At 46.7% G+C, this 57671-nt stretch carries 50 protein-coding genes and 2 tRNA genes (2 of these 52 cut by a window edge); 22 read left to right on the top strand and 30 right to left on the bottom strand.

From position 1 onward, the window contains the following. The 6 genes from parC to prfC all read right to left on the bottom strand — a co-directional run. Positions 1-1507 carry the 5' portion of a DNA topoisomerase IV subunit A gene (gene parC, locus P7M01_RS07610; RefSeq protein ID WP_317480336.1) on the bottom strand. It extends 749 nt beyond the left edge of the window, so 1507 of the gene's 2256 nt are visible here — the first part of the coding sequence; its start codon is at positions 1505-1507; its stop codon lies off the left edge, out of view. A gap of 253 nt (positions 1508-1760) precedes the next feature. After that, positions 1761-2873: a copper-containing nitrite reductase gene (nirK, locus tag P7M01_RS07605; RefSeq protein WP_317477289.1), complete on the bottom strand. Its 1113-nt coding sequence runs from the start codon at positions 2871-2873 to the stop codon at positions 1761-1763. Between the two features lie 38 nt (positions 2874-2911). Then, positions 2912-4843 carry a DNA topoisomerase IV subunit B gene (parE, locus tag P7M01_RS07600; protein ID WP_317476117.1) on the bottom strand — a complete coding sequence of 644 codons (1932 nt, stop codon included), beginning with the start codon at positions 4841-4843 and terminating at the stop codon, positions 2912-2914. A 185-nt stretch (positions 4844-5028) separates the two neighbouring features. Next, on the bottom strand, positions 5029-6699 hold the full coding sequence (gene ettA / locus P7M01_RS07595) for an energy-dependent translational throttle protein EttA (RefSeq protein WP_317483457.1): 1671 nt from the start codon (positions 6697-6699) through the stop codon (positions 5029-5031). A 450-nt stretch (positions 6700-7149) separates the two neighbouring features. Next, positions 7150-8520 (bottom strand): prephenate-dependent tRNA uridine(34) hydroxylase TrhP, encoded by a 1371-nt coding sequence (gene trhP / locus P7M01_RS07590; protein ID WP_202935848.1) that lies wholly within the window; start codon positions 8518-8520, stop codon positions 7150-7152. A gap of 200 nt (positions 8521-8720) precedes the next feature. Further along, positions 8721-10301 (bottom strand): peptide chain release factor 3, encoded by a 1581-nt coding sequence (gene prfC / locus P7M01_RS07585; RefSeq protein ID WP_317481544.1) that lies wholly within the window; start codon positions 10299-10301, stop codon positions 8721-8723. Positions 10302-10460: 159 nt separating this feature from the next. Here prfC and P7M01_RS07580 point away from each other — a divergent pair, with 159 nt between their 5' ends. From P7M01_RS07580 to P7M01_RS07565, 4 genes are all read left to right on the top strand, one after another. Further along, the gene (locus tag P7M01_RS07580; RefSeq protein ID WP_317483456.1) at positions 10461-11399 is read left to right on the top strand and encodes a LacI family DNA-binding transcriptional regulator; all 939 of its coding nucleotides are present in this window, start codon (positions 10461-10463) and stop codon (positions 11397-11399) included. Between the two features lie 109 nt (positions 11400-11508). Continuing rightward, positions 11509-12936 (top strand): PTS trehalose transporter subunit IIBC, encoded by a 1428-nt coding sequence (gene treB, locus P7M01_RS07575; protein WP_394853436.1) that lies wholly within the window; start codon positions 11509-11511, stop codon positions 12934-12936. A 93-nt stretch (positions 12937-13029) separates the two neighbouring features. Beyond that, positions 13030-14652, top strand: a complete 1623-nt coding sequence (treC, locus tag P7M01_RS07570) for an alpha,alpha-phosphotrehalase (RefSeq protein ID WP_317483455.1) — start codon at positions 13030-13032, stop codon at positions 14650-14652. A 123-nt stretch (positions 14653-14775) separates the two neighbouring features. Beyond that, positions 14776-15636: a phosphoribosylaminoimidazolesuccinocarboxamide synthase gene (locus tag P7M01_RS07565; RefSeq protein WP_317477283.1), complete on the top strand. Its 861-nt coding sequence runs from the start codon at positions 14776-14778 to the stop codon at positions 15634-15636. Between the two features lie 255 nt (positions 15637-15891). Here the strand turns inward: P7M01_RS07565 and bioD are convergent, their stop codons facing one another. Genes bioD through bioA form a run of 5 tightly spaced genes read right to left on the bottom strand, consistent with a single transcriptional unit; the run spans position 15892 to position 20389 of the window. Continuing rightward, complete coding sequence (gene bioD / locus P7M01_RS07560) at positions 15892-16536, bottom strand: dethiobiotin synthase (RefSeq protein WP_317483454.1); 645 nt, start codon at positions 16534-16536, stop codon at positions 15892-15894. Further along, positions 16526-17299: a malonyl-ACP O-methyltransferase BioC gene (gene bioC, locus P7M01_RS07555; protein WP_317483453.1), complete on the bottom strand. Its 774-nt coding sequence runs from the start codon at positions 17297-17299 to the stop codon at positions 16526-16528. The genes bioD and bioC overlap by 11 nt, the downstream gene beginning before the upstream one ends. Then, positions 17290-17955 (bottom strand): DUF452 family protein, encoded by a 666-nt coding sequence (locus P7M01_RS07550; protein ID WP_317483452.1) that lies wholly within the window; start codon positions 17953-17955, stop codon positions 17290-17292. The genes bioC and P7M01_RS07550 overlap by 10 nt, the downstream gene beginning before the upstream one ends. Positions 17956-17967: 12 nt before the next feature. Further along, positions 17968-19110, bottom strand: coding sequence for an 8-amino-7-oxononanoate synthase (bioF, locus tag P7M01_RS07545; protein WP_317483497.1), 1143 nt, complete (start codon positions 19108-19110; stop codon positions 17968-17970). Next, the gene (bioA, locus tag P7M01_RS07540; protein ID WP_317483451.1) at positions 19103-20389 is read right to left on the bottom strand and encodes an adenosylmethionine--8-amino-7-oxononanoate transaminase; all 1287 of its coding nucleotides are present in this window, start codon (positions 20387-20389) and stop codon (positions 19103-19105) included. Before bioA ends, bioF begins: the two co-directional genes overlap by 8 nt. A 570-nt stretch (positions 20390-20959) precedes the next feature. On the opposite strand from bioA, the gene P7M01_RS07535 reads away from it, so the two are divergent. From P7M01_RS07535 to P7M01_RS07525, 3 genes are all read left to right on the top strand, one after another. After that, the gene (locus P7M01_RS07535) at positions 20960-21763 is read left to right on the top strand and encodes an NAD-dependent epimerase/dehydratase family protein (protein ID WP_317477532.1); all 804 of its coding nucleotides are present in this window, start codon (positions 20960-20962) and stop codon (positions 21761-21763) included. Positions 21764-21845: 82 nt separating this feature from the next. Further along, a complete protein-coding gene (gene argG / locus P7M01_RS07530) occupies positions 21846-23180 on the top strand; it encodes an argininosuccinate synthase (protein WP_317476106.1) in 1335 nt (444 codons plus the stop codon). A gap of 74 nt (positions 23181-23254) precedes the next feature. Next, positions 23255-23833 carry a GrpB family protein gene (locus P7M01_RS07525; protein ID WP_317483450.1) on the top strand — a complete coding sequence of 193 codons (579 nt, stop codon included), beginning with the start codon at positions 23255-23257 and terminating at the stop codon, positions 23831-23833. 77 nt (positions 23834-23910) lie between these two features. Here the strand turns inward: P7M01_RS07525 and hflX are convergent, their stop codons facing one another. From hflX to orn, 8 genes are all read right to left on the bottom strand, one after another. Then, positions 23911-25266: a ribosome rescue GTPase HflX gene (gene hflX, locus P7M01_RS07520; RefSeq protein ID WP_394853437.1), complete on the bottom strand. Its 1356-nt coding sequence runs from the start codon at positions 25264-25266 to the stop codon at positions 23911-23913. Next, the gene (gene hfq, locus P7M01_RS07515) at positions 25266-25565 is read right to left on the bottom strand and encodes an RNA chaperone Hfq (protein WP_202935830.1); all 300 of its coding nucleotides are present in this window, start codon (positions 25563-25565) and stop codon (positions 25266-25268) included. Before hfq ends, hflX begins: the two co-directional genes overlap by 1 nt. Positions 25566-25645: 80 nt before the next feature. Beyond that, positions 25646-26602, bottom strand: a complete 957-nt coding sequence (gene miaA, locus P7M01_RS07510) for a tRNA (adenosine(37)-N6)-dimethylallyltransferase MiaA (protein WP_202935829.1) — start codon at positions 26600-26602, stop codon at positions 25646-25648. 2 nt (positions 26603-26604) lie between these two features. Next, the gene (mutL, locus tag P7M01_RS07505) at positions 26605-28503 is read right to left on the bottom strand and encodes a DNA mismatch repair endonuclease MutL (RefSeq protein WP_317483448.1); all 1899 of its coding nucleotides are present in this window, start codon (positions 28501-28503) and stop codon (positions 26605-26607) included. Between the two features lie 2 nt (positions 28504-28505). Beyond that, entirely contained in the window at positions 28506-30416 is a 1911-nt protein-coding gene (locus P7M01_RS07495; RefSeq protein ID WP_449536210.1) for a LysM peptidoglycan-binding domain-containing protein, read from the bottom strand. A gap of 60 nt (positions 30417-30476) precedes the next feature. Next, positions 30477-30947, bottom strand: a complete 471-nt coding sequence (gene tsaE, locus P7M01_RS07490) for a tRNA (adenosine(37)-N6)-threonylcarbamoyltransferase complex ATPase subunit type 1 TsaE (protein WP_317483447.1) — start codon at positions 30945-30947, stop codon at positions 30477-30479. Positions 30948-31238: 291 nt separating this feature from the next. Next, positions 31239-31314, bottom strand: a tRNA-Gly gene (locus tag P7M01_RS07485). A 92-nt stretch (positions 31315-31406) separates the two neighbouring features. Further along, on the bottom strand, positions 31407-31955 hold the full coding sequence (orn, locus tag P7M01_RS07480) for an oligoribonuclease (RefSeq protein ID WP_317477539.1): 549 nt from the start codon (positions 31953-31955) through the stop codon (positions 31407-31409). 60 nt (positions 31956-32015) lie between these two features. Here orn and rsgA point away from each other — a divergent pair, with 60 nt between their 5' ends. The 7 genes from rsgA (at position 32016) to P7M01_RS07445 (ending at position 37739) form a co-directional block, all read left to right on the top strand. After that, positions 32016-33062, top strand: a complete 1047-nt coding sequence (gene rsgA / locus P7M01_RS07475; RefSeq protein WP_317483446.1) for a small ribosomal subunit biogenesis GTPase RsgA — start codon at positions 32016-32018, stop codon at positions 33060-33062. Between the two features lie 273 nt (positions 33063-33335). Further along, positions 33336-33593, top strand: a complete 258-nt coding sequence (gene ptsH / locus P7M01_RS07470; protein WP_202935823.1) for a phosphocarrier protein Hpr — start codon at positions 33336-33338, stop codon at positions 33591-33593. 105 nt (positions 33594-33698) lie between these two features. Beyond that, entirely contained in the window at positions 33699-35426 is a 1728-nt protein-coding gene (gene ptsI / locus P7M01_RS07465) for a phosphoenolpyruvate-protein phosphotransferase PtsI (protein ID WP_202935822.1), read from the top strand. A gap of 61 nt (positions 35427-35487) precedes the next feature. Then, positions 35488-35988 (top strand): PTS glucose transporter subunit IIA, encoded by a 501-nt coding sequence (gene crr, locus P7M01_RS07460; RefSeq protein WP_317475920.1) that lies wholly within the window; start codon positions 35488-35490, stop codon positions 35986-35988. Between the two features lie 115 nt (positions 35989-36103). Then, positions 36104-36433, top strand: a complete 330-nt coding sequence (locus tag P7M01_RS07455) for a YbaB/EbfC family nucleoid-associated protein (protein WP_202935820.1) — start codon at positions 36104-36106, stop codon at positions 36431-36433. Between the two features lie 141 nt (positions 36434-36574). Then, entirely contained in the window at positions 36575-37177 is a 603-nt protein-coding gene (recR, locus tag P7M01_RS07450; RefSeq protein ID WP_202935819.1) for a recombination mediator RecR, read from the top strand. Between the two features lie 4 nt (positions 37178-37181). Next, on the top strand, positions 37182-37739 hold the full coding sequence (locus tag P7M01_RS07445; protein ID WP_317483445.1) for a TorD/DmsD family molecular chaperone: 558 nt from the start codon (positions 37182-37184) through the stop codon (positions 37737-37739). A 50-nt stretch (positions 37740-37789) separates the two neighbouring features. Here P7M01_RS07445 and yccS read toward each other — a convergent pair whose 3' ends face one another. The 3 genes from yccS to P7M01_RS07430 form a co-directional block, all read right to left on the bottom strand. Continuing rightward, positions 37790-39916 (bottom strand): YccS family putative transporter, encoded by a 2127-nt coding sequence (yccS, locus tag P7M01_RS07440; RefSeq protein ID WP_317483444.1) that lies wholly within the window; start codon positions 39914-39916, stop codon positions 37790-37792. After that, the gene (locus tag P7M01_RS07435; RefSeq protein ID WP_317477543.1) at positions 39909-40364 is read right to left on the bottom strand and encodes a YccF domain-containing protein; all 456 of its coding nucleotides are present in this window, start codon (positions 40362-40364) and stop codon (positions 39909-39911) included. Before P7M01_RS07435 ends, yccS begins: the two co-directional genes overlap by 8 nt. A gap of 128 nt (positions 40365-40492) precedes the next feature. Continuing rightward, positions 40493-41155 (bottom strand): curli polymerization inhibitor CsgI-related protein, encoded by a 663-nt coding sequence (locus tag P7M01_RS07430; RefSeq protein ID WP_202935815.1) that lies wholly within the window; start codon positions 41153-41155, stop codon positions 40493-40495. Between the two features lie 144 nt (positions 41156-41299). Here P7M01_RS07430 and P7M01_RS07425 point away from each other — a divergent pair, with 144 nt between their 5' ends. Further along, the gene (locus P7M01_RS07425; protein ID WP_202935814.1) at positions 41300-41572 is read left to right on the top strand and encodes an acylphosphatase; all 273 of its coding nucleotides are present in this window, start codon (positions 41300-41302) and stop codon (positions 41570-41572) included. A 93-nt stretch (positions 41573-41665) separates the two neighbouring features. On the opposite strand, the gene P7M01_RS07420 is transcribed toward P7M01_RS07425, so the two are convergent. Further along, positions 41666-41995: a TusE/DsrC/DsvC family sulfur relay protein gene (locus P7M01_RS07420; protein ID WP_317475915.1), complete on the bottom strand. Its 330-nt coding sequence runs from the start codon at positions 41993-41995 to the stop codon at positions 41666-41668. Between the two features lie 60 nt (positions 41996-42055). Then, the gene (locus P7M01_RS07415) at positions 42056-42727 is read right to left on the bottom strand and encodes a Bax inhibitor-1 family protein (protein ID WP_317483443.1); all 672 of its coding nucleotides are present in this window, start codon (positions 42725-42727) and stop codon (positions 42056-42058) included. A 193-nt stretch (positions 42728-42920) separates the two neighbouring features. Between P7M01_RS07415 and P7M01_RS07410 the strand changes: the two genes are divergently transcribed. The 4 genes from P7M01_RS07410 to P7M01_RS07395 all read left to right on the top strand — a co-directional run bounded on the left by P7M01_RS07410 (position 42921) and on the right by P7M01_RS07395 (position 45661). Next, positions 42921-43010: transfer RNA gene (locus P7M01_RS07410), tRNA-Ser, on the top strand. A 329-nt stretch (positions 43011-43339) separates the two neighbouring features. Then, positions 43340-43600 (top strand): FeoA family protein, encoded by a 261-nt coding sequence (locus P7M01_RS07405; protein ID WP_317477544.1) that lies wholly within the window; start codon positions 43340-43342, stop codon positions 43598-43600. 44 nt (positions 43601-43644) lie between these two features. After that, positions 43645-45516, top strand: a complete 1872-nt coding sequence (gene feoB, locus P7M01_RS07400) for a ferrous iron transporter B (RefSeq protein ID WP_317483442.1) — start codon at positions 43645-43647, stop codon at positions 45514-45516. Position 45517: 1 nt separating this feature from the next. After that, positions 45518-45661 carry a FeoB-associated Cys-rich membrane protein gene (locus P7M01_RS07395; protein WP_317475913.1) on the top strand — a complete coding sequence of 48 codons (144 nt, stop codon included), beginning with the start codon at positions 45518-45520 and terminating at the stop codon, positions 45659-45661. A gap of 123 nt (positions 45662-45784) precedes the next feature. On the opposite strand, the gene sfsA is transcribed toward P7M01_RS07395, so the two are convergent. Further along, on the bottom strand, positions 45785-46501 hold the full coding sequence (sfsA, locus tag P7M01_RS07390) for a DNA/RNA nuclease SfsA (protein WP_317483441.1): 717 nt from the start codon (positions 46499-46501) through the stop codon (positions 45785-45787). Positions 46502-46515: 14 nt separating this feature from the next. Beyond that, entirely contained in the window at positions 46516-47526 is a 1011-nt protein-coding gene (gene melR / locus P7M01_RS07385; RefSeq protein ID WP_317483440.1) for a transcriptional regulator MelR, read from the bottom strand. 222 nt (positions 47527-47748) lie between these two features. Between melR and melB the strand changes: the two genes are divergently transcribed. Next, positions 47749-49113, top strand: a complete 1365-nt coding sequence (melB, locus tag P7M01_RS07380; RefSeq protein WP_317483439.1) for a melibiose:sodium transporter MelB — start codon at positions 47749-47751, stop codon at positions 49111-49113. Continuing rightward, entirely contained in the window at positions 49110-51248 is a 2139-nt protein-coding gene (locus P7M01_RS07375) for an alpha-galactosidase (protein WP_317483438.1), read from the top strand. Before melB ends, P7M01_RS07375 begins: the two co-directional genes overlap by 4 nt. A gap of 194 nt (positions 51249-51442) precedes the next feature. Here P7M01_RS07375 and P7M01_RS07370 read toward each other — a convergent pair whose 3' ends face one another. Genes P7M01_RS07370 through P7M01_RS07355 form a run of 4 tightly spaced genes read right to left on the bottom strand, consistent with a single transcriptional unit; the run spans position 51443 to position 57132 of the window. Continuing rightward, positions 51443-53464: a TonB-dependent siderophore receptor gene (locus tag P7M01_RS07370; protein WP_317483437.1), complete on the bottom strand. Its 2022-nt coding sequence runs from the start codon at positions 53462-53464 to the stop codon at positions 51443-51445. Positions 53465-53486: 22 nt separating this feature from the next. Next, on the bottom strand, positions 53487-55457 hold the full coding sequence (gene fhuB, locus P7M01_RS07365; RefSeq protein WP_317483436.1) for a Fe(3+)-hydroxamate ABC transporter permease FhuB: 1971 nt from the start codon (positions 55455-55457) through the stop codon (positions 53487-53489). Continuing rightward, entirely contained in the window at positions 55451-56368 is a 918-nt protein-coding gene (locus P7M01_RS07360; RefSeq protein WP_317483435.1) for an iron-siderophore ABC transporter substrate-binding protein, read from the bottom strand. Before P7M01_RS07360 ends, fhuB begins: the two co-directional genes overlap by 7 nt. Next, a complete protein-coding gene (locus tag P7M01_RS07355) occupies positions 56368-57132 on the bottom strand; it encodes an ABC transporter ATP-binding protein (RefSeq protein ID WP_317480315.1) in 765 nt (254 codons plus the stop codon). Before P7M01_RS07355 ends, P7M01_RS07360 begins: the two co-directional genes overlap by 1 nt. A gap of 340 nt (positions 57133-57472) precedes the next feature. On the opposite strand from P7M01_RS07355, the gene pntA reads away from it, so the two are divergent. Beyond that, positions 57473-57671: the 5' portion of a Re/Si-specific NAD(P)(+) transhydrogenase subunit alpha gene (gene pntA, locus P7M01_RS07350; RefSeq protein ID WP_317483434.1), read on the top strand. 1334 nt of this gene lie beyond the right edge of the window; only the first 199 of its 1533 coding nucleotides appear in the window; it begins with the start codon at positions 57473-57475; its stop codon lies beyond the right edge, outside the window.

The raw sequence follows: 57671 nt of genomic DNA, 5'->3' as shown, positions 1-57671 counted from the left end.
CGGCCGGGATCATTTCCGTTTCGGAAATGGCCTTGGCTTCTTCGCGTTCTACCAGCGGAGAACGGCGAGGGCTGGCATAGGTTTTGGCGTCCTGTTGAATTTCTTTTTTAATCAACGTGTTAAGTCGTCGTTCGGAAGCCAGGATTTGCTCCAAATGCTGACGTTCCTCTTCCAGCTGGCTTTTTTCCGCTTTTAATTCCGTTTCTTCCAATTTTGCCAAATGACGCAAACGCAGATTTAAAATCGCTTCCGCCTGTTCGTCGCTCAGATTGAAGCGCGCCATTAATACCGTTTTCGGTTCATCTTCATGACGAATAATGTCGATGACTTCATCAATATTTAAAAAGGCAATCAACAAACCGTCCAGAATATGCAGGCGGGATAAGACTTTATCCAAACGATGACGCAAGCGACGGGTAACGGTAGCGCGGCGGAATTGCAGCCATTCCGTGAGAATTTGCAGCAGATTTTTTACCGCCGGTTTGTGATCCAATCCGATCATATTCATATTGACGCGGTAACTGCGTTCCAAATCCGTGGTGGCGAACAAATGCGTCATTAAGGTATTGACGTCCACACGGTTCGAACGAGGCACAATCACCAAACGCACCGGATTTTCCTGATCCGCTTCATCGCGCACATCTTCCACCATCGGCAGTTTTTTCGCATTCATTTGATCAGCGATTTGCTGCTGAATTTTGCTTGGCGAAGACTGATGCGGCACAGCGGTAATAACGATTTCGCCGTCTTCTTTTTTCCAAGTGGCGCGCATTTTAATGGAACCGCGACCTTGTTCGTACAGTTTCCGAATATCGGCCTTCGGTGTGATGATTTCCGCTTCGGTAGGGAAATCCGGGCCTTGCACCACGCTAAGTAAATCGTCCAGCGTGGCTCGCGGATTATCCAATAACATCACGGCGGCGTCGGCGATTTCATTGAGGTTATGCGGCGGAATATCCGTCGCCATCCCCACGGCGATTCCGGTGGTGCCGTTTAATAAAATATGCGGCAGGCGAGCGGGCAAATATTGCGGTTCGGCAAGGGTGCCGTCAAAGTTCGGCTGATAATCCACCGTGCCTTGTCCCAGTTCGCCCAGTAAAATTTCTGAAATTTTCGACAAACGGGATTCGGTGTAACGCATGGCGGCGAAGGATTTCGGATCGTCCGGCGCGCCCCAGTTACCTTGTCCGTCCACCAGCGGATAGCGATACGAAAACGGTTGCGCCATTAGCACCATGGCTTCATAACAGGCGGAATCGCCGTGCGGATGGAATTTACCCAACACATCCCCCACGGTACGCGCCGATTTTTTGTATTTCGCCGCGGCGTTTAAGCCCAATTCGGACATGGCGTAAATAATCCGCCGTTGCACGGGTTTCAGTCCGTCGCCGATAAACGGCAGGGCGCGATCCATGATGACGTACATGGAATAATTCAGATAGGCACTTTCTGTAAAAGTGCGTAACGGCATTTGTTCAATGCCTTCGTAGTTGATGTTGTTGCTCATATTTTTATAAGGGGATGCTAACCCACCAATCTATTTATTGTTTAAATCGAATTTCGCCGAAGGCGACGTAGTTTTCTTCGCTTATTAGCAATTTTTCACGTTAAATCCAAAGGCCGGCATCTCGCATGACGCTTCGCTTTGGAACGAACTTAATTAGCGTTTTCCCCGAATAATCCGGGGTTGAGGACGCAATGCCGCTACAAAGTGCGGTCAAAATTTTGTTAGTTTTTTTAGGTTGAGACTTTACTCGGTTTTATTTCATATGAAAATTCACGTCCACGTCGGCCTCGGGATTTCGCTTATCGTAAACTTCGTCTTTAATTTTTCCGCTGAAAATTTCCGGATTTTCCTTGCCTTCCACCATTAACATGCCTTTGGCGCCTTTTTCCGTGCGGTTAATGCTGTGATCGAGGAAGGTGTATTGCCCCGGTACGTTAATTTGGAATTCAAGCATCGTGGCCCCGCCGGCGGGGATTAACGTAGTTTGTACATGATGATTTTTTAAATCTCCGCCTTCTACGTAAACCGTATCGAAGGTTTTACCCATTAAATGGAACGAAGATATTTTATTCGGACCGGCATTACCGACGAAGAAACGGATTTTCTCGCCGGTTTTGGCTTTCAGCGCGTTGGCGCCCGTCAGGGAATTGACATGCCCGTTAAACACGACGTAATCGGGCAGTTCGTAGCCGGCTTTTTCCATACTGACGACTTGCAAGCCTTTTTCACCGAAGACACCGCGGGTATAGAATTCGTTTTGTACGATATAAAATTCTTTATCCGCCGGCGCTAAGCCTTCCTTCGGTTCCACCAACAATAAACCGAACATTCCTTTGCCGATATGGGTTGCTGGGCCGGGGAAGGCGCCGCAATGGTAAAGATATAAGCCCGGATTAAGCGCTTTAAATGCGAAAGTTGTGGTGTGTCCCGGTTGCGTGTTGCTGATGAGCGACGTGCCCTCCGGTGCCGCAGCGGCGTGAAAATCCAGGCTGTGAGCAAGTTTTGAATTCACCGGATTGGAAAGCCGTACTTCCACCGTGTCGCCTTCGCGCACGCGGATGAAAGGTGCGGGCGTTGCGCCGTTAAATGTCCAATATTTGAATTGCACGCCGTCCATAATTTCCATTATTTTTTCCAGCGCTTCCAATTTTACCACGACGCGAGCGGAGGTTTTGCGGGTAATAGGTTTCGGCACATCGGGCGCGAAAGTGAGTTCCGCTTCCTCCATCGGTAAATCGGCCGTGGTTGAATCGACAGAAAGTGCGGTCGATTTTTCAATAGTTTTTTCCGTTTGATTTCCGGCTTGCGCAGAGGCGGAAACCGTGAAAAGGGAAGCGAGTAAAACGGTTAATAAGGTTTTTTTCATGAAAACTCCGTCATAGCGTCGGATGAAACGATGCCGGTTTAAACTTCTAAATCAGCCTGATCGCCTTTGGTTTGCAGCCAATTTTTGCGGTCTTCCGCGCGTTTTTTGTTGAGCAGCATATCCATCAATTCAATGGTGTCATTTTCTTGCGAATTTTCGCCCGCACTTTCCGCATTTTCATCGTAGGCGGCATAGGTCAACTGCACCAAACGACGGGTGCTCGGCTCCATAGTGGTTTCCCGTAGCTGGCTCGGGTTCATTTCTCCCAGACCTTTAAAGCGTTGCACATTCGGTTTGCCTTTTTTGTTGCTCAAACGGTCAAGCACGGCGTCTTTTTCGTTTTCGTCTAACGCGTAATACACTTCTTTGCCTAAATCGATACGATAAAGCGGCGGCATTGCCACATAAACGTGACCGTTTTCTACCAGTTTTGGAAAATGACGCAAAAATAACGCGCATAACAGGGTGGCGATATGCAAGCCGTCGCTGTCGGCATCCGCCAGAATACAGACTTTGCCGTAGCGTAACTGGCTGAGATCGTCGCTGTCGGGGTCGATTCCCAACGCTACCGCGATATTGTGCACTTCTTCGGAACCTAAAACCTGTTCGGACGATACTTCCCAGGTGTTCAGAATTTTGCCGCGCAACGGCAGAATCGCCTGATATTCGCGATCGCGCGCCTGTTTTGCCGAACCGCCGGCGGAATCGCCTTCCACTAAGAACAATTCGGTACGTTCCAAATCCTGCTGTGAACAATCCGCCAGTTTGCCCGGCAACGCCGGACCGGAAGTCAGTTTTTTCCGCACCACTTTTTTGGCCGCGCGTAAACGGCGTTGAGCGGAATTAATCGTCATTTCCGCCAGTAATTTTGCCGGTTCCATATTGTTGTTCAGCCACAAGCTGAAAGCGTCTTTTACCACGCCGCCGACAAATACGGCGCTTTCCCGTGAGGACAGGCGTTCTTTGGTTTGGCCGGCAAACTGGGCGTCGTGCATTTTAAGGGAAAGCACGTAAGCGCAGCGATCCCACAAATCATCGGCGGTTAATTTCACGCCTTTCGGCAGTAAATTGTGGTATTCGCAGAATTCGATCATGGCGTCGATTAAGCCTTTTCGCAAGCCGTTTACATGGGTTCCGCCCTGAATGGTGGGAATCAGGTTTACGTAGCTTTCGGTGACTAGTTCGCCGCCTTCTGGCAGCCAGAATAACGCCCATTCCACCGCTTCGCCGGAGCCTTTGAATTCGCCCACAAACGGCGTTTCCGGCACTGTGACGAATTCGCCTGCGGCTTCCGTTAGATAATCGGCAAGCCCGTCTTGGTAGCACCAGCTTTCTTCCGTGTCGTTGACTTTATCGATAAATTTAATTTCCAATCCCGAACACAACACCGCTTTGGCCCGTAACAAATGGCGCAAGCGGCTGACGGAAAATTTGTCGCTGTCGAAATATTTCGGATTGGGTTTGAAGTGCAAAGACGTTCCCGTGTTACGGCGTCCGCAGGTGCCGATCACTTCGAGTTCCTCCACTTTTTCACCGTTGGCAAACGCGATATGATAAATCTGACCGCCGCGGCGTACGGTAACGTCCACCCGTTCGGACAGAGCATTCACCACGGAAACGCCGACACCGTGCAAACCGCCGGCGAATTCATAATTGGCGTTGGAAAATTTACCGCCCGCGTGCAGTTTGGTCATAATGACTTCCACGCCGGACATTTTTTCCGTCGGGTGCATATCCACCGGCATCCCGCGGCCGTTATCGGTGACTTCCAGAGATTGATCTTTATGCAGAATCACTTCGATTTTCGACGCAAACCCCGCCAAAGCTTCATCCACACTGTTATCGATAACTTCCTGTCCCAAATGGTTCGGACGAGTCGTATCGGTGTACATGCCGGGGCGGATTTGTACGGGCTCCAGGCCTTTCAGTACCGTGATATTAATAGAATCGTATTCGTTTTGCGTCGCCATAATTTTTTGTCGGATATGAAGTAAAATGGAATGAAAAAATTGGAACGGATTTTAACAAAAAGTGCGGCGAAAATCGACCGTGCTTCAAAAGTGCGGTCAAAATTTGCGCTGTTTTTGGCGTGCATATTGTTTTGGATAAAAAGAAAAGGCTGTTTTTCGTGAAAAAAACAGCCCGAATCGTTACATTATTTCGCAATGCGTTTATATTTCATGCGATGCGGTTGAGCCGCCGCGTCGCCTAAGGTTTTCTTTTTCCACTCTTCGTAGTCGGAGAAGTTACCTTCGTAGAAAGTCACTTTGCCTTCGTCGCCGTAGTCCAGAATGTGGGTGGCGATGCGGTCTAAGAACCAGCGGTCGTGGGAAATCACCATGGCGCAGCCCGGAAATTCTAAGATAGCGTTTTCTAAGGCGCGTAAGGTTTCTACGTCTAAATCATTGGTCGGTTCGTCCAATAACAACACGTTACCGCCGCGTTGCAGCAATTTGGCTAAATGTAAACGTCCGCGTTCGCCGCCGGAGAGTTCGCCTACGCGTTTTTGTTGATCCACGCCTTTGAAGTTAAAGCGTCCGACGTATGCGCGGCTTGGGATTTCGAAGTTGCCGACGGTTAAAATATCCTGACCGCCGGAGACTTCTTCCCACACGGTTTTTTTATCGTCCATGGCGTCGCGGAACTGATCCACCGAAGCCAGCACCACGGTTTCGCCTAAGGTGACGGAACCGGAATCCGGTTGTTCTTTGCCGGAAAGCATACGGAAAAGCGTAGATTTACCGGCGCCATTGGCACCGATAATGCCGACGATCGCACCTTTCGGAATGCTGAAGGACAAATCGTCGATTAACGTGCGGTCGCCGTAAGATTTGGTCAAATGTTCCACTTCAATCACTTTGTCGCCTAAACGCGGACCGGGCGGAATGAAGAGTTCGTTGGTTTCATTACGTTTTTGGTATTCGCCGCTGTTGAGTTCTTCAAAACGGGCCATACGCGCTTTGCTCTTCGCCTGACGGCCTTTCGGATTCTGACGCACCCATTCCAATTCTTTTTCGATAGATTTTTGGCGAGCCGATTCCGTCGCCTGTTCCTGGGCTAAACGTTTTTCTTTTTGTTCCAGCCAGGAAGAATAATTGCCTTCCCAAGGAATGCCTTCGCCGCGGTCGAGCTCTAAGATCCAGCCGGCTACGTTGTCTAAGAAATAACGGTCGTGGGTAATGGCCACCACGGTGCCTTCGTAGTCGTGCAAGAATCGTTCTAACCAGGCCACGGATTCCGCATCCAAATGGTTGGTCGGTTCGTCCAGCAACAGCATATCCGGTTTTTCCAGCAACAAACGGCAAAGCGCCACGCGACGGCGTTCACCGCCGGATAAATGTTCGATTTTAGCGTCCCATTCCGGCAGACGAAGCGCATCGGCCGCGCGCTCCAGCTGGTTATCGAGATTGTGACCGTCGTGCGCCTGAATAATGGCTTCTAACTGCGCTTGTTCCGCGGCCAGTTTATCGAAATCGGCGTTTTCATCGGCATAAGCGGCATAGACTTCATCTAACCGAGTCAGCGCGTTTTTCACCTCGGAAACCGCTTCTTCAACGGCTTCACGTACGGTTTGTTGCGGTTCCAACTTCGGTTCCTGCGGCAGATAACCGATTTTAATTCCCGGCTGCGGACGCGCTTCGCCTTCGAATTCTTTGTCCACGCCCGCCATAATGCGTAACAGAGTGGACTTACCTGCGCCGTTTAAACCGAGCACACCTATTTTGGCGCCGGGGAAAAAGCTTAAAGAAATATCTTTAAGAATATGACGCTTCGGTGGAACGACTTTTCCCACGCGATGCATGGTAAAAACAAATTGTGATGACATATTGGATTCCATCTTTGTGATTCAAATTTAGCCGTGCATTCTACTGGAATTCGCCGGAATTTGTAAGTGATTTGTGGTCTTAATCCGTGAAAAGTGCGGTCGAATTTTGATTAGTTTTTTGAGGCTTTAACTAAAAAAGCCACCGCCGCTAAAATAAATCTGAATAAATTGAGAGTGACAATTCATTGAAAAATAAGCAAAAAAAACCGCCAAAACGGCGGTAGGAAAGTAGTTTAGCTATTTATTTATGATTATTTTATTTAGGAACTTTATGAATATCAAGCAATTACTTGACGGAGCGCATGGTAGCGGAAAAGTTTCAGCTTGAAAAGTCTGATTTGGCGTTTATTTGATATATGTCAAAATTTTGTGATAAATAAGTGAAAAAATGTATTTCATTGATAAAACGAGAAAATGAAAAGCCCTTTAACGAGAAAGGGCTTAAACGTGCTATTTTTGATGAGGATTGCGGGTGTCGGCGCCGTTTAAATTACGCATTAATAAGGCGTAATCCAGCTGAATGTCTTCCGGCACGTCTAAATAGACGAAATGTCCGTCGCCTAAGGCGGCGTCCGTCATTTCCCCTTTGCGGTTCAGCATTCGGTTGATTTTGAAGACAATATTGCCTTTCGGCGTCATCATTTCCACTTCATCTCCCAGCAGAAATTTGTTTTTCACCGCCACTTCCGCCATTCCCTGTGCGTTGCGTTTGCCGGTAAATTCGCCGACGAACTGCTGGCGTTCGGAAACGGAATAACCGTAATCATAATTTTGATATTCGTCGTGAGTGTGACGACGCAGGAAACCTTCGGTATAACCGCGGTGAGCCAGGCTTTCCAGCGTGGTTAACAGACTTTCGTCAAAAGGTTTGCCGGCGGCGGCATCATCAATGGCTTTGCGGTAAACCTGCGCGGTGCGGGCGCAATAATAGAAGGATTTTGTGCGTCCTTCGATTTTTAACGAATGCACGCCTAATTTAGTCAGCGTTTCCACATGTTGCACCGCACGCAAGTCTTTTGAGTTCATAAAATAGGTGCCGTGTTCGTCTTCGAATGCCGTCATCGGTTCGTCCGGACGTTTCGGTTCGGTGTAAATGAACACTTTGTCCGTCGGTGTGCCTTCGCCTAAGGTCGGCGCCACGTTTTTCACATCGATTTCCGGTTCGAATTTCGGCACGATATTGCCCACATCGTCCGTTTTTCCTTCCTGCAGTTTGTATTCCCAACGGCAGGCGTTGGTACAGGTGCCTTGGTTCGGATCCCGTTTGTTGATGTAACCGGATAACAGGCAACGTCCGGAATAGGCCATGCATAAAGCGCCGTGCACGAAAATTTCCAGTTCGATATCCGGAACCTGGCGGCGGATTTCGGCGATTTCGTCAATAGAAAGTTCGCGGGAAAGAATCACGCGGGTTAGGCCCATTTGTTTCCAGAATTTCACCGTCGCCCAGTTCACCGCATTCGCTTGTACGGAAAGATGAATCGCCATTTCCGGGAAGTTTTCGCGCACCAGCATAATTAAGCCCGGATCGGACATAATTAAAGCATCCGGTTTCATTTCGACGATTTTTTGTACGTCTTTTACGAAGGTTTTTAATTTTGAATTGTGCGGCGCAATGTTCACTACCACGTAAAATTTCTTGCCCAAACCGTGGGCTTCGTCGATAGCTTGTTTTAGGGTTTCGTGGTTAAATTCGTTGTTGCGCACGCGTAAACTGTAGCGCGGTTGTCCCGCATAAATGGCGTCGGCGCCGTAAGCAAAGGCGTAACGCATATTTTTTAGAGTGCCCGCAGGAGAGAGCAGTTCGGGTTTGAATGTCATAGATTTTCCGTTTGTCTGAGTTCAAGTCAGTAGCCTGCCGGAAGGCAAGCCGTTAAAAGGGCGGTATTCTATCATAAAGCCGGCGTCGCACAAAGTGCGTTAAGGTTTATTGCCGTTTTTGAATCAATCAAAAAAATTAGTGAAAAATCGACCGCACTTTTCATGCTAATCAAAAGTGCGGTCGATTTTGAGCGAGTTTTTTAATGTTCGCGGGTTTTGAAGAAGGTCACGTCGGGATAGCGTTCCTGTGATAGATTCAGGTTTACCATGGTCGGCGCAATGTAAGTGAGGTTGTCGCCGCCGTCGAGCGCCAAATTCTGTTCGTTTTTGCGTTTAAATTCTTCGAATTTTTTCGCGTCGCCGCATTCCACCCAGCGCGCGGTCGCCACGTTGACGTTTTCGTAAACGGCTTCTACGTTATATTCGGTTTTCAGCCGTGAAACCACCACGTCAAACTGCAACACGCCCACCGCGCCGACGATGAGATCGTTGTTCGTCAGCGGGCGGAAAACCTGTACCGCACCTTCTTCGGAAAGCTGTACCAAGCCTTTCAGCAATTGCTTTTGTTTCAACGGATCTTTCAGTCGGATGCGGCGGAACAGTTCCGGCGCAAAGTTCGGGATACCGGTGAATTTCAGTTCTTCGCCTTGGGTGAAGGTGTCGCCGATTTGAATGGTGCCGTGGTTGTGCAAGCCGATAATATCGCCGGCATAGGCTTCTTCCGCGTGAGTACGATCGCCCGCCATGAAGGTGAGCGCGTCGGAAATCACCACGTCTTTGCCGATGCGTACGTGTTTGAGTTTCATGCCTTTTTCGTATTTGCCGGAAACGACGCGCAGGAACGCCACGCGGTCGCGGTGTTTCGGATCCATATTCGCCTGAATTTTGAACACAAAACCGGTGAATTTTTCTTCCGCACTTTCGACGATGCGAGTATCCGCCTGACGCGCTTGCGGTTTTGGCGCCCATTGCGTTAAGCCGTCGAGGAAGTGATCGACGCCGAAATTCCCTAATGCCGTTCCGAAAAATACCGGCGTCAGTTCGCCACGAATAAATAAGGTTTGATCAAACTCGTTGGAGGCGCCTTGGACCAATTCCAGTTCTTCACGCAGTTGTTGCGCCAAATCGTCGCCCACGGCGGCATCCAGCTCCGGATTGTTCAAGCCTTTGATGATGCGCACAGCCTGAATGGTGTGTCCTTGACCGGTTTGATATAAATAGGTTTCGTCCTTGTAAAGATGGTACACGCCTTTAAATAATTTTCCGCAGCCGATAGGCCAGGTGATCGGCGCGCAATGGATTTTCAGCACGCTTTCCACTTCGTCCAATAATTCCATGGGATCGCGAATATCGCGGTCGAGTTTGTTCATGAAGGTTAAAATCGGCGTGTCGCGCAAACGGGTCACTTCCATTAATTTTATGGTGCGATCTTCCACCCCTTTTGCCGCGTCGATCACCATTAAGCAGCTGTCCACGGCGGTTAATGTGCGGTAGGTGTCTTCCGAAAAGTCCTCGTGTCCCGGCGTATCGAGCAGGTTCACCAGGCAATCGTTATAAGGGAATTGCATGACGGACGTGGTAATGGAAATCCCGCGTTGTTTTTCCATTTCCATCCAGTCGGATTTGGCATGGGCCTGTGAGCCTTTGCCTTTCACTGAACCTGCGGTTTGAATGGCGTTTCCGTACAGCAACACTTTTTCCGTGATGGTGGTTTTACCCGCGTCGGGGTGAGAAATAATCGCAAAAGTGCGACGTTTATTGACTTCTTGTGGATATGACATGATGGATTCTTATTTGGTTAAAATTGGGGCGTATTTTCGGTTATTTCGGGATTTTGTGCAAGATGCCAATAAAGGGAGAAGCTTTTATATAGCGGCGGAAACCTATTTTCAGTATAATTTTTTCACAATTTATCACGCCAATATTTAGAATACGTATTTATGAAATACACCATTAATGAAATTGCCAAACTCTGCAATGTGGGGAAATCGACGGTTTCCCGCGTGCTGAATAAGGATCCTAAAGTGCGGTCGGAAACTCGAGAGAAAGTGCAACGGGTCATTGATCGGCTCGGTTTTCAGCCTAATCGTTCCGCACGTGCTATGCGAGCGGGGCGGGAACCGGTGGTCGGCGTGATTGTTTCAAAACTTGATTCGGGCAGCGAATCGCAAACTTTACGCGCAATTTTACAGGCGCTGCAAGTCGAACATATTACGCCGCTGATAGTCGAAAGCCGCTTTCAAGCCGAACAAGTGCGGCATCATTTTCAGCTTTTTCGTAAACGTCAGGTTAATGCCGTTATTCTTTTTGGTTTTTTCCCCTTACCTCCTGAAATCGTGCGGGAGTGGCAAGGCCCTTTGGTTGTGATTGCGCGCACTTATCCGAATATTAATTCTATTTATTATAATGATGAGCAGGCGATTACTTGCCTGATGTCGGAGCTTTACCGACAAGGGCATCGCCGGATCGCTTATTTGGGCATTGAGGACAGTGACGAAACCACGGGTAAGCTTCGCACTCAAAGTTATTTACAATTTTGTCGCTCTCATCATATTCTCCCGAATTTGACATTGGTGGAACTTAGCGCGGAAAGTGCATACCGTCATTGTGCGGAGCTTTTTACCCAACCGGTGGATGCGCTGGTTTGCGCTACCGGTCGGCTTGCTTTAGGCGCGTTTAAATTTTCCCAACAATCCGGAAAGATTTTTCAGATGGCATACGTAGGATATAACGAGCCACTGCAATATATGTTGCCAAACGCTTTATCTTTTGATTTCGGCTATTATCAGGCCGGACTGAAAGCGGTGGAGTTATTAATGCGGCAGTTGCAGGGAGAATCTTTAACGGAACATCATCTGATTTCAGTTGAACAATCTTAAATTTTTGTGATCCTTGTCACATTTCTGAATAAAAGTGGGAACGTTCCCATTTACACGGTATGTTCATGGGTTATAATTGAAACAATTTTAATAGTTGGAGAAATATCCTATGGCGAAAATCAGTAAGGTGGATCCTAAAAATATTGACGAATTAATCGTTTATATCGGCGGTCGGGAAAATATTGTGACGGTAACGCACTGTATCACCCGCTTACGCTTCGTTTTAAACGATGAAAGCAAAGTGAACGCCAAAGCCATCGAAGAATTGCCGATGGTAAAAGCGAATTTTTCAACCGGCGGACAATATCAGGTGGTTATCGGGCAGGAAGTCGGCGATTATTACAAAATCCTGCTGGAAAAAACCGGTTTGGCCAGTGTGGACAAAGAGCAAGTGAAAGCCGCCGCCCGTCAAAATCAAAAATGGTATGAAAACCTGATTTCTCATATGGCGGATATCTTCATCCCGCTGTTACCGGCTTTGATCAGCGGAGGTTTGATTTTAGGTTTTCGTAACGTGATCGGCGATATTAAAATGTTTGACGACGGAACGAAAACCTTGGTCGATATCAGTACGTTCTGGGCGAGTATGCACAGTTTCTTATGGCTTATCGGCGAGGCGATTTTCTTCTTCCTGCCGGTGGGAATCTGTTGGTCCATCGCGCGTAAAATGGGCACTTCTCCGATTCTTGGTATCACCCTTGGTATAACGTTGGTGTCTTCGCAATTAATGAATTCCTATGCCTTGGGTTCACAAATTCCGGAAGTATGGGATTTCGGTCTGTTTTCTATTGAAAAAGTCGGTTATCAGGCGCAGGTTATTCCGGCTATTATGGCGGGCTTAACCCTTTCTTATATCGAACGTTTCTTAAATAAAATCGTGCCGGATTTCTTAAATCTGATCATTGTGCCTGTGACTTCGCTTATTTTAGCCGTATTTTTGGCGCACAGTATCATCGGTCCTATCGGTCGTGAAATCGGTAACGGCGTCGCCTTTGTGGTGAAAGCGGCGATGACCGGCGAATTCGCGCCTATCGGAGCGGCTTTATTCGGTTTTCTGTATGCGCCGCTTGTCGTGACCGGCGTACACCAAACTTCATTGGCCATTGATATGCAAATGATCCAAAGCATCGGCGGCACACCGGTATGGCCGTTAATCGCGTTGTCAAATATCGCGCAGGCTTCCGCCGTCGTTGCAGTGCTGATTATGGCGAAGAAAGCCAGCGTACGCGAAATAGCGGTGCCTGCGGCGCTTTCTGCTTACCTTGGCGTAACCGAACCGGCCATGTACGGCATTAACTTAAAATACCGTTTCCCGATGTTATGCGCTATGACAGGTTCGGCCTGCGCGGCATTGATCTGCGGTTTTGCCGGCGTGCTGGCCGGTAGTATCGGCGTCGGCGGATTACCGGGCATTCTTTCCATTCAACACCAATACTGGGGCTTTTATGCGCTTGCCATGTTAGTTGCCATTGTGGTGCCGCTTGTGTTGACCATGGCGGTTTATAAACGCAAAACGCTGAAAGGCGAAATCGAATAATCTTTCTCTTATTCTCTCAAAGTGCGGTGAAAAAACGTTGCAAAAAACGCCCGCACTTTTACCTTTATTCTTGACTATTTTAAGGAATTCAACATGCAAACCGAGTGGTGGAAAAACGGCGTTATATATCAGATTTATCCGAAAAGTTTTCAGGACAGTACCGGTTCGGGCACGGGCGACATTCAGGGAATTATTCGTCGTTTGGATTATTTGCAGCGCCTTGGTGTTGACGGTATCTGGCTGACGCCGATGTACGTATCGCCGCAAATCGACAACGGTTACGATATCGCCGATTATCGTAATATCGATCCGATTTACGGCACGATGGACGATTTCGAGCAATTAGTCGCCGAAGCGCACAAACGTCATATTCGTATCGTGATGGATATGGTGTTCAACCACAGTTCAACCTTTCACGACTGGTTCAAACAGGGCGAAGATCCGAACAGCGAATATCACGATTATTATATCTGGCGCGAGCAGCCTACCAACTGGCAATCCAAATTCGGCGGCAGTGCGTGGAAATGGTCGGACAAAGCGCAAAAATATTATTTGCATTTATTTGCGCCGGAGCAGGCGGATCTCAACTGGGAAAATCCTAAATTGCGCGCCGAACTGTACGATATTTGCCGTTTTTGGGCGGAAAAAGGGGTGGACGGTTTACGGTTAGACGTCGTGAATTTGATTTCCAAACCGGCGGTGTTCGAAGACGATTTCGAAGGCGACGGCCGTCGTTTTTATACGGACGGGCCGAAAATTCACCAATATTTGCAGGATTTAAATAAAAATGCGCTTAAACCTTTCAATTTAATGAGCGTCGGCGAAATGTCTTCCACCAAGCTGGAACATTGTCAGCAATATGCCAATTTAGCGGGCAACGAGCTATCCATGACCTTTAATTTCCATCATCTGAAAGTGGATTATCCGAACGGCGAAAAATGGACTTATGCTAAACCGGATTACGTCCAGCTGAAATCCATTTTCAACTATTGGCAGCAAGGTATGCATAATCGTGCGTGGAATGCGCTGTTTTGGTGTAATCATGATCAGCCGCGTATCGTATCCCGTTTTGGCGATGAAGGCGAATTTCGCACCGCTTCCGCCAAAATGCTGGCGATGGTGCTGCACGGTATGCAAGGCACGCCTTATATTTATCAGGGCGAAGAAATCGGCATGATTAATCCGAATTTCTCTTCAATTAAACAGTATCGTGACGTGGAAAGTCTGAATGCGTATCAAATTCTGCAGGATCAAGGGAAAAGTGCGGGCGAAATTTTACAAGTTTTAGCCCAGAAATCCCGTGACAATTCCCGCACGCCGATGCAATGGGACGCTTCCCCGAATGCCGGCTTTACCGACGGTACGCCTTGGATTGAGGCGGCGAAAAGTTATGCGGAAATCAACGTTGAACAGGCGCTGGCGGATAAACATTCGGTGTTTTACGTTTATCAGCGTTTAATCCGGCTCCGCAAAGAGCTGCCCGTGTTTACCGACGGCGATTATTGCGATCTGTTGCCGAATCATGAATTCGTGTGGGCTTATAAACGCAAAGCCGACGGACAGACATTAACCGTAGTTGCGAACTTCAGTCGTACGGTTCAAAGGGTTTGTTTGCAGCCGCATGGTGAAGTGCTGATGAATAACTATAACGATGTTGAAAAATCGGATGATTTTTTAATCCTAAAACCTTACCAGGGAATTTATTGGTTGGGTTGAGAATAAAAGCGGCAAAACGGTGCGTTTTTGCTTTAGGGTTTTACTTTTCGCAATCGTTTGCTTACCTTTTTGAAAAAATGCGGTATAATTTTGCCGAATTTTTCCCCATAAAAGGCAACTATCATGGCAGAGTTAAGCTTAAAAAAAATTTATTCCGGTAAAGTGCGTGATCTTTACGAAATCGATGATAAACGCATGTTGATGGTGGCGTCGGATCGGTTGTCCGCCTTCGATGTGATTTTGGATGATCCGATTCCGCGTAAAGGCGAAATTCTGACGCAGATTTCCAATTTCTGGTTCAAAAAACTGGCGCATATTATGCCGAACCATTTCACCGGCGAAACGGTTTACGACGTATTACCGAAAGCGGAAGCGGATTCGGTGAAAGACCGTGCGGTGGTGGTGAAGCGCCTGAAACCGATTAAAATAGAATCCATCGTGCGCGGTTATTTAACCGGTTCGGGCCTAAAAGATTATCGCCAAACCGGCACCATTTGCGGGTTGACATTACCGAAAGGTCTGGTGGAAGCCAGCAAATTGCCGGAGCCGATTTTCACTCCGTCCAGCAAAGAAGAGGTGGGCGATCACGATATTAATATCAGTTATGCGGAATGCGAACGTCAAATCGGCAAAGAATTGGCGGCGCAGGTGCGCGATGCCGCCATTGCCCTTTACAAAGAAGCGGCGGCGTACGCATTAAGCAAAGGCATTATTATTTGCGATACCAAATTTGAATTCGGTTTGGATGAAAACGGCACCTTAACCTTAATGGACGAAGTGCTGACGCCGGATTCCAGCCGTTTTTGGTCGGTGGAGACTTACAAAGAAGGCACTAATCCGCCGTCTTTTGATAAGCAATTTGTACGCGATTGGTTGGAACAAAGCGGCTGGAACAAACAACCGCCTGCGCCGAAAGTGCCGGCGGAAGTGATTGCAAAAACCGTGGCGAAATATCAGGAAGCCTTGGATTTGTTAACGAAATAAGCGTAAAGTGCGGTCAAAATTTTAAACGTTTTTTGTTCCGCCCGCGAAACCTCAACGATACGCATCAGGACTGATTTCGAGAATCTATCGGAATCAGTCTTTTTAATTTCTGTTGAATATGTTGACGGCTATCGTATTCAAGATGCTGTTTGACTGCAACGATGAGCTCTTCAGCCGTTTCAAACTGTCGAGGATAAAAACATTATTTTTCGATGTTCCCCAAAAGAGCTCTGCTGGCATGATGAGTATGTTGCGTTAAATATTGATATTATCTAAACCAATAAATTTCGCTTTCGGGAAATATTGTTGTAAATGGTGTGATAAATATTCTTCCGTATTTCGGCTGATTAGTGAATCTTGATCAAGATAACGGTTATAAACCAATGCTTCCAACGGAATTTGATATTGCCGGCAGGCTATCAAACTGAGTAATGTGTGATTAATACTGCCTAATTTACCCGAACTAACCAAAATTAGCGGATACCGCTGTGTTTTCAAATAATCTAAGGTAGTTCTCGTTTCGGTATAAGGCACAGCCAGTCCGCCGGCCCCTTCTAACAAGACATAATCATATTTTTGTCTTAATTGATGAACCGCGCGGTTAATTTTATTTTCATCAATTTCCGTATGCGCTAAACGCGCCGCTAAATGTGGCGAACAAGGATAAGGAAAAACATAAGGGCAAGTTAAACCTGCTTTATCTTCAGGCAATAAATCAATGCCTTGAATTTTGCGATGCACTAAAATATCGGCCGCAATCCCTTCACAGCCGGTTTGAATCATTTTTTGCGTAATTACTGAAAAGCCTTGTTCCTGCAATATCTTAGCATAAAAACCTGTTGCAATGGTTTTCCCTACATCCGTATCAATACCCGATACAAAAATCACTTTACCAAGCATGTTGTTTCCTTTTTTTACGAACCAGTACATAAAGTGGCGTATAAGTTAATGTCACGCCTAAATCCTGCTGAAATCGCGTACGATAACGCTGTTCAAACTGCATTAGACGATTGTCCGACCATTTAGACGGATTAATAATGCTTACCCCTGTTTTATTCAAATGTGTTAGTACTGATAATGCACAATCAAAATAAAGGGGAATTTCTTCCGTTGTTAAAACAAGAACTTCAAATTCATCGGCTAATAATTTATACCATTCGTCTTCGGTGGGATAAGTTAATCCCGTTTTGAGCAGACACTTAATTTCATAAAGATTTTTAGGCGAAAATGTATTAAACAATAAAATACCGTCATCATTCAGCATGTTGGCCGTCTTTTTCAGGAAGTTCGCTTCATTTTCAAACCATTGAATTGCAGAAGCGGAAATCACCAAATCATAACCTATGCCGAAATTTTCTCGCTCCGCGTCACCGAAGTGATAATGCACCGAAGAATAAGGTAATTTTTTGCGTAAAGCAGGCTCATAATCGCGACAAAGATCGTTTAGTACCAAACGCTCGAAAGAGCATTGCGATACAAGTTGTTCACTTAACATACCTGTGCCGCAACCTATTTCAAGTATTTTGCCAAAAGCTTTGCCTTGGGTTGCGAGTAACGCCATCAGCTTTTGTACAATACATTGTTGAGCAATCGCATTATTATCATATTCCGATTTTGCTTGTGAAAATCGGATGGCAACTTGCTGTTTATCCACTAACTGCACGTCACACCCTCAAGCAGTTTTTGCCAACCGGAAAAGTGATTAAAAAGATAATGCTCCGCATCAATAAGCTGAATTTTGGTTTGCGGTTGATTTTGCCAGTATTCAAGCTGATTTTGTGTTGGAATAATTTTATCTTTGTTGCCAATAATGGCTTTTTGCCACACTAACAACCCCGTTCGATTATCTTGCATAATACAATCATTTAAGTGCACTAACTCTTGTTTTACTTCTATGAAATCTCGCTTTTCAGGTAACAAGCGGTAATTTTCTAGGGCAATTTTACCGCACATTCTGCGTTCAAATTTTACAAGATTTTCTTCGTTTAAAGACGCAAGCGTACCTTCAAAAACTGCCGTTGGAATGCCAAATTGATCGTGTTTAGGTGCCCCCGTTCCATTGATCGCCACAGCGTAAGTCAAAGGAATAGCATGTAAAACACGTTCAGCCACCCAAACACCTAGAGACCAAGCCACCACATAAATTTCTTGATAGCCCGAAAAATCAAATTCAAGATTCAAATCTCGGTAATCGTAACAAATCAGTAAATCGAAATCGTTCGGTAACTCTAAAGATTTCGCAATGCTGATTGGCGTTCCCCAGCCGGAAAAATACACAAGCAATTTACGCTGTTGGCGTGCAATATGTTGATAGCGCACTTAATTCTCCTTTTATAAATATGCGATTAAGCCTTTTATTTCTTGCTCGGTTAAATCTGCGGTTAATGAAAAACGCAAACGTGCCGTGCCTTTGGGTACTGTTGGCGGACGAATAGGCAAGCAATAATATCCTTGTTTTTGCAAATAATCGGCTTTTTCCACCGCTTGCTGATTTTCGCCTAAGATATATGGCACGATGCAAGTTTCGCTTAACAGCGGAAATTCACTTCTTTTCGCCACTTCAGTTCGCAAGATTTGGCTTAATTTCTCAAGATGATGACGCTTTTCAGTAAATTGCGGTAATTGTTCAAATAAAAAGTAAGTCCAAGCAACATTAATCGGTGGAAGTGCGGTAGAAAAAATTAAAGGACGCATCGTATTGATTAAGTATTCTCTTATCTCGCTATCACAAACAAGATAAGCCCCCATAGATGCCAATGCCTTACCAAAAGTCCCGACTAAAAAGTCAATTTCTTGAATACAGTCGAAGACTTCTGCCATTCCTAAACCTTGCTGCCCGTATACACCTATGGCGTGGGCTTCATCAACATACAGTAGCACATTGGTGTAACGTTTTTTGAGTGCAACTAACTGTTGAAGATCCGCAATATCGCCGTCCATACTAAAAACACTTTCTGTAACAATAATCACTTGTTGGTAGCGCTCTGAATGTGTCTGCAATAGCTGCTCAAGATGAAGATAATCATTATGCTTATAACGGAAAAAATCCGCCCCGGAAAGTCGAATGCCGTCAATCAAACTGGCATGAACCAATTTGTCTGCTAAAATTAGGGTTTGTTTATCCGCCACCGCAGGCAAAATACCGATATTGGCGTGATAGCCGCTATTAAATAATAGAGCGGATTCTCGCTGAAAACGTTGTGCTAATAGCGTTTCAAAATCCTGATAAATCGGGAAATTGCCCGTTAATAAACGAGAAGATGATGATGTGAGCGGTTGATTTTTACCGATAGATTGCAAAAATCTTTCCACCTGTTGTGCATCATTTGCCAGACCCAAATAATCGTTAGAGGATAAATTTAACATTTTGAGGCCACGGGCAAGCACAAACTTTCCCTGATGTTCAATATCAGGGAATTGGCGTTTCTGCCCAATTTCAGCTAATTGCTGAAGATGTTGAGTAAATTTATTCATCATATTCCTCTTTGACCACGGCTAATAATTGCTCGGTTAAAAAGCTTAATTGTCTAGGTTCGATAATAAAAGGCGGCATAATATAAATAAGTTTACCAAAAGGACGAACCCAAATTCCCTTTTCTACAAAGCGTTTTTGTAAAGAAACCATATTGACCGCTTCACGCATTTCCAACACCCCAATCGCCCCTAGAACACGGACTTCAGCAACGGATTTAAACGCTTTAGCCGGTGCAAGTTCAGCCTTGAGCTGCGCTTCAATTTGATGGACTTTATGTTGCCAATCGCTTTCCAGTAAAAGCGACAGAGATTCATAGGCTACCGCACAAGCCAGTGGATTCCCCATAAAAGTTGGGCCGTGCATAAAACATTTTGCCTCGCCTTCACTGATGGTATGAGCAATATGTTCAGTGGTAATGGTGGCAGCTAATGTCAGGTAACCGCCGGTTAATGCTTTGCCGATACAAAGAATATCCGGCACAACATTGGCATATTCTAAAGCAAATAGTTTGCCTGTCCGCCCAAAACCGGTGGCAATTTCGTCAAAAATCAGCAATACACCATGTTGATCGCAAAGTTCTCTCGCTCGTTTTAAATACATCGGCGAATAGAAATACATTCCGCCGGCACCTTGCACAATGGGTTCTAAAATCAATGCCGCAATTTGGTTTCCTTTATGCGCAAGCAATGCTTTCAATGGTTCAATCGCACTTTCTTGCCATTCTTCATCAAATTTAATCGAAGGTTGGGGTAAAAAATGTTGAATCGGTAAGCGATGACGAAATAAGCCGTGCATACCCGTAACAGGATCGCAAACAGACATGGCGTGCCAAGTATCGCCGTAATAGCCTGAACGCACAGTGGCAAATTGATTTCGATCTTCCCCTTTTGCTTGCCAATATTGCAATGCCATTTTCAATGCCACTTCCACCGCTACAGAACCGCTATCGGCAAAAAATATTTTGTTTAATGACGGAGGTAAAATGGTCAGCAATTTTTCCGTTAATTTTACCGCAGGTTCGTGCGTTATACCGCCGAACATAATATGGCTCATTTTCGCCAATTGCGCTGTGATTGCGTTATTTAAACGAGGATGATTATAACCGTGCAGTGCCGCCCACCACGATGACATACCGTCAATGAGCACTCGACCGTCTTTAAGATAAATTTCAACGCCCTTTGCACTTTCCACCGCATAGACAGGGATAGGCTGAGTCATTGATGAATAAGGGTGCCAAATATGCGCTCGGTCAATATCAATTAATTTGTCTAAATCCATTTTATCACCATAAAAAAGCCCTATTTCATGAAATAGGGGCACCATTTGTCATGATTGCAACAACGAAAACTCCGCCGCCTCGAGAGCAGGTAACGCAGAACATTTAAAACCGCCTGACGGTTTTGAGTAAGTTTTTCGTTTTCCGCATCCGGCGTTACTTGGTTGAAGACATTATCGACTGCTTCACATAAACACTTGCTCCGCCAAGAATTTTTTCTGTTTCAAGCAATAAAGTGCGGGCGATTTTTGATGAGTTTTTTCGCCGAAATATTGCTTATGCGTTTGTTCGCCGCCTCGAGAGAAAATACACGATTTTCACAACCTTTTCCAATATAAAAAATGTCGTTATTTTCGGCTAAACAATAAATAGGTGCTTTCGCTCAGGCTTTTTTCTTGTTTAGCGAATATTGCCGATGAAAATCCGTGAATTATTTTGATTTGCTCGGTAGAATAGTGGCTAAACACACAAATCTAGGCGTGATTTGTGAATACTCCGTTCTGCTTACTGGAAAACATTATCCCTGAAAAATTTTTCAGAAATTTTGACCGCACTTTATATGAGAGGAAAATATGCGATCGGTGGCGATTGTCGGGTTTGGCTGGTTCGGTTTGTCATTGGCGCGGGACTTGCGCAATCTCGGCTGGGAAGTGAAGGGCAGTAAACGCACCCATGAAGGCGTGGAAGAAATGCGTTTATGGCGACTGGAAACTTATCGGCTTGAATTGACGCCGGAAATTAATGCGGATCCCGATGACTTAACCGCATTGCTTTCGGTGGACAGTTTGGTGATTAATATTCCGCCGAGCGATTATTTTTTTGACCCGGAAAGCTACGAAAAAGGCATCGAAAATTTAGTGCAGGAAGCCTTATTGTGCGGAGTAAGTCATTTCATTTTTATCAGCTCCACATCGGTATTCGGTGATGAAACCGGCAAGTTTGATGAAAGTTGCGAGCCGCATCCGAAAACACCGGCGGCAAAAGCCTTGTTTCATGTAGAACAAATGTTGCGGCATCTGTCGCAAATTGATGTGGATATTTTGCGTTTCGGCGGGTTAATCGGTGCGGATCGTCATCCCGTCCGTTCCATGAGCGGTTTACAGCTTAACCAAGGCAACACGCCGGTGAATCTGGTGCATTCCGAAGACTGTTCGCGCGCCGTGCAATTATTGCTGGAAACGCCGGGCGGCTGTCGTTTATATCATTTGGTGGCGCCGTATCACCCGTCGCGGGCGCAATATTATTGTGCCGCAGCCGAACAATTTCATATAGAACCGCCGCACTTTACCTGCTCCGAACAAGACCCGAATCGGGTGATTTGCGGAGATAAAATCTGCACGGATTTAGATTTCGTTTATCAGTATCCGAATTTATAAAGTGCGGTTGAAAATTTCACGGTTTTCACGCATAATAAGTCGATTTTCGCAAACGATTACTTCAATCAATACAGGACCCGATATGTCAAACACAATCTTACAAAATCTTCCTAAAGGTCAAAAAGTCGGTATCGCTTTTTCCGGCGGTTTGGATACCAGCGCCGCATTATTGTGGATGCGTCAGAAAGGGGCGGTGCCTTATGCGTATACGGCGAATTTAGGTCAGCCGGACGAAGAGGATTACAACGCCATTCCGAAAAAAGCGATGGAATACGGTGCGGAAAATGCGCGTTTAATCGACTGCCGTTCACAATTGGCTCACGAAGGTATCGCCGCAATTCAAGCGGGCGCATTTCACGTGTCAACGGGCGGTATTACGTATTTCAACACCACGCCTTTAGGTCGCGCCGTTACCGGCACCATGCTGGTTGCGGCAATGAAAGAAGACGACGTTAATATTTGGGGCGACGGTTCTACGTTCAAAGGCAACGATATTGAACGTTTCTACCGTTACGGCTTGTTAACCAATCCGAACTTAAAAATCTACAAACCTTGGTTGGACGATCAATTTATCGAAGAATTGGGCGGTCGTCATGAAATGTCCGAATTTTTAATCGCCAACGGTTTCAACTACAAAATGTCGGTAGAAAAAGCCTATTCGACGGATTCCAACATGCTGGGCGCCACCCATGAAGCGAAAGACCTGGAATTGTTAAGTACCGGAATTAAAATCGTGAAACCGATTATGGGTGTGGCCTTCTGGGACGAAAATGTCGAAGTGAAAGCGGAAACCGTCACCGTTCGTTTTGAAGAAGGCGTGCCGGTCGCATTAAACGGCAAAACTTTTGACGACGCGGTGGAATTGTTCTTAGAAGCCAACCGCATCGGCGGACGCCACGGTTTAGGCATGTCCGACCAAATCGAAAATCGTATCATCGAAGCGAAATCACGCGGTATTTATGAAGCGCCGGGCATGGCGTTGTTGCACATTGCTTACGAACGCTTGGTGACCGGTATTCACAATGAAGACACCATCGAACAATATCGTATCAACGGTTTACGTTTAGGTCGCTTGTTATATCAAGGCCGCTGGTTTGACCCGCAAGCGTTAATGTTGCGTGAAACGGCGCAACGTTGGGTGGCGCGTGCGATTACCGGCGAGGTGACGCTTGAATTGCGTCGTGGCAACGATTATTCGATTTTAGATACCGTATCGCCGAACTTGACTTACGTACCTGAACGTTTGAGCATGGAAAAAATTGAAGACGCGCCGTTTGATCCAATCGATCGTATCGGTCAGTTAACCATGCGTAATTTGGATATTGTGGATACCCGCGCGAAATTGGGCGTGTATTCTAAAACCGGTTTATTGGTTGCCGGAAAAGACTCCGTGTTACCGCAATTAGGTAAAAAATAATCCGAAAAAACGTTGAAAAATCTGACCGCACTTTTGGATTAAACTGAAAGTGCGGTTAATTTTTAGCCTATATTATGACGAATAAAGCATTGACGGAAATGTCGCTGGAAGAATTATGGCGGCTTTTTCCGATTCGTTTGGAAGCCCCTAACCCCGACTGGCGGCGTTGGTATGAAGATGAACGCCTGCATTTGCTTGAAATTATCCGCGAACCTTGCAAAATTAGTCATATTGGCAGCACGGCTGTGCAGACTATTTGGGCGAAGCCGACGGTGGATATTTTGATCGAATTGGAGGATAGATCCGCATTACAGCATGTTTCCGAATGTTTATCCCGGAATGGCTATTTGTGCATGTCGGCAACGGATACGCGTATTGTCTATAATAAAGGTTATACGCCGACGGGTTTTGCCGAACGGGTTTTTCATCTTCATTTGCGTTTGCTTGGGGATAACGATGAACTGTATTTTCGCGATTATTTGCTCGCACATCCCGATATTGCTCAAGCCTATGAACGCTTAAAATTATCCTTATGGAAGCAGTACGAATATGACCGAGATTCCTATACGGAAGCCAAAACCGATTTTATCCGCCGATATACCGAACTGGCAAAAAAGGAATTTAAGGATAAATATCAAAGAGTTAAGTCATAATTGAAATACTGTGTGACTGGTTCGGAAAAAACTGTTCGAAATCTGACCGCACTTTTGGGATTGCGAAAAGTGCATTTTTATTCCTGATTTTTGACGGGATTAAAGGGTTCCAATTCGGGAAAGCGTTTAAGCAGTTTCAGCCATTCGATTTTGTCAATTTCAATTTCTATCAAATATTCGCCTTGTTCACCGATGGTTTCGTGGCGGATGCAGTTGAGCCGATAAAACGCGTGGCGAATTTTTCCCTGAGCAGGCTTTAAGGAAACGGATAAGGATAAAATTTCATTGCGCAGCCGTTGACGAATGGCGTCGAATAATAAATCAATACCTAAATTCGCTTGGGCGGAGATGTAAACGGCTATCGGTTGTTGTTCGTCATTAAATTCAATATGCGGTCGGATATTATCAAGTCGATCGATTTTGTTGTAAACCGACAACGTCGGCACATTATCCGCCTGGATTTCTTCCAGCACGGCATTAACCGCTTCAATGTTTTCCTGTTTGCGCGTATCGGAGGCGTCAATCACGTGTAACAGCAGGCTGGCTTCCGTGGTTTCCTGTAAAGTGGATTTAAAGGCGGAAACCAAATCATGCGGCAAATCACGAATGAATCCCACCGTGTCGGCCAGAACGGTGGTGCCCACATCCTGAACGGATAAACGGCGTAAAGTCGGATCCAGCGTGGCGAAAAGCTGATCGGCGGCATAGACGTCCGCTTGCGTCAAACGATTGAATAGCGTGGATTTCCCCGCATTGGTGTAGCCCACTAACGAAATGGTAGGAATATCCGCCTTCTGACGGGTTTGTCGATTCTGATTACGCTGCTTAGAGACTTTTTCCAAACGGTTTTGCAGCTGGGCGATACGCACTCTGATTAAACGGCGATCGGTTTCCAGTTGCGTTTCGCCGGGACCGCGTAAACCAACGGCGCCTTTTTGCTGATCTAAACCCGTTTTGCGTCGTACAAGGCGGGTGGCCAAATGTTTAAGCTGAGCCAGTTCCACCTGTAATTTGCCTTCGTGGCTGCGCGCCCGTTGGGCGAAAATATCTAAAATTAATCCGGTACGGTCGACCACCCGACATTCGCATAAGCTTTCTAGATTTCGGGTTTGCGCGGGCGTTAACTGATGATTGACCAGAATAACATCGGCATCCGACTGCTTCGCAAGCTCGGCGATTTCTTCCGCTTTGCCTTGTCCGACAAAATATTTGGCTTGCGGCGTAGAACGGCTGGTAGTGACGATTTGCAAAATGTCGACTTGAGCGGATTGGGCTAAAAGCTGAAATTCCGCCAGATCTTCGAGATTTTTATCCTGCGAGAAAAAAACGTGAACGATAATCGCCTTGTCACGTCCGTTTTCAGATGAGGAAAGTGCGGTGGAAATTGGCGTATTTTCCACCGCACTTTGAACGGATATTTCGTTATTCAAGATTATTCCGTTTGGGAGGACGATTCATCCGATTGTACCGCGGCGGCTTGAGCGGCTTGTTGCTGATATTGTTGCTGCGCATTATTGTTATGATGTGATACGCTGCGAGCCGGTACAACCGTAGAAATGGCGTGTTTATAAACCATTTGGTTGACGGTGTTTTTCAATAAAATCACAAATTGATCGAACGATTCGATCTGTCCTTGCAATTTAATGCCGTTGACAAGGTAAATAGAAACGGGGATACGTTCGCGACGAAGCGCATTTAAATAAGGATCTTGTAATGATTGCCCTTTTGCCATCTTGTTTTCCTTCTTATTATTTATTGTAGTTAGAATAATGAACGACTATGTCTCATAGCCGACGGTCAATATACCAAGTTTTAACGGTTTTGCATAGCCAAATAAAAAGCTTGTTGAACCTTTTTCTGATTTTTTTCATTTTGCAGGCTGTCCAGCCACTGAATCGGCGTCTTCCAGCCGCGTAGCCAGGTGATTTGCCGTTTAGCTAACTGACGAGTGGCGCAAATGCCGCGGTAAATGGCTTCGTCAAAACCGTAATCGCCCCGTAAATGTTCCCACATTTGACGATATCCCACACAACGGATAGACGGCAAATCCGGGCTTAAATCGGGACGGGCGTAGAGTTTTTCCACTTCCGCTTTAAAGCCGAGTTCCACCATTTTCTGGAATCGCAATTCAATGCGCTGATGTAATATGCTGCGATCTTCCGGCGCAATGGCGAATTGCAAAACGTTGTAAGGCAACGCATCGCCTTTTTGCGCCGTGAGTTCGGTTAAGGATTTGCCGGTGAGATAAAACACTTCCAGCGCACGGTTGATGCGCTGACTGTCATTGGGATTAATGCGCGCAGCGGAAATCGGATCAAATTTTGCCAATTCCCGATGTAACGCCGGCCAGCCCGTTTGCTGCGCTTTCGCTTCAATTTCCGCCCGCACTTTTTCATCGGCGTTTGGCAGCGGTGACAAGCCTTCCGTCAACGCTTTGTAATACAGCATAGTGCCGCCGACCAATAAAGGGATTTTCCCTTGCGCCGTAATATCCGCCATTTCCCGCAGCGCATCGGCGCGGAAATTCATGGCGGAATAACTTTCGGCGGGATCTAAAATGTCAATCAGTCGATGAGGGGCCAGCGCCAGCTCGCATTTGCTCGGTTTCGCCGTGCCGATGTCCATGCCTTTATAAATTAATGCGCTGTCGACGCTGATAATTTCTACCGGCAGCGTTTGGTGCAATTTAATGGCCAAATCCGTTTTTCCCGAGGCGGTGGGGCCCATCAAAAAAATCGCAGTGGGCAAAGCGGTCGAGTTATGTTGCATAATTATGATAAATAAGATGAAAAATCAACGGGAATCAGCAAATCGTTAAGTTTTAGCGCCGTCTGCCGATTCAATAACTGTTCGGTTTCCTGTAAAAGATTGACGGCGTTTGCCAACACCTGACAGTCGGACGGCTCCGCTAAATCCAAAAGTGCGGTCAAAAAATCCGATGTTTTTTGCACGGATTGATTGAGTAACGTCACCACCATTTTCTGTAAATTCTGATGACGCAGACATTGTGGCACCGCGTTTAATGTAATGCGATGCTGAGCGGGATTTTCGGTGAATTCGAATCCGCTTTGTTCAAACCAGTGTTTTTGTTGTCGCCATTGCGCCAGTTGTTCGTCCGATAAACGGAAAACTACGGGAATCAGCAACATTTGTTTGGACGGATTCGGTGCGCTCAACATCAGTTCGAACCGCATTCTTTGCAATTTATTAAGTGGCAGTAAATAAAAGGCCGAATCCTGTTGCAGCAATAATGCGCGATTATCCACCAAAGCGAGAGCCCGCAGTAACGAGCCCGCCGAGGCGCATATCGGCTGAATCGACGCGGTCGGCGAAGCTTGATTTGCCGGCGTTTTGAGCAATTCGGCATAAAGCCGTTGTTCCGTTTTGCTGACTTTTTCGCGCCCGAATGATGAAGGCGAATGCGCTGATTGCGGCATAAAGTGCGGGAGAAAATTCGACGATTTTTCCGAACGGGACGGAGCCGAAGATTTTGCCGCAGTCGGCGTATGGCTTTCTTTTTCCGTCGGCGACGGATTAAATCCGAACAGATTCTGCCCGGCCGCCGCGCGGTTAGGGCGGACGGTCGCTGTCATATTTTTATAACCCGCCTGCGGTTCCCGGATTTCGTTTGCTTTTCCCGCATCCGATTGTGGCGCGGAAAAATCGAGCTGTTCGGCGGAAAGCAAGGCATGGGTGACGCCCTGGAAGATGAAATCGTGAATCAGACGGCTTTGCTGAAAACGCACTTCGTGTTTGGTCGGATGTACGTTTACATCCACATCGTTCGGATTCAAATCCAAAAACAGCACAAAAGCCGGATATTGCTCGTTACCCGAATATTCCGCGTAAGCCTGACGAATGGCGTGATTAATCACTTTATCTTTCACCATCCGCCCGTTTACGTAGCAATAATTCAAATCGTTTTGCGAACGGGCGAAAGCGGGCGTCGCCACCCAGCCGGATAAATGCAGATCGTCGTGTTTCCAGTCAATATGCAATGCCTGACGGACGAAATCGTCGCCGCAGATGGCGGCGAGGCGTTTTAGTTTCTGTGTATTTTCCTGCGCACTTTTGTATTGACGAATGATTTTTCCGTTATGCGTCAGAGTGAAGCCGATGTGCGATTTTGCCAACGCAATGCGACGGATAACTTCATCGATATGGCCGAATTCCGTTTTGTCCGTGCGTAAAAATTTGCGACGGGCCGGCGTATTGAAGAATAAATTTGCCACTTCCACCGTGGTGCCGACAGGGTGAGAAGCCGGTTTGATCACGCTTTCCTGTTCGCGCCCCTGCACAAAAACCTGCCAGGCTTCCTGTTGTTCGGCGGTGCGGGAGGTGAGCGTTAAACGGGAAACCGAGCTGATACTGGCTAAGGCTTCGCCGCGGAAACCAAAACTGAGAATCGCTTCCAAATCATCAATAGTGGCGATTTTGCTGGTGGCATGGCGGGCAAGCGCCAACGCCAGTTCTTGTTTTGGAATGCCGATGCCGTTATCGCGGATGCGGATCAGCGTTGCGCCGCCGTTCTCAATATTGATTTGGACTTGAGTGGCGCCGGCGTCCAGGCTGTTTTCCACCAATTCTTTCACCACCGACGCCGGACGTTCGACGACTTCACCCGCTGCGATTTGGTTAGCAAGTTGTGGCGGTAAAATTTGAATCGGCATAATTATTCCTTAATCTGAATTTTTTGACCTACGCGGACTTTTCCGTCTTTTAAATTCGGGTTCAGTTTCAAAATTTGACTTGGCGGAATGCCGTATAAACGACTGACGGCATAAATCGTCTGGTCTTTTTCAATCACGTGATATTTCGGTGTTTCTTTCGATTTATCCTGGTTTTTTCCTTTTTCCGTCACTTTCACATTGGGTTTAACGGTTTGCTTTTCAGCCGTTTTTTTGTTTTTTGCCGGAATTTTTAAGGTTTGACCGACAAGCAAGGTTTTCCGTTTCAGCTGATTTAAGGTGACGATGTCGTCTTCTTTCACGTCGTATTTTTTAGCGATTTTATCCAACCGATCGCCGGCTTTAACGCTGTGAACCACGCCGCTGTCTTTCGGCGCGGAAACGGTTTCCGGTTCGGATTTGTCGGGATTTTGGCCCGCACTTTTACGGTTATCCGGAATGCGGAGTTTCTGGCCGATAAGCAGAGTTTTCCGTTTCAGCTGATTTAAGGTGACGATGTCGTCTTCTTTCACGTCGTATTTTTTAGCGATTTTATCCAACCGATCGCCGGCTTTAACGCTGTGAACCACGCCGCTGTCTTTCGGCGCGGAAACGGTTTCTGGCTCGGATTTGTCGGGATTTTTGCCCGCACTTTTACGGTTATCCGGAATGCGGAGTTTCTGCCCGATAAGCAGAGTTTTTCGTTTCAGCTGATTTAAGGTGACGATGTCGTCTTCTTTTACGTCGTATTTCTTGGCGATTTTATCCAATCGATCACCGGCTTTAACTGTGTGAATCACGCCGCTGTCTTTCGGCGCGGAAACGGTTTCCGGTTCGGATTTGTCGGTATTTTTGCCCGCACTTTTACGGTTATCCGGAATGCGGAGTTTCTGGCCGATAAGCAGGGTTTTCCGTTTCAGCTGATTTAAGGCGACGATGTCGTCTTCTTTCACGTCGTATTTCTTGGCGATTTTATCCAATCGATCGCCGGCTTTAACGCTGTGAACCACGCCGCTGTCTTTAACGGTGTCGTTTTCTTTTTTGTCATCAGTTTCGCTTTTTGCGTTATTGGATTGCGCGTTTTTCGGACTGTCCGCCGGGGCGCGTACCACGGTGTTGACTTCTAAACCGCCGTGGCGTTTCCGGTAATCCACAATACCCTGATAAATAATGTAGGCAATACGGCGGCGATAGGACGGCGAGCTCAGTTTTGCCTCTTCTTCCGGATTGGATAAGAAACCCGTTTCCACCAAGACGGACGGAATATCCGGCGAACGCAGTACGCCAAGGCTGGCATGTTGCGGACGGCTGCGGCTTAGCGTCGTGATTTTGGCGAAATTGCGCAAAATGGCGTCACCGAGTTCGTATCCGACTCGCTGACTGTGTCCGAATTGCAAGTCCAATACGGTTTGATTCAGGTATTTCTCGTTGTTGTGGGTGGCAAGGACGTTGCCCGCGCCGCCGAGTAATTCCGATTGTTTTTCGTGATCTTCCAGCCATTGTCCCATTTCGTCATTGGCGCGACGGTTTGATAGCACCCAAACGGAAGCGCCGCGCAAGGTCGAGCCTTCAGAGGAATCCGCATGAATGGAAATTAAGTAGTTCGCTTTTTGACGACGGGCGATTTCCGAGCGATCAGGCACGGAAATGTAGTAATCGCCGTTGCGGGTCAATACGGCGCGAAAATTCGGATCTTTGTCCAAAAACGCTTTTAATTCCCGAGCGATGGAAATGGTGACGTTTTTTTCGTAAATACGCAGGTTGCGGCTGATGGCGCCCGGATCTTTCCCGCCGTGGCCGGGATCGATGGCGATAGTCCATTTTTCCGCCAGCGCCGATTGGGAATAAGCCGTCAGACAGCAAAGTGCGGTCAAAATAAGCGCTGTTTTTTGTCCGTATTTTTTAGTTGTGTCCATGCGGCGTCGGGCAAAGGCGCCGGCTGTTTTCAATAAAAGGGATAAAATCTGTTTCATCGGCTATTTTAATAATTGAATGATGGCTTCACCTTGTTCACTTTGTGGAATTAATTCGATTCGGCGCGCATTGTCCGTATAACTAATGTTGACCGACAGATCGGGCTCGGCAAGCAAACTGGCGCCTTTTTCCGCCCATTCAATCAAACAAATGCTGTCGGCGGAAAAATAGTCGCGGATGCCCATAAATTCCAGTTCTTCCGGATCGCTCAAACGGTATAAATCAAAGTGATAAATGCGTTTGCCTTGCAGTCGATATTCTTCAACCAGCGTGTAAGTCGGGCTTTTTACGTTGCCCTGATGTCCCAGCCCCTGAATCATGCCGCGGCTGAGGGTGGTTTTGCCCGCCCCCAGATCGCCGTTAAGATAAAGGGTGATCGCGTGCGGCGAAGCGATTTGGCAAACGGCCCGAATCAGCATGCGACCGAAATCGATCGTCGCTTGTTCGTCAGGCAAAAAACGACTGTAAGACATAGCGGACATAAGCTCGTAACTAACGGATTAAATGGGCGAAATTGTACCGCATTTTTCATTTTTACAATAGGAATAATTTTGCGGCGGCTGTCGGATCCGGAAAAGTGCGGTCACAAAAAGCAACGCTTTTTGAACGTTGGCTTTGCCAACGGTGGCGAAGCCATAAGTAATCACACTGGTGATTACGCATAAAAAATGACAAGTTTTTTGTTCAGTTTTGGGGTTGAAAATTAAAAATGAATTTTAAATCGAGATAAAAGAAAAGGACGTCATAAAACGTCCTTTGAAATTTGGAGCGGGAAACGAGGCTCGAACTCGCGACCCCAACCTTGGCAAGGTTGTGCTCTACCAACTGAGCTATTCCCGCAGGCGACTTATCGTCGAAAACAGGGCGTATTATACGGAAGTTTTCGTATCGTGCAAGCAGAATTTTCAGAAAAGTGACCGCTTGTTGATTTTTTAGTCTAATTTAATGAAATGCTCGCGATAATAAGCCAGTTCTTTAATGCTTTCGCGAATGTCATCCAGCGCTAAATGCGAGTTGGTTTTTTGGAATCCGTTTAAAATATCGGGTTTCCAGCGGCGAGCCAGTTCTTTCAGGGTGCTGACGTCGAGATGGCGGTAATGAAAATAATCCGCTAAATCCGGCATGTATTTGAATAAAAAGCGTTTGTCCTGCGCGACGCTGTTTCCGCAAATCGGCGATGCGCCTTTCGGCACCCACTGTTTCAGAAAATCGATCGTTTGTAATTCGGCGGCGCGCTCGGTGAGTTTGCTGGTTTTTACCCGTTCCACCAAACCGTTGGCGGTGTGAGTTTTGACGCACCAGTCGCTCATTTTAGCCAGCAGTTTGTCCGATTGATGTACCGCTAGAACCGGACCTTCCGCTAAAATATTGAGATTTTTATCCGTCACAATAGTAGCGATTTCGATAATGCGTTCCTGTTCGGGATCCAATCCCGTCATTTCCAAATCAATCCAAATCAGATTTTCTTTATCTTGAGCCATAATTTCAGTATCCTATCATTCATCTATTTCAATTCTACCCGAAAATCGACCGCACTTTAAATGGCAAAACAGAAATTAACCCAAAATCAAAAACGCCGTATTCATTCTAATAACGCAAAAGCGTTGGATCGCCACCGTCGGCAAGCTAAAAATCAGATTGATTGGCAGGAGAATATGCTGGGCGAAACTCAGGACGGCGTGGTGGTGACGCGTTATTCCATGCATGCGGATGTGGAAGATGCACGAGGTGAAGTGTTTCGCTGTAATCTGCGACGGACTTTATCCGGCGTGGTAGTTGGAGATTGCGTGGTTTGGCGCAAGGGTCACGAAAAGCTGCAGGGTGTCAGCGGCGTGATTGAAGCGGTAAAACCCCGCCAAAACGAGTTGTCCCGTCCGGATTATTATGACGGACTGAAAGTCATGGCATCGAATATTGATCTTATTGTGATTGTTTCGGCGGTATTGCCGACTTTATCGCTGAATATTATCGATCGTTATCTGGTGATTTGCGAAACGGCGAATATTCCGGCGCTGATTGTCTTGAACAAGATTGATTTGCTGTCCGACGAAGCCCGTCAACAAGCGGAAGAACAGCTGAAAATTTATCGGAATATCGGTTATCAAACCCTAATGATTTCGGCGGAAACCGGAGAAAATATGAAAAAACTGACCGCACTTTTAGCGCAGGGAACGTCTATTTTTGTGGGGCAGTCGGGTGTTGGCAAATCCAGTCTGGTAAATCGAATTCTGCCGGAAGTAAATGCTCAGACGGGCGAAGTCAGCCAAACTTCGGGATTGGGCCAGCATACTACGACTTCATCCCGTTTATATCATTTACCGCAAGGCGGTAATTTGATTGATAGCCCGGGCATTCGCGAATTCGGTTTGTGGCATTTGGACGCGGAACAAATCACCAAAGGTTATCGCGAATTTCAGGATTTTCTGGGAATGTGTAAGTTCCGGGATTGTAAGCATTTAAACGATCCTCAATGTGCGCTGCGGGAAGCGGTGGAACAAGGCAAAATTCATCCTGTACGTTTTGATAATTATCACCGATTAATTTCAAGCAAAAATGAGGCAAAATCTCACCGACATTTTACGACGTAACCCTAAAAAGGTATAAAATAATCTTATAATATTTAAAATTTTTGTTACTTTTAGATTAAAAAATAACCAGGTTTGTACCTTTTTTATGCGCTAACTCAAAAATTGTCACGATTAAGCTTGATTATTTAGGCAGAATATTGATACTTACTGTTGAAATTGAGTAATTAAAAAAATCAATAAATTTTAACCGCACTTTCATGCGGAGGATTCACTTAATAAGTCGTTTTGAGCTTGTTAAATCTTTCTATTAAACTTTTATCTCGAGGTAAAATCATGTATTCAAAAGACGTTGAAATTACAGCTGCCGCCGGTCTACACACTCGTCCTGCCGCTCAATTCGTAAAAGAAGCAAAAGCCTTTGCATCAGACATCACGGTCACATCGGCAGGTAAAAGCGCAAGCGCAAAAAGCTTATTCAAGTTACAAACTCTAGGTTTAACACAAGGTACCGTCATCACAATTTCAGCTGAAGGTGAAGATGAACAAGCTGCCGTTGATCATTTAGTTGCTTTAATGCCAACTTTAGAATAATGATTTCATAGCCATAACATCGGATTTTCCTCATATTGTGATGGAAAACGTCCTGTTGTGGCTATTATTTTTATACGCATCTTAATTATATTGGAAGGGTAAATTATGATTTCAGGAATTCCAGCTTCTCCAGGTATCGTTTTCGGTAAAGCACTTGTACTTAAAGAAGAAAAAATTGTCATCGACCATGGCAAAATCAGTGATGACCAACTGGATGCCGAAGTGGCGCGCTTTTATAAAGGGCGAGCCGCGGCAGTGGAGCAGTTAAATTCTATCCGTAACCGAGCGTTGAAATCGCTTGGTGAAGATAAAGCGGCGATTTTTGAAGGTCATTTAATGATCTTAGAAGACGAAGAGCTGGAAGAAGAAATTATTGATTACCTTCGTTCGCATAAAGTGAGTGCGGCTTCGGCGGCGAGCAAAATTATCGATCAGCAAGTCGCCATGTTGTCTGAAATCGATGACGAATACTTAAAAGAGCGCGCAGGTGATATTCGTGATATTGGCAACCGATTGCTTAAAAATATTTTAGGCATGCATATTGTGGATTTGGGTGAAATTAACGAAGAAGCGATTTTAGTGGCTTATGATTTAACCCCGTCCGAAACGGCGCAATTAAATCTGGATAAAGTGTTAGGTTTTATCACCGATATCGGCGGCCGTACTTCTCACACTTCTATTATGGCGCGTTCCTTGGAATTGCCGGCGATTGTGGGAACCAATAATGTAACGGAAAAAGTGAATACCGGCGATTTCCTGATTCTGGACGCAGTGAACAATGCGGTTTACGTGAATCCGACTCAGGAACAAATCGATAGCCTGAAGGAACAGCAGGCGCAACTTGCGGCGGAAAAAGCGGAATTAGCCAAATTAAAAGATTTGCCGGCATTAACGTTGGACGGTCATCAGGTCGATGTGGTTGCGAACATCGGTACGATTCGCGATTGCGAAGGTGCGGATCGTAACGGTGCGGAAGGCGTCGGGTTATACCGTACCGAATTCCTGTTTATGGATCGCGATAGTCTGCCTTCGGAAGAAGAACAATTCGCCGCGTACAAAGAAGTGGTGGAAGCGATGAACGGTCGCTTAGTGGTATTGCGTACGATGGACATCGGCGGCGATAAAGAATTGCCGTATTTGAATTTACCGAAGGAAATGAATCCGTTCTTAGGTTGGCGCGCAGTGCGTATCGCATTGGACCGCCGCGAAATTTTACATGCGCAATTACGTGCGGTGTTGCGCGCATCGGCATTCGGTAAATTGGCGGTAATGTTCCCGATGATTATTTCCGTTGAGGAAATTCGCGAGTTAAAAACCGTGATTGAAGTATTGAAACAAGAACTTCGCAATGAAGGCAAAGCGTTTGACGAAAATATTCAGGTCGGCGTGATGGTTGAAACGCCGTCTGCTGCGGTGAATGCAAAATTCTTAGCTAAAGAAGTGGATTTCTTCAGTATCGGTACGAACGATTTAACGCAATACACCTTAGCGGTAGACCGCGGTAACGAATTGATTTCTCATTTATACAATCCGATGTCTCCGTCAGTATTAAACCTGATCAAACAGGTGATTGACGCCTCTCACGCCGAGGGTAAATGGACCGGTATGTGCGGTGAATTGGCCGGTGACGAACGCGCAACCTTATTGCTTTTGGGGATGGGATTGGATGAATTCAGTATGAGTGCGATTTCCGTGCCTCGTATCAAGAAATTAATCCGCAACGTAAATTTTGCCGATGCCCGCATTTTAGCTGAAAAAGCGTTACAGGTTCCGACTGCGGCTGAAATAGAAAAATTAATCAATGATTTCTTAAAAGAAAAAGCATTAAACTAGATACAAAGTGAAATTTTTGCGTTAGAATACGTAAGGTTTCAATCATTATGGAGAGGTTACAATGGGTTTTTTTGCTAAGTTATTTGGCTCAAAACAAAGTCAAGCAGTGGAAGTGAAAGTATATGCACCATTATCAGGTGAAATCGTAAGCATTGAAGATGTTCCTGATGTTGTATTTTCGGAAAAAATTGTAGGCGACGGCGTTGCAATTAACCCGACCGGCGACGAAATCGTCGCTCCGGTGGACGGCGTTATCGGCAAAATTTTCGAAACGAATCATGCGTTTTCCATGGAATCTACCGAAGGCGTGGAATTATTCGTTCACTTCGGTATTGATACGGTTGAGTTAAAAGGTGAAGGTTTTACCCGTGTCGCTCAGGAAGGCCAAAGCGTTAAACGCGGTGACGTCATATTGAAATTTGACTTGGATTTATTAAAATCAAAAGCAAAATCAGTATTAACGCCGATTGTGATTTCTAATATGGATGAAATCAGTCATATTGAAAAACACGTTGGTTCTGTAATTGCAGGCGAAACGGAAGTTTTATTGCTTAAAAAATAACCATTGCTGATTTAGGTTTGTTGAAAAGTTCGCTTAGGTTGATTAAGCGGACTTTTTGTTTGAGGGGGCGGTTCCTTAAATGAACGGCACTTTAACAGTTATTAACGGAAATATTATGTTTGGGAAAGGCGGATTAGGCGGCTTGATGAAACAAGCCCAACAAATGCAGGAACGTATGCAAAAAATGCAGGACGAGATTGCTCAGCTTGAAGTCACGGGAGAATCCGGTGCCGGGCTTGTTAAAATTACATTAAACGGTGCGCATAATTGCCGTCGTATCACCATTGATCCTTCTCTGATGGAAGAAGATAAGGAAATGCTGGAAGACTTAATTGCCGCCGCATTTAATGATGCCGTGCGTCGTGCGGAAGAAATGCAGAAAGAAAAAATGGCTTCAGTGACCGCCGGCATGTCATTGCCGCCGGGTTTCAAAATGCCGTTTTAATTTTTCAATCCAACCTTGCTTCAGGTTGAAGGATGATCGTTACCGACGAATCAATGTGTAAAAACATTGCGTTTTTAGACCGCACTTTATGTTAATTTCAAAAAGTGCGGTCGATTTTTTCATTGTTTTTCAGGAAATCTTATGCAAAGCAGTCCGCTGTTAGAAAATCTTGTTGAGCATTTGCGCTGCTTGCCCGGAGTGGGACCGAAATCCGCTCAGCGTATGGCATATCATTTATTGCAACGCGATCGTAGCGGCGGCATGAATTTAGCCCGAGCTCTGACGGATGCGATGTCGAAAATCGGGCATTGCGGCCAATGCCGTACTTTTACGGAAGAAGAAACCTGCGCCATTTGTGATAATCCGCGTCGCCGGAATTCGGGCTTGCTGTGCGTGGTGGAAATGCCGGCGGATATTCAGGCCATTGAACAGACCGGGCAGTTTTCCGGGCGCTATTTTGTGTTAATGGGACATTTATCGCCGTTAGACGGTATCGGTCCGCGGGAAATCGGTTTGGATTTGCTGCAACAACGTTTGCAGAACGAACGTTTTCAAGAAGTCATTTTGGCGACCAATCCCACCGTTGAAGGCGACGCAACGGCCAATTATATCGCCGAAATGTGTATGCAACAGGGCATTAAAGTAAGCCGCATTGCTCACGGTATTCCGGTGGGCGGCGAATTGGAAATGGTGGACGGCACAACCTTGACCCATTCGTTTTTGGGCCGTCGCGAATTGGGATAAATTCATGTCAGAAAATATAAATCATTTTTCACTAATCAGCCGTTTGTTAGGAAATTTATTTTATCGTTCGCCGACGGATCCGGTGCTCGGCGGCGTTTTCAGCTGGTTGCAGCAAAAAGGATTGACGCAAATTTGGCCGCTGGAGACGGACAAAGCAAGCTTGTCTGCTATTGAAAGTCTGCAAATGGCGGTCGATCCCGTCGTGCTGGATAAAGAATATCAGCGATTGTTCCGCGACAAGAAAAATGTCGTGCCCGTTGAAATTTCGGCTTACAACGTTGACGCGGAGGCTTTTGCGGCATTCCGGCAGGCGCGCAATATGCCGTCGGTGGAAAGTGCGGATCATTTCGGTTTAGTTTTTTTAACCGCTTCCTGGATTGAAGATAATCTGGCTTCCGTCTCCGCGCAAAAGGAACTGTTCGAGCAGTTCTTGCTGCCTTGCGCCAACCCGTTTTTAACAAAAGTGGAAGCGGCGGCGAATTTACCGTTTTATCGCGCGCTGGCGTTGCTTTCCCGCGAAATATTGGCGGCGATGGCGGATGAGCTGGAAGAAGCGGAATAAACCGATCGTTAAAGTAAAAGATGAAAAAGCTTGGAATTCTCCGGGCTTTTTTATTTTACGGCTTGCCGTAATTGCGGGAGAAGCTGCGCAATCATCTGAATTTGCTGCAACGGCACGCTAAAGTGCGGGCGATTTTTGCGCTGATTTTGTTCCGTATAACGCTGTAATTTCGTCGTTATCTGCCGGTAACGGTTTTCAAATTCCGCATCGGATATTCGGTCCGATTTTTCCAGTAACAACGCGGTCTGTTTGGCAATAGGATAAAACTCGCTTAGAAAATCGGTATCCTGTTTGATGTCGCGCATTTTCCGGCGGTATGCGCCCAAAGCGGAAATATAACCCAGTAACGTGGTGTTAATCTGCAGAAAGTTAAAACCTTTTTGCAGATAAGGCGCGTATTTTTTCGGTTCGGTATTCATGGTCGTCAGCGTGGCGGTTAACGTCATGGCGCTTTCATGGGCGCGACGGCGCGCAATGCGATATTTCAGGTCATCGCCGCCGCCGAATAACAACTGCCCGACGATATGCAATAAATACTGAGCATCATGAATGATCGCCTGGTGGCTGACTTTATCCAGTTGCAGATATTTCCAGTCGGGAAAAATATAAGACACGGCAATCCATGCCAGGGCGGAACCCAGCAAAGTATCAAGCAGGCGCGGTAAAGTGGCGTCATAAATGTCGAAACCCATAATATCAAAGCTGGCGAGGACTTGGATGGTGATGAAAAAGGTTGAAAAGCTGTAATTATTGGTACGGAAAAAATAAAACAGCGTGCTGCTGATGACCACCATCGCCAGTTTGGCTTCCAAGGCGGAAGCCATGTAAGGCAAGCACGAACCGACCAGCACGCCCAGCAATGTGCCGATAATCCGTTGTTTTACCCGTATTTTTGTGGCGGAATAATTAGGTTGGCAAACGAAAATGGCGGTCAATAAAATCCAATAGCCGCGATCCACCTGTAAATCGAAAATTTCTACCAGACTGCAACAGATAAATACAACAACGGACAAACGTACGGCATGGCGGAACAGCTGAGATTCCACCGTAAAATGGCTGCCGATACGAGCGAGAATGTTCCCAAAGCCGGAAATATGTTCGGTATCAATCCGGGCGCGTTCGTTTTGTTCTTCGCTATGTTGAGACTGCGCCAGATTGCGTAGTTGCCAATCGATATTCTGTAGATTTTCCAGTAAAGTGCGTATCGTTTGCAGGTTGTTTTTTTCATCGTCGGACTGACAGCGTTGAGCGTACAATTCTAAAGACTGATGGGTGCCCGCCACGGTACGTTCCAACCGCCGGCTGTAGCGGTATTCGCCGTTGGTCTGCAATGCCGTGGCGATGTCGCGACAGGCCTGCGCTTCAAGTTCCAGCAGGTGTTGCATACGGAAGATTAAATCCGAATTTTTCAGTTTTCCGGCAAGAACCTGGTAATCCGCATGACTGGAATGAGCGCGTTCGTGAATGTCCTGCGCAGTAAAATAATAGCGCAACATTTTATTGGTGTGCGCATGCCGATGCTGACTGCGCATACGGTTAAACAACAGGTTGCGACAATGATTGAACGCGGCAATCAGTCGGCTGTTGCTCATTGCCAGAGAAATCTGTTTTTGTTCCAGTTGCTCGATATCGTCAGGGTCAAAAAAGTCCGATTTAGCGTCAAGATAATCCGCCAACGCCAGAAAAGATGTCATTATGCTGTCTTGTACCGGGCGATTGGGGAAAATCAGGTGAATAATCACCGCTACCGAGCTATACAGCAAGGTTCCTGCCAGAATCATAACCGGATTCAGATACCAAGGCATTGCGGGCAGATAGGTGAGCGTGGTATACAGGGACACGACAAGGGTGCCGAACGCAATGGTACTGTAACGTTGTCCTACGGCTCCGACCATGGTGAAAATAAAGGTGATCAAGGTCATCATGATGATGAAATAAATGCCTTGATTGAGCAGCAGTTGAGAAAGAAAAGAGGACACCGTGAAGGCGAGCAGAGTATAAAAAATATTACGTAATCGCCCGCTGAAGCGATCGTCCAAATCCACCAGTCCGCCGGCAATCACGCCGAGCACCAACGGCATGCTTTGCTGCGAAATATCCAAACCCCATACTAATAACGCCGCAATATTGACGGCGATAAACATCGGCAGCGAGGCGATAACTTTGGTATTAAGCATTGCGTTTTAATTCGAATTCTTTTTCGGCTGCGTATTGACGAGCCAATTGGGCGGTTTCTTTTGATACTACGCGCTGCCCCACGGGAAAAAGCGAAATCGGCGCCAGTTTGAAATGCGCCAGGCCGGTCGGAATGCCGATAACGGACAGACATTGAGCAATGCCCACAAAGATATGAGCAAGGCACAACCACCACCCAAAAAGAATGAACCAAACCAGATTCAGCACGGAACCGAGCGTATTTTGCGCCGCGCTTTTCGGTTCCAGATATTTCACGTGAACAATATCGTTCCCAAAGGGAATCAGCGACATTTTAGTAATTTCCCAACAACTTCGCGTATAAGGCAGGGTGATAATCAACACGGCGCTGAATATCGTGGCGATTAACCAACCCAGCGTAACGGCAAAACCGCCCAGAACGAAATTTAGAATATTAAGAATCAGCGCCATAGTCTTCAAACAGCCTTAAAAGTGCGGTCAAAATTGACGAAGTTTTTTCGCAAAATCATAGGCGATAAATCGCCTTTGGCTTCTAATAAAAAAGTGAGCTAAGCTCACTTTTCACGTCAATTAAAAGCTTATTTTTGCGTTTTCACCCAGTTTAAGAAACGTTCCTGCGTTTCTTTGTCCGCTTGTTGATACCAGTATTGCAGCATTTGTTCCGCGGCGTTTTCGCCCTGAACGGTTACTTTGCCCTTCTTCACTTTACCGTTTTGAACGGTGCCGACGGCAGCCGGCATGGACGCAGTGGCGAAGCCCGCTACGGAAGCGGTGGCGCCGGACTGGTTGTAGTTAGACAGATTTTCTTCTAAATTCACACCGGGCAGGAAACCTTCCTGTTTCAAATAATCCTGCTTCGTGGCGATTTCCGTGCCGGAAACGGTTTTCACCGTGATTTTAGGATTCGCTTTAAAATTATTGGCTTCGCGCTCGTTGGTTAAACGCGGCGCGGAAATTTGAACGTCTTCGGTAGAACCCTGGAATGTTACTACAATCGGATCGCTTTCGAATAAATTACGATCGGATCCTTCGCGAATTAATTCCGATACGCGCACGACCACTTGGTGAGTGTTGGTATCATTGACATTGAACGAACGGCTTTCTTTTAATAAAGATTTGCTTGCCTTTTGTCCGTCGACCGCTAAAAAATCAATATTTGATGAAGCGGTAACCATGCCTGCGAAACTGGCGGAACTCGCGAGTAATGCCGAAGCAGCAACGGCAGCTAAACGAAATTTCATAGTAACTCCTTGGGAGAAATAAAACATAAAACCTCACTTTAATGATGAAAGTGTTAGTTTGTATGCTATGCTAATTTCGATGAAATAGGAATAGTCAGCCGTAAAAAAATCGCAAATTTCTGAAATAAATCAAGGAGTGGCGTGATGATACAACGACAATTTACCGTTTACGGATGTGTGCAGGGCGTGGGATTTCGTTTTTTCACCGCACGTGAAGCCAATAAATTAGGGATTCATGGCTACGTGAAAAATCAAATCGACGGTTCGGTTCGTGTGGTCGCCGCGGGATCCGCCGAACAGATTGCCGCCTTCAGAGAATGGCTGGAACAAGGCCCGCCCACGGCCGAGGTGACAAATTTAATCGAGCAGGAATATGCGGGCGGACGCGTATTCAGCCGTTTTTCTATCGAACGTTAACGCCGGGCGCCACTGAAAACGAAAAGTGCGGGCAAAAAACATCGCATTTTTTGACCGCACTTTAGCACCGGATTTGGCTTACCGAATAGGAAATTAAAGGCATTTTGCCGGTTTCGGCAAGCCCGCCAGTTTTGTCGCCTGTTTCGCCGGACCGTCCGGGAAAAGGCGTTGCAAATAGCGGCTGTTGCCTTTTTCTTCGCCTAATTTTTTCGCCATGGCTTTCACTAACATTCGAATGGCGGGAGAAGTTTTATATTCCTGATAAAAATCGCGCACAAAATCAATCACTTCCCAGTGCGCGTCCGTTAATACGATACCTTCTTTTTCCGCGATGGCACGGGCCACATCCGGCGTCCATTGGTTTAAATCCATTAAATAACCGGCCGGATCGGTTTCAATCTGTTGTTGGTTAACCGTTAACATAATTTTCCTTATGAAGAACAAAACGCCCCGAAACGGGGCGTTTATGATGATTCGCGCTGATTATTCGTCGCGGCTGAAAATCGTTAATAAATTCAATAAACTGATGAACAGATTGTAAAGCGACACAAACAGGCTGACTGTTGCGCGGATATAGTTGGTTTCGCCGCCGTGAATAATGTTGCTGGTTTCAAACAAAATCGCCGCACTGGAAAATACCACGAAAAGCGCGCTCATCGCGATATGCAATGCCGGCATGTTCAGGAATATGTTGGCGATCATACCGATTAACAACACGATGAATAAAGAGAACATCATACCGGCAAGGAACGACATATCTTTTTGCGTGGTTAATACATAAGCCGAACAAGCGAAGAAGACCGCAGCGGTTCCGCCTAAAGCCAATACAACCAGATCGCTTAAGCCGGCGCCTACATACATGTTAAGGATTGGGCCCAAGGTGTAACCCAGGAAACCGGTAAAGGCGAACGCCGCCAAAATCCCCGCACCGCTGTTGGCCAATGAGTGCGTTAGAAACAGTAATCCGTAAAAACCTATCAAGGTAATTAAAATACCCGGGCTCGGTAGGTTAAGGGACATGGAAATGTAAGCGACCAGCGCAGAAAAAGCCAGCGTTAAACCCAATAAAAAATAGGTGTTACGCAGCACTTTGTGGGTGCTTAGCAATAAAGAAGCCTGATCGCGGGAATCGAAAACAATACGGGATTGTTGCATAGTCTTTCCTTCAATAGAGAGTCAATAAAATTGTTGTTAAATTAAAGTTAAATTTGATAAAAGTCAAAATGTTTTTTTATGTTGTCGGCGATATTTTCATCGACGCTGGACAAAATATCGTCTGTTAAGACGATTTTCTAAAATTTTAGTTTACCTCATCGTAAAACTATATTATATTTCTCCGCACTTCGACGGAGGAATGGCAGAGCGGTTGAATGCACCGGTCTTGAAAACCGGCGAGGGTTTGCGCCCTCCCTGAGTTCGAATCTCAGTTCCTCCGCCACTTTTTATAAGCCGTAAGCTGTTTGCTTGCGGCTTTTTTGTTAGCCGAATGCGCATAACGGTATAACAAATATGTGTTCGATTCCGGATTTTTCAAGATTATGAAAAAAACGTGCTGAAAATCTTCCGCACTTTTTAACTCAGTGACGATTTCGGGCGAAAGCGGGAGGCTTTAGCCGTGATCATCGGAAATTTAAGGCGATTCGCAACCTTTTTTAAGCGCAAAAAACTGATCAAAATCAACATTAGGAATAATTATCATTTATTGGCGGTAAGTCGGGTGTATAATTCGACGCTAGGCTAAAACCAATCTAAAACGGAGTATTCATTATGGTTGTTCCTTTATCTCAACTCAGCAAAGGAAATGTCGCTTATATTGATTCCATCGTCGCCAATAATGCATTCGGTGAGCTGGACGGGTTAGTCAGCCGTCGTTTGGCGGATTTAGGCTTTTCTAAAGGCATGCCGGTGGAAATCGTGGCGGCCGGCGTTTTCGGCAAAGGTCCGTTTGCGGTGAGATTAAGTAACTTATCGCAGTTTTCTTTACGTGCCGCAGAAGCCAGTAAAATTCTTTGTCATATCAATAAATAACCGATTAATAGTCTGATAATTTTCTTATAACCAAGATAAACGTAATGAATCAAGATAAACTGACTTATTTTGCTTTAGTCGGCGCACCCAATTGCGGGAAGACCGTGCTTTTTAACGGATTAACGGGCTCCAATGCGAAAGTGGCCAATTATCCCGGCGTAACGGTCGAGCGGCGCGAAGGGTTATTTGTCGATGATCCTTCGGTAAGCATCATTGATTTACCCGGTACTTATAGTTTACGCACCACCACTCTTGATGAAGCCGTCGCCCGCGATGAAATTTTAGGGAAATACGGCAGAAAAATTGACGGTATTATTGCCGTTGCCGATGCCACCAATTTGCGCATGACCTTACGCATGGTGCTGGAGTTAAAAATGCTGGGGCTGCCGATGGTGGTATCGTTAAATCTGATTGACGTGGCCCGTTCCCGCGGTTTAACCATTGACGAGAAAAAGCTCGCCGAGTTGTTGGGCGTTCCCGTTTTGGAAACCGTGGCCATCCGGCGGGACGGTATCCGCGGCGTAAAAAACGCCATCGCCAATTTGCCGCGTGACAGCGTCGGTATTGACGGCAATCAAGCGGTAAAACTGTTGGAATCCCTTGATAGCAATGCCTTGTATGCGCAGGTCGAAGAAATTCTGACGCAAACGGTTAAAACGGAAATGGTTATGCCGCAATGGCACCAACGATTAGACCGTCTCACCTTACATCCCGTTTGGGGATTCGTCTTATTACTGCTGGTTTTGTTATTGGTGTTTCAGGCGGTTTATTCCTGGTCCGCACCCGTGATGGATTTCATTGAAGATCTTTTTACAAGCCTGGGAGAATGGGTTGCTACTCTGATTCCGGCAGGAATATTGCGGGATTTAATACTCAACGGCGTGATTGCCGGCGTGGGCAGTGTTTTGGTGTTCGTTCCGCAAATCGCAATTTTGTTTGCTTTTATTTTGTTACTGGAAGACTCCGGCTATTTACCGCGGGCGGCGTTTCTTTTGGATAATTTGTTATCCACCAGCGGCTTATCCGGCCGGGCATTCATCCCGCTGTTGTCCAGCTTCGCCTGCGCGGTGCCTTCGGTGATGTCGGCCAGAACCATTCAGGATCCCCGCGAACGGTTGGTGACCATCGCCATTGCTCCGATGTTGACCTGTTCTGCGAGATTGCCCGTTTATGCGCTGATTATCGGTGCGGTGATTCCGGATCAAACGGTCTGGGGCGTTTTTAATCTGCAAGGTTTGGTGTTGTTCGGGTTATATTTTATCGGCGTGTTTTCCGCCGGATTGGTGGCTTACATTATGAAGCGCCTCGCCCGTCGCAAAGGCAGCATTCGTCAATTCCCGTTATTAATGGAATTGCCGACGTTCCGTTTACCGAATTTTCAACACATTTTATCCAGTTTGTGGGATAAAGTGGCGGCTTTCCTGAAACGGGCGGGAACGGTTATTTTTGCTTTAAGCGTGATTTTATGGGCGCTGGTCAGTTTTCCGGCAACGCCGGAAGGCGCCACGGCCGCGGCCATTGATTATAGCTTTGCCGGTATGCTGGGCAATTTTATCCAGCCGATTTTTGCGCCTTTAGGATTCACTTGGCAAATGTGTATCGCCATGATTCCGGGGATTGCCGCCCGTGAAGTGGTGGTGGCAGCGTTGGGCACGGTTTATGCGGTCGGCGCAAGCGGTTCGGATGAGGCCATTCAGAACGCCTTGGTGCCGATCGTACACGAACAATGGGGAATCCCGACGGCGCTGGCTTTTTTAGCTTGGTACGTTTATGCGCCGATGTGTATGGCGACGCTGGCGGTGATTAAACGGGAAGTCAATTCGACCAAAAAAACCTTGCTGATTGCGGGTTATCTGTTCGCGCTGGCTTACGTATTCTCGTTTGCGGTATACCAAATTTCTATGAGGATCTTCTAAGATGGAACAATCTATTATTGTCGGCCTCATCGTCGGCGTTTGCGTATTGTATCTATTACGTAAATTTGTGTTTAAGTCCAAAACGGCTAAGAACGATCTGTGCGGAGGCTGTGATCGCTGCGGCGGCAAAAAAGGCTGTCCGTAAAACCGCTAACGCAGCAAAAAGTGCGGTCAAATTTTCGCTTGTTTTTTTAATTCAAAAAACATTCAAAATTTTGACCGCACTTTTTATATTTTAATCGGTTAAAACGCGTTAACCGGCATCTTTTCATTCGATGAACGGCACTTTATGCGTCAGCGAAAGTGCGGTAGGAATGCCTTGTATTTTCTCGAATTTTCCCGCGTAGGCGTAAGCTTCCACGCCTTGTTGCATGGCGTTTTTTAACAGCCGGTCGTATTCGGGATCGATGTATTCGGCGATTTTGAAACAATCGAAACCGTCGTGCAGGCCGGCGAATAACACGACGGCGCGATGTCCTTGTTTTTTCGCGGCGAGTAATTCGCGGATGTGTTTTTGTCCGCGGCTGGTTACGGCGTCGGGAAACATGCCGATGTTGTTTTTTACCAAGGTGATGGATTTTACTTCTACGTAACAATCGGGCAAGCCTTCGCCTTTCAGCAGAAAATCGATGCGGCTGTTTTCTTCACCGTATTTGACTTCGGGGTAAATCTCCGAATAGTCGGCGAGTTCTTTAATCCCTTTATTTTGTAAGGCTTCGTGCACTAATTGGTTGGAACGGTGAGTGTTGATGCAAACCAGATTGCCGTTTGCAAGTTGAGTCAGTTCCCAGGAGCAGGGATATTTCCGCGTGGCGCTTTTGGAATCGGAATACCAAACGGTATCGCCTTTTTCCGCGCAGCCGGTCATGGCGCCGGTGTTGGCGCAGTGAAGGGTGATGATTTCGCCGTTCGGCCGTTCTACGTCCGCCATAAAGCGTTTGTAGCGACGGATAAATGCGGCGGATTGAAGAGGGGGGAATTGCATAAAATTGTCCTTGTTTAGAGTTGCCGAATGTTTTTGGTGATTAATTTTTCGCCCGTGCTGGCGCCTTTCACGGATTGGTTGGTGGGAATGAGCCCTTGCGCCGACCAGCTGTCCTTGGCGCGGATCTGTTTGCGGTATTTGTTGGGCGAAAGACCGGTGTATTTTAGAAAATTGTCGTAAAAGCGACTGATCGAACCAAAGCCGGTGGTGAGCGAAATATCCAGCATGCTTTTGTTGGTGTCGCTCAGCAGCGCCTTGGCATGATTGATGCGCATCATCATAATGTATTGTTTGATGGTAAGCTGCATGGCGCTTTGGAATAAACTCATCGCATAGTTGCTATTTAATCCTACCGCGCTGGCTACCGCTTGTACGGTGAGCGGCTCATTATAATGATTGGCGATGTAATCAAGCATCGTTCGAACATAATTCTGTGCATGTCTGGAGCCGGAAATTTGATGACTGACGGTTTTCGGCAGTTCCAGCAATAACGTCCAACCGTCCAAACTGATACGTTTGATCATCAGTTGAATTTCGTCGTAAACCAGTTGATGACGGTTCGGATCTTCCGATTTTAATTCTTTTTCCCAGCGTCGGACTTCAAATAAGCTGACTAAATGCGGATTTTTCGATTGAATGATAATGCCGTGAGTGATGTGATTGATCAGATTTTGCGACAGTTGCCAGGACAGAAATTGGTAAACGGGAATATCAAATACCGCCATCGTCTGACAGTGACGTTTGTCAATTAGCCGATGAGGAACGGAGGCCCAGAAAATGCCGATGTGTCCCGCACGAATAACCGTATTGTTTTCGTTGAAAATATATTCTACGTCGTCATCGAAGGGAATATTGATTTCGATATGCCCGTGCCAATGATAAGCGGGCATATTTTCCGGCGGTTGCTGCACGTTAACGTTAATCGGGCGGGCATCCAGGGAAAGCGACAAAGGGCTGATTTGTTCGCTGCCGGATTGTTCCCGCAAGTTTTCCGGCAGTTTTATTATGCGAGATGGCATGTTCATGATTTAAGTTATTCTTATTTTTTATTGGTGTTTAGTATAGCGCTTAAAATAGCGTTTTCTAGTGAAATTTTCTCGAATGTTCAGATTTTATTTGTTCGATCACGTAATCTGAGTTTTCAGGAATTTTGCTGAAAAAATCGGATAGAATTTTTTGGTTTTCTTATGCAAATATTAACGTACGGATAGGTTATTTGTAGCATGAGGTGAAAAATGAGTTTATCAATGAAAACAAAATTGAGCTTTGGCTTGGGCGCTTACGGAAAAGACTTCGCCATTCATATCGTGTATATGTATTTAATGTATTATTACACGGATGTGCTTGGCGTATCGGGCGCTATCGTAGGAACGATTTTTATGGTTGCGCGAATTTGGGATGCGCTCAACGATCCGATCATGGGATGGATTGTGAATAATACGCGTAGTCGTTGGGGGAAATTTAAGCCTTGGATTTTAATCGGTACGATTTTAAATTCTCTTGTTCTTTTTTCTTTGTTTTGCGCGGATTATTTTAGCGGTACGGCATTAATCGCGTATATCGCCGTGACCTACATTTTATGGGGCATGACTTACACTTTAATGGATATTCCGTTTTGGTCCTTAACCCCGACGTTAACCTTGGATCAGCATGAACGTGAAGAATTAGTTCCTTATCCGCGATTCTTTTCAAGTCTTGCCAATTTTATCACCGCGGGAACCTGTATCGCTTTTGTGGATTATGTCGGCGGCGAGGATAAAGGCTTCGGCTTTCGCATGTTTACCATCATTATTATCGTCTTTTTCATCGCCTCAACCGTTATTACGTTGGTGAATTTAAAAGAGAAATATTCTTCGGATAATCTGAACGGCGAAGCTCAGGCGCGCATTCCGCTTAAAACCTTGATTTCCTTAATTCCGCGTAACGATCAGCTTTTCAGCCTTTTGGTGATGGCGTTATGTTATAACATCGCCAGCAATATTATTTCCGGCTTTGCGATTTATTATTTCACTTATGTGGTGGGCGACAAGGAAATGTTCCCTTACTACATGTCCTACGCCGGTATTGCGAATCTGATCATTATTGTCTTTTTTGCCCGTTTGGTGCGTTTATTTTCACGCCGCACGTTGTGGATTACGATTTCCGTCAGCTCGATTTTAAGCTGTTTAATTCTTGCTTATACGGGCATGACGGAAACCCCGAGCGTATTTTTAATTATTCTTGCCGGTATTTTTATGCAAATCGGCAGCGCATTATTCTGGACATTGCAGGTCATTATGGTGGCGGATACCGTGGATTACGGCGAATACAAGCTCGGCATTCGCTCGGAAAGCATCGCTTATTCCGTACAAACCATGGTGGTAAAAGCGGGCTCCGCAATTTCCGCCCTGCTGATCGGTGTGTTATTAACCGCAATTAATTATGTGCCGAACCAAGTACAAAACGAAAACACGATTTTTTGGATGAAAGTCATTATGATCGGCTTGCCGATTTTGTTTTACAGTATCAAATTGTTCGTTTACTTCCGTTATTACAAATTGCACGGAGATTTATTGGCGAAAGTCAATATCGTGTTATTGGATAAATACAGAAGTGTGAAAGAGGGAAGATGATGAAAAATATTATTCGTTTAAGCGCCGGCAATACGGATTTAATTATTCGTTCAGAACCGGCGGAAATTCTTTATTGGGGCGCGCGTTTAGATATTGACGAAATCACGGAAGCGGATGCGTTAAGCCTGGAGCGCGGCGTATCCAACGGCGGTTTGGATGTGGATACGCCGGTCACCTTTGCCGCCGAAAACGGACGAGGCTTTTGGGGTTCCTCAAGTGTGGACGGACACCGCGACGGTTACGACTGGGCGCCGGTATTCAAAACCAAAAGTGCGGTCAAAAATGACAACGTTTTTTTGATTGAAGCGGAAGACTCCGTTGCACAACTGGCGTTTAAAACGGAAATCGAGAGCGATGAAAACGGTGTGTTTAAATTCCGTAACACCTTAACCAACCTCGGCGAAAGCAAGTTTACCGTTAATCGTCTTGCGGTCACTTTGCCGGTGCCGGAATATGCCGATGAAGTGCTCAGTTTTTACGGGCGCTGGTGCCGAGAGTTGCAGGAAAACCGCACCCGGTTAAAACACGGCGCCTTTGTGCAGGAAAATCGCCATGGACGCACTTCTCACGAGTATGCGCCGAATCTGGTGCTGGGACGACCGCATTTCAGTCAGCAACAGGGCGAAGTTTGGGGCTTTCATTTGGCCTGGTCGGGCAATCATCGCATTCGTGCCGACGTATTGATTGACGGACGTCGCTTCGCGCAACTGGAAAATCTTTATTTGCCCGGTGAAATCGCTTTAGAAAAAGGCGAATCGCTTTCCACCCCTTGGGTTTATACCGTTTATTCCGATAGCGGCTTGAACGGCATGTCGCAACAATTTCACCGTCATATCCGAAACCATATTCTGCACTTTGCGCAGCCGGTTCGTCCCGTCCATCTTAATATTTGGGAAGGCGTGATGTTTGATCACGATCCCGCTCATATTATCGCGATGGCGGAAAAAGCGGCGGAAATGGGCGTGGAACGTTTTATCATCGACGACGGTTGGTTTATCGGTCGGAACGATGATTTCGGCGGATTAGGCGATTGGTTCCTGGATGAGAAAAAGTATCCGAACGGTTTAACGCCGGTGATTGACGCGGTGAAAAAGCTGGGCATGCAATTCGGGATTTGGATGGAACCGGAAATGATCAGCAAACGTTCGATGCTGTACCGGCAACATCCCGATTGGTTGCTGCAATTGGACGGTTATGCACAGCCGGAAGAACGCCATCAATACGTGCTGGATTTAGTCAATCCCGACGCGTTTCATTACATTTTGGAACGTATGGATTGGCTGTTAAGCCAGAATCAAGTGGATTACATCAAATGGGATCACAATCGTCGTTTGGTTCAACCGGGCCATTCGGGCAAAGCGGCGGTGACTGCACAAACTCAAGCCGCTTATCGTTTATTTGATATTTTGCAGCAACGTTATCCTCACGTTGAAATCGAAAGCTGCTCGTCGGGCGGAGCGCGGATTGATTTTGAAATTCTGAAACGCTCGCAACGTTTTTGGACTTCCGATAACAACGACGCGTTAGCTCGCCAGAAAATTCAACGGGGCATGAGTTATTTTTATCCGCCGGAAGTCATCGGCGCCCATATCGGTGGCGCGCCTTGCCAGACAACTATGCGAAGTTTTTCCTTTGATTTCAGAGGGTTAACCGCATTGTTCGGACACATGGGCGTTGAGCTTGATCCGGTAAAAGAATCGGCGGAAGAACGGCGGGGCTTCGCAAAATATATCGCGTTGCATAAACAACTTCGCCCGTTGTTGCATTCGGGGGAAAGTTTCCGTTTGGATCATCATGACGAGACCACGTTGATTAACGGCGTTGTCGCGCAGGATAAAACGCAGGCGGTGGTGCTCATCAGCCAGCTTGATATGCCGGATTATAAGTGCATGGGCAAACTGCGCCTGCCTTATCTCGATCCGAAAGCGGATTATCAGGTTAAAATTCTTGCCGTTCCGGATTATATCAAAACAGGCAAGGGCGGACATTTGATGAAGAGTTTTCCGCAATGGATGCTGGATGACTTCGCCGGTAAAAGCGTCAACGTTCGCGGCGACTGGCTGGCGCATGCCGGGCTGATCATTCCGGTGTTGGATCCGCAAAGCGCGCTGCTGATTGAATTTAACCGATTGTAATTTCAGCGAAGCCGATATCGGCCTGATGCCGTAAAAGTGCGGGCGTTTTTTGCAACGTTTTTTGGGCGGCATCCGGCGTTTGAAATGTTAAAAAAACATTCAAAATTTTGCCCGCACTTTTAGCCTGACATGTCGATTTCCGAAAAAGAAAAGGCTTATTGATTCGTTCAATAAGCCTTGTTTTTCAAGTGAATTTAGAATTTATAGGTTAAATTTGCCGTTAATTTGCGGCCTTCGCCGTAGTAACAGTAATAGCTGCAGCTGGCGAGGTATTTTTTGTCGAATAAATTGTCTATATTGAGCTGAGCGACCCAGTTGCCGGCAAATTCATATTTAGCGAAAAGATCCGCCAGCGTGTAGTTACCCACTTTGTAGCCTTTATAATATTGCTCGTCCACCGTTGAGCCGGTATAACGTACGCCCGCGCCGACGGTTAAGCCGTTAAGCGCGTTGTCGGTGAAGCGATAATTCAATTTTGCCGAATAGGCGTGGCGCGGAATTAATGCGCTGCGTACGGTTTGGTTGTATGCTAAGTCGGTTTTCGCTTTGGTGTAAGTATAGGCGAATTGTCCCGAAATGTTGTCGGTGAAGGCTAAGTTTGCTTGAACTTCTATGCCACGGCTGGTTTGTTTGCCGGCTTGCACCTGAATTTGGGACGGATCGCTTACCAAGGTGTTTTTCTCTTCCAAATTAAACCAAGCGACGGAGAATGTGCCGTCCATAAAGCTCGGCAGGTATTTTAAACCCGCTTCGTATTGTTTGCCTTCATAAGGTTTGTAAGCGCGTCCGTAACCGTCGTTACCGGCAATTGCCCGGAAGGATTCGCTGTAGCTTGCGTAAGGCGCCAAACCGTTGTCGAATTGATACATTAAACCGGTGGAATAAGAATTGTGGCTGACGTTGTAACTGGTGGCGGCGCCGTTAGCTTTCGAATCGGCGCGGGCTTTGTCGTGACGGGCGGAAACATTCCATGTCCAGTTTTGGTAACGTAATTGATTTTGCGCATACAAGCCTAACTGGATATTTTTCAGATTGTAATCGGTTCCCGTCGGATTGTAAGGCGTTTGGTTATATACCGGGCGGAACATATTGATGGCGTTTACCGCGCCGAAACCGTTATTCAAACCTTTGGTTTCGGAATGCTGGTAATCCATGCCGACGGTGGTGATATTTTCCGCCTCGCCGAGTTTCCAGGCTTTGCTGAGTCGGTTATCAATGGTGTGATTGGTGGTGTGACCGACGGTGTAAGCATAGCCGCGATAAGCGTTGGAAATGGCGTCGGAACTCCAGGCGAACGTATTATACTGATCAATATTTAAACGGCTGAAGCGATAATTTTGCGCAAAGGTCCAGCCTTCGGCGAATTTGTTGATGTATTCGTAACCGAGGGAATATTGACTGCGATCGGTGTAATCCTGATCCGGTTCGCCCAGATTAACACCGCGTTCGATAGTGCCGTTCGGCGTATCGATTAACGAACCGTAAGCCGGCAGGAACGGATTAACCGGCACGCCCACGTCTTTTTGTACGCTGGCCAGCAGGGTGAATGCCGCTTTATCGGAAATATCCCAGGTTAGACTTGGCGCGAAGTAATAGCTTTCCAGCCAAGTGCCGTTAACTTGTCCGTGGCGTTTGTTGTAATCGCCCACCACGCGATAACGTAAATTGTCGGCAAATTTATTGCTGACATCGAAACCGATACCGCGTTCGTCTTTATTGCCTGCGGTCAGTTTGATTTCGCCTTTCGGATCCTTGGTCGGGCGTTTACTGACTAAATTCACGAGCCCGCCGGTTTCCGCCGCGCCGTAAGTGAAAGAATCGGCGCCTTTCACTACTTCAATGCTTTCCAGGCCGTAAGTATTCGGCAGCCACACAAAGAAACCGTTTTTGCCCAGCGCCGTGCCGTCTAAGGTCATGGAAGCGTCGAAACCGCGGATTTTAAACCAATCGGTGTCGTTATCGCCGCCGTAAGGTTCGGTCACGATGCCCGCTTGATAACGTAACGCCTGATCCACTTTTTGCGCATTTTCATCGGCGATTTGCCGTTCGCTGATCACATCCACGGATTTCGGTGTCATGTAGTCTACTTTTCCCGCTTTGGCAACGGAACCGACCACTTCGATTTCGTTCAGCTGTTCGACGTTTTCCGCCATGGCGGCAGACGCGGTCAGTGCTAACGCACTGACAATACATGTATTGATGAAAGTTTTTTTCATGTTTTTTTCCTAAAGTTAACGATTAGATTTTTCTTACCATCAGTAAAAAATAGGTTCCGCCGATAAGCGTGGCGACCAGCCCCGCCGGCACTTCATAGGGGAACAAAATCTGTCGGCCGAACCAATCCGCCGACACCATAATCAGCCCGCCCAAACAAGCGGAAATGAGTAACTGATTTGATATGTTTTTCACGCCCAACAGTTGGGTGATTTGCGGCACCAATAAGCCGATAAAAGTTAACGGGCCGATAATCAGGGTGGCAAGTGCGGTCAAAATTGCGGTAAAAAATATCAGGATTCGACGTGTGCGCGGCAAATTCAACCCAAGCGCCTGAGCCATCGGCGCCTGTAAGGCCAGCAGTGCCAGCCAGCGGCAAAAGACTAAACTTGCCGCTAGCAGCAAAATGCTGAGACAGAGAAAAATCAGGGCAAAATCCTGATTGATGTTTTGAGTGGAGCCCGAAGTCCAGGAAATCAGCTGATTTACGCGCGGATCGCCGCTGGCAACGGCTAATCGCTGTAAGGTGTCCAACAAAGCGGACAGGCTGATTCCCGTAAGCAACACTTTTTCCGGTAGCATGCCTTGACGTTGATTGACGGCGACCAGAATCAGCAAGGCGATGAAAGCGCCCAGAATGCCCGCCAGCCAGAACCATTGGGTCTGCTGCGCGGAAAACAGGAAAATCACCGCCAGCACGCCCATTGTGGTCCCCGACGAAACGCCCAGCAGTTCGGGGCTTGCCATCGGATTTAAGGTTAATCGCTGTAGAATCACGCCCGCTACGGCAAGTAAAATACCGACTGATAAAGCAATCAGTACGCGCGGATAACGTAAAGCAAAAATTTGGCGATCCCATTGGTCGGCTAAATCCAACCAATGCCAGCCTTGCAAACTTTGCCCGAACATGAGCGCGACGGCAACGGAAATCGCCGACAGGGCAAGGATAATCGCTAAAAAGTGCGGTGAAAAATTGCGGTGTTTTTTCATTGTGTGTTGCTGCAAACGTCCGCTATGCGGCAAGGCGCGGAACATTAACCAAAGCAGCAACGGCGTGCCGAGTAGTGCGGTGACGGCGCCGGCGGGAAGATTCACGCCGTTAAATTGCGCCAGTAATTGCAAGGATATATCCGTTATCGAAAGCAATAATGCCCCGACAATAAATGAAGCGACGAGTTGTCCTTTCAAGGTGCGCACGCCGAGTTGGCGCACGATGGTGGCGGCCGCTAAGCCGACAAATCCCAGCATTCCCACGGCGGATACCACACAGGCGATTAAAAACGCCGCTACCGCTACGCCGATTAAACGCAATTTACCCACCGGTACGCCCAAACTTTGTGCGTTGGCGTCATTCAGAGTCAAAACGGTTAACGGGCGAATCAGCAAGGCGATAATGGCAAAAGCGGGAATCGCCTGTAGACATAACGCCAGACTGTCGCGCCAGCTTTCCTGAACCAGCGAACCGGCTCCCCATTGCGCCAAACCGCGGGATTCTTCGGGATAAAACAACATCATCATGGAGGAAAACGCACCGAAATACAGATTTACCACTAAGCCGGCTAAAATCAGCAACAGCGGCGACAAGGATTTCCGCATGGCAAGGGTCAACACCAATATCAGGCTGATTGCCGCGCCGAAAACGGCAATGAGGTTCGCTCCGTCTTCCAACCGATTCGGCATAAAAATGGTGCAGAGAAATAATGCGAACTGAGCGCCGCTGCTGATCCCAAGCGTGTTGTCCGACGCTAACGGGTTCGCCGTCACCTGTTGCAGCAACAGACTGGCGAAACCGAGAATGCCGCCCGCCAGTATGGCCATGACGATTCGCGGCAACGTATAATTTTGCACCAACAAAATCTCGAGATTGTCACCGGCAGACCACAATCGGCTGAAATGTGCCGCGGCGGGTAATTGGCTTTGCAGCAGGAAAATAACCAATCCGACAAACAGAATGAAGCCCGGCGCGATCAAGGCGGCAATACGATTTTTCACCATGCTTCGCCTCCGTTTTGTAAGCCGTCTGCCAAGGCTTGGGCAAACCGCTGCGCCGACGGAATGCCGCCGAATGTCCAGATGGCGGGCAAAATGAGCGGATCGCGCGCTATCGTTAAATGCCGCCACAATGTGTTGTATTTTAAGTCCGTCTCAATATTGGCGGGATAAGGTTTAATCACCACAAGACGACTGTTTTGCGGCAATTTCGCCAATTGCGTGAGGTCGATGGTTTCAAATCCCCAGCTATTTTGCGTTCCCGACCAAGCATTTTGTAAACCGAGCTGTGCCAGCACGGCGCCGAACGGACTGTTTGGCGCGTAAATGCGTAAATGGCGGCTGTCAATAAACTGCACCAACGCCAGCGGACGATCGCGGAAAGCCTGTAAGTGCGGGCGAATTTCGGCGAGTTTTTGTTGATAACGCTGTATGAGCCGTTCGAAGGCTTGCGGGCGATTGATGATGTCCGCAACCTGTTTACTGGCGTTTAGGATATTTTGCCAGGCGTCGCCTTCGGCGTAAAAATCGACGCGATGAACCTGTTGGGCGAATCGTTGCAGCAAGGGCGCGGTGGAAGCGTAAAACCCGGTATTGATAAAGATCAGCGGAGCTTTCTGATCCGCGTTTGACAGCGGAATTAACAGTTCCGGATTGGGTTGCATTCTGAGACCGAGATCTAAAGTGTCCGCCGGTAACTGCGGTTGCGCCACCCATTGGCGATAGCTTTTTACGTCTCCTACGGCAACGGGCGGTTCGCCTAAGGCTATCAGCGTTTCGGCAACCGTCCAGTCGAGAGTGGCGATACGGAAATGGGCCGAAGCGCCTTGCAACGGCAAAACGAATAATAAAAGCAGAGCAATCAGCCGATTAGCTGACGATTTATAACGCAGAAATGGGTAAAACGGAGCACGCATTAATAAAAACTTACCGGACGTTGGGTTTCGGGATGCGCGATGACATTCAGGCGTATGCCGTAAATATCCTGCAGTTTTGCGGTGTTCACAATATCGAAGGCATTGCCTTGCGCCAGTAGTTTGCCGTTATGCAGCGCAATAAGATGATCGCAATAACGGGCGGCAAGATTGATGTCGTGAATAACGATGACAATCCCCAAATTCAATTCGTGCGCCAATTTTGTCACTAATTCCATTACATCAACCTGATGAGCGATGTCTAACGCCGCCAAAGGTTCGTCCAGCAGTAAAAATCGACTTTGTTGGGCGAGCAGCATGGCAAGCCAAATACGGGAACGTTCGCCGCCAGATAAAGTGTCCACCAATTGATCGGCAAATTTTTCCGTTCGGGTGAGTGCCAACGCACGGTGAATGGCGTCCGTATCTTTCTTTTTGTTGGCACCGAATAATCCGTTCCAGGCGTAACGTCCCATGGCGATAAGTTCCCGCGCGGTTAAATTGGTCGCTTGCGGTAAATTTTGCGGCAAATAGGCCACTTGTTTGGCAAATTCGCGCGATGTCCATTGCGGCAGCGGTTTACCGTTAAAAGTGATTAAGCCGGACGAGTAGGAATGCTGTTTGGCAAGCAATTTAATCAGGGTTGATTTGCCGGAACCGTTATGCCCGATTAAGCCGTATACTTTCCCCCGTTCGAAAGACAGGGAAAGCGGCGACAGCAATGTTCGTGCGGGAACTTTAAAGGTGACGTCGGTAACGATAAACACAATTTCTCTCAATCATCGGCCATGAATTTAAAGGACGACTATTCTAATTGAAAATAATTCACATTTAAAGTTATTCCGTAATCAAATTTCGCAAAAACCGATTCGTTTAATCATCTGCGCCGTGATGAAAAGTGCGGTCAAAATTTTGTGAGTTTTTACATTGAAACCGAATCGGTTTTCGCTTTCAAATTAATTGCTTTTTGCTGCAAAAATACTTTTCTTTTTTCTTCTTTTTAATGATAAAGTGAGAAACCTGACTAGGTTTTGAGACTTATAGGGGTTTAAAGCGGTCGCAGGGCGGCTTTAAATGAAATATCACCAACCAAATGAAGGAAACATTATGCTAATTGGTGTACCAAGAGAACGGCTCAACGGTGAAACTCGCGTGGCGGCAACGCCAAAAACCGTTGAACAGATTAAAAAGCTCGGCTTTGATGTCATCGTCGAAAATGATGCGGGCTTTAAAGCGAGTTTTGAAGATAATGCCTTTACTGCAGCCGGCGCATCCGTGGGTTCCCAACAGGATGTTTGGAGTGCGG

Source organism: Exercitatus varius, assembly GCF_029577735.1.
Classification (GTDB): Bacteria; Pseudomonadota; Gammaproteobacteria; order Enterobacterales; family Pasteurellaceae; genus Exercitatus; species Exercitatus varius.
The sequence above is the reverse complement of the archived record's forward strand: the minus strand, read 5'-3'. Positions and strand labels throughout refer to the sequence as shown.

Excerpts from the sequence above, each read along its gene's own strand:
- nirK (WP_317477289.1), bottom strand. The coding sequence starts at position 2,873 with ATGAAAAAAACCTTATTAACCGTTTTACTCGCTTCCCTTTTCACGGTT.
- parE (WP_317476117.1), bottom strand. The coding sequence starts at position 4,843 with ATGGCGACGCAAAACGAATACGATTCTATTAATATCACGGTACTGAAA.
- ettA (WP_317483457.1), bottom strand. The coding sequence starts at position 6,699 with ATGTCATCACAATTTGTTTTTACCATGCATCGCGTGGGAAAAGTCGTT.
- trhP (WP_202935848.1), bottom strand. The coding sequence starts at position 8,520 with ATGACATTCAAACCCGAACTGCTCTCTCCTGCGGGCACTCTAAAAAAT.
- prfC (WP_317481544.1), bottom strand. The coding sequence starts at position 10,301 with ATGTCATATCCACAAGAAGTCAATAAACGTCGCACTTTTGCGATTATT.
- P7M01_RS07580 (WP_317483456.1), top strand. The coding sequence starts at position 10,461 with ATGAAATACACCATTAATGAAATTGCCAAACTCTGCAATGTGGGGAAA.
- treB (WP_394853436.1), top strand. The coding sequence starts at position 11,509 with ATGGCGAAAATCAGTAAGGTGGATCCTAAAAATATTGACGAATTAATC.
- treC (WP_317483455.1), top strand. The coding sequence starts at position 13,030 with ATGCAAACCGAGTGGTGGAAAAACGGCGTTATATATCAGATTTATCCG.
- P7M01_RS07565 (WP_317477283.1), top strand. The coding sequence starts at position 14,776 with ATGGCAGAGTTAAGCTTAAAAAAAATTTATTCCGGTAAAGTGCGTGAT.
- bioD (WP_317483454.1), bottom strand. The coding sequence starts at position 16,536 with ATGCTTGGTAAAGTGATTTTTGTATCGGGTATTGATACGGATGTAGGG.
- bioF (WP_317483497.1), bottom strand. The coding sequence starts at position 19,110 with ATGAATAAATTTACTCAACATCTTCAGCAATTAGCTGAAATTGGGCAG.
- bioA (WP_317483451.1), bottom strand. The coding sequence starts at position 20,389 with ATGGATTTAGACAAATTAATTGATATTGACCGAGCGCATATTTGGCAC.
- P7M01_RS07535 (WP_317477532.1), top strand. The coding sequence starts at position 20,960 with ATGCGATCGGTGGCGATTGTCGGGTTTGGCTGGTTCGGTTTGTCATTG.
- argG (WP_317476106.1), top strand. The coding sequence starts at position 21,846 with ATGTCAAACACAATCTTACAAAATCTTCCTAAAGGTCAAAAAGTCGGT.
- P7M01_RS07525 (WP_317483450.1), top strand. The coding sequence starts at position 23,255 with ATGACGAATAAAGCATTGACGGAAATGTCGCTGGAAGAATTATGGCGG.
- hfq (WP_202935830.1), bottom strand. The coding sequence starts at position 25,565 with ATGGCAAAAGGGCAATCATTACAAGATCCTTATTTAAATGCGCTTCGT.
- miaA (WP_202935829.1), bottom strand. The coding sequence starts at position 26,602 with ATGCAACATAACTCGACCGCTTTGCCCACTGCGATTTTTTTGATGGGC.
- mutL (WP_317483448.1), bottom strand. The coding sequence starts at position 28,503 with ATGCCGATTCAAATTTTACCGCCACAACTTGCTAACCAAATCGCAGCG.
- P7M01_RS07495 (WP_449536210.1), bottom strand. The coding sequence starts at position 30,416 with ATGGACACAACTAAAAAATACGGACAAAAAACAGCGCTTATTTTGACC.
- tsaE (WP_317483447.1), bottom strand. The coding sequence starts at position 30,947 with ATGTCTTACAGTCGTTTTTTGCCTGACGAACAAGCGACGATCGATTTC.
- orn (WP_317477539.1), bottom strand. The coding sequence starts at position 31,955 with ATGGCTCAAGATAAAGAAAATCTGATTTGGATTGATTTGGAAATGACG.
- rsgA (WP_317483446.1), top strand. The coding sequence starts at position 32,016 with ATGGCAAAACAGAAATTAACCCAAAATCAAAAACGCCGTATTCATTCT.
- ptsH (WP_202935823.1), top strand. The coding sequence starts at position 33,336 with ATGTATTCAAAAGACGTTGAAATTACAGCTGCCGCCGGTCTACACACT.
- ptsI (WP_202935822.1), top strand. The coding sequence starts at position 33,699 with ATGATTTCAGGAATTCCAGCTTCTCCAGGTATCGTTTTCGGTAAAGCA.
- crr (WP_317475920.1), top strand. The coding sequence starts at position 35,488 with ATGGGTTTTTTTGCTAAGTTATTTGGCTCAAAACAAAGTCAAGCAGTG.
- P7M01_RS07455 (WP_202935820.1), top strand. The coding sequence starts at position 36,104 with ATGTTTGGGAAAGGCGGATTAGGCGGCTTGATGAAACAAGCCCAACAA.
- recR (WP_202935819.1), top strand. The coding sequence starts at position 36,575 with ATGCAAAGCAGTCCGCTGTTAGAAAATCTTGTTGAGCATTTGCGCTGC.
- P7M01_RS07445 (WP_317483445.1), top strand. The coding sequence starts at position 37,182 with ATGTCAGAAAATATAAATCATTTTTCACTAATCAGCCGTTTGTTAGGA.
- yccS (WP_317483444.1), bottom strand. The coding sequence starts at position 39,916 with ATGCTTAATACCAAAGTTATCGCCTCGCTGCCGATGTTTATCGCCGTC.
- P7M01_RS07435 (WP_317477543.1), bottom strand. The coding sequence starts at position 40,364 with ATGGCGCTGATTCTTAATATTCTAAATTTCGTTCTGGGCGGTTTTGCC.
- P7M01_RS07430 (WP_202935815.1), bottom strand. The coding sequence starts at position 41,155 with ATGAAATTTCGTTTAGCTGCCGTTGCTGCTTCGGCATTACTCGCGAGT.
- P7M01_RS07425 (WP_202935814.1), top strand. The coding sequence starts at position 41,300 with ATGATACAACGACAATTTACCGTTTACGGATGTGTGCAGGGCGTGGGA.
- P7M01_RS07420 (WP_317475915.1), bottom strand. The coding sequence starts at position 41,995 with ATGTTAACGGTTAACCAACAACAGATTGAAACCGATCCGGCCGGTTAT.
- P7M01_RS07415 (WP_317483443.1), bottom strand. The coding sequence starts at position 42,727 with ATGCAACAATCCCGTATTGTTTTCGATTCCCGCGATCAGGCTTCTTTA.
- P7M01_RS07405 (WP_317477544.1), top strand. The coding sequence starts at position 43,340 with ATGGTTGTTCCTTTATCTCAACTCAGCAAAGGAAATGTCGCTTATATT.
- feoB (WP_317483442.1), top strand. The coding sequence starts at position 43,645 with ATGAATCAAGATAAACTGACTTATTTTGCTTTAGTCGGCGCACCCAAT.
- P7M01_RS07395 (WP_317475913.1), top strand. The coding sequence starts at position 45,518 with ATGGAACAATCTATTATTGTCGGCCTCATCGTCGGCGTTTGCGTATTG.
- sfsA (WP_317483441.1), bottom strand. The coding sequence starts at position 46,501 with ATGCAATTCCCCCCTCTTCAATCCGCCGCATTTATCCGTCGCTACAAA.
- melR (WP_317483440.1), bottom strand. The coding sequence starts at position 47,526 with ATGAACATGCCATCTCGCATAATAAAACTGCCGGAAAACTTGCGGGAA.
- melB (WP_317483439.1), top strand. The coding sequence starts at position 47,749 with ATGAAAACAAAATTGAGCTTTGGCTTGGGCGCTTACGGAAAAGACTTC.
- P7M01_RS07375 (WP_317483438.1), top strand. The coding sequence starts at position 49,110 with ATGATGAAAAATATTATTCGTTTAAGCGCCGGCAATACGGATTTAATT.
- P7M01_RS07370 (WP_317483437.1), bottom strand. The coding sequence starts at position 53,464 with ATGAAAAAAACTTTCATCAATACATGTATTGTCAGTGCGTTAGCACTG.
- fhuB (WP_317483436.1), bottom strand. The coding sequence starts at position 55,457 with ATGGTGAAAAATCGTATTGCCGCCTTGATCGCGCCGGGCTTCATTCTG.
- P7M01_RS07360 (WP_317483435.1), bottom strand. The coding sequence starts at position 56,368 with ATGCGTGCTCCGTTTTACCCATTTCTGCGTTATAAATCGTCAGCTAAT.